Annotated in this window: 53 protein-coding genes (2 of these 53 running past the window's edge); 21 read left to right on the top strand and 32 right to left on the bottom strand. The window is 68.8% G+C overall.

The annotated features are described in order from the left end of the window. The 9 genes from U5798_RS16605 to U5798_RS16645 all read right to left on the bottom strand — a co-directional run. Positions 1-1,330 carry the 5' portion of a sigma-54 dependent transcriptional regulator gene (locus tag U5798_RS16605; protein WP_322082724.1) on the bottom strand. It extends 26 nt beyond the left edge of the window, so the window shows 1,330 of its 1,356 coding nt (coding positions 1-1,330); its start codon is at positions 1,328-1,330; its stop codon lies beyond the left edge, outside the window. Between the two features lie 94 nt (positions 1,331-1,424). Next, positions 1,425-3,434, bottom strand: coding sequence for a sensor histidine kinase (locus tag U5798_RS16610; RefSeq protein ID WP_124452183.1), 2,010 nt, complete (start codon positions 3,432-3,434; stop codon positions 1,425-1,427). A gap of 4 nt (positions 3,435-3,438) precedes the next feature. Next, complete coding sequence (locus U5798_RS16615) at positions 3,439-4,728, bottom strand: dicarboxylate/amino acid:cation symporter (protein ID WP_124452185.1); 1,290 nt, start codon at positions 4,726-4,728, stop codon at positions 3,439-3,441. A gap of 354 nt (positions 4,729-5,082) precedes the next feature. Beyond that, positions 5,083-6,768, bottom strand: a complete 1,686-nt coding sequence (actP, locus tag U5798_RS16620) for a cation/acetate symporter ActP (RefSeq protein WP_322082673.1) — start codon at positions 6,766-6,768, stop codon at positions 5,083-5,085. Between the two features lie 11 nt (positions 6,769-6,779). Further along, positions 6,780-7,085 (bottom strand): DUF485 domain-containing protein, encoded by a 306-nt coding sequence (locus U5798_RS16625; RefSeq protein WP_069620222.1) that lies wholly within the window; start codon positions 7,083-7,085, stop codon positions 6,780-6,782. A 96-nt stretch (positions 7,086-7,181) separates the two neighbouring features. After that, positions 7,182-8,387, bottom strand: a complete 1,206-nt coding sequence (locus tag U5798_RS16630) for a CaiB/BaiF CoA-transferase family protein (protein WP_322082674.1) — start codon at positions 8,385-8,387, stop codon at positions 7,182-7,184. Positions 8,388-8,417: 30 nt separating this feature from the next. Then, on the bottom strand, positions 8,418-9,563 hold the full coding sequence (locus tag U5798_RS16635) for an acyl-CoA dehydrogenase (RefSeq protein ID WP_322082675.1): 1,146 nt from the start codon (positions 9,561-9,563) through the stop codon (positions 8,418-8,420). A 14-nt stretch (positions 9,564-9,577) separates the two neighbouring features. Beyond that, positions 9,578-10,774, bottom strand: a complete 1,197-nt coding sequence (locus U5798_RS16640) for an acyl-CoA dehydrogenase family protein (RefSeq protein ID WP_322082676.1) — start codon at positions 10,772-10,774, stop codon at positions 9,578-9,580. A gap of 29 nt (positions 10,775-10,803) precedes the next feature. After that, positions 10,804-12,939 carry a 3-hydroxyacyl-CoA dehydrogenase NAD-binding domain-containing protein gene (locus U5798_RS16645; RefSeq protein WP_322082677.1) on the bottom strand — a complete coding sequence of 712 codons (2,136 nt, stop codon included), beginning with the start codon at positions 12,937-12,939 and terminating at the stop codon, positions 10,804-10,806. A gap of 240 nt (positions 12,940-13,179) precedes the next feature. Here U5798_RS16645 and U5798_RS16650 point away from each other — a divergent pair, with 240 nt between their 5' ends. The 3 genes from U5798_RS16650 (at position 13,180) to U5798_RS16660 (ending at position 16,690) form a co-directional block, all read left to right on the top strand. Beyond that, positions 13,180-14,142 (top strand): LysR family transcriptional regulator, encoded by a 963-nt coding sequence (locus U5798_RS16650; protein WP_124452197.1) that lies wholly within the window; start codon positions 13,180-13,182, stop codon positions 14,140-14,142. A gap of 71 nt (positions 14,143-14,213) precedes the next feature. Beyond that, the gene (gene ggt / locus U5798_RS16655; protein ID WP_322082678.1) at positions 14,214-16,088 is read left to right on the top strand and encodes a gamma-glutamyltransferase; all 1,875 of its coding nucleotides are present in this window, start codon (positions 14,214-14,216) and stop codon (positions 16,086-16,088) included. Between the two features lie 5 nt (positions 16,089-16,093). Beyond that, on the top strand, positions 16,094-16,690 hold the full coding sequence (locus U5798_RS16660) for a hypothetical protein (RefSeq protein ID WP_322082679.1): 597 nt from the start codon (positions 16,094-16,096) through the stop codon (positions 16,688-16,690). A 17-nt stretch (positions 16,691-16,707) separates the two neighbouring features. Here U5798_RS16660 and U5798_RS16665 read toward each other — a convergent pair whose 3' ends face one another. From U5798_RS16665 to U5798_RS16690, 6 genes are all read right to left on the bottom strand, one after another. Then, complete coding sequence (locus U5798_RS16665; RefSeq protein ID WP_322082725.1) at positions 16,708-17,670, bottom strand: ABC transporter permease subunit; 963 nt, start codon at positions 17,668-17,670, stop codon at positions 16,708-16,710. Further along, the gene (locus tag U5798_RS16670) at positions 17,670-18,467 is read right to left on the bottom strand and encodes an ABC transporter ATP-binding protein (protein ID WP_322082680.1); all 798 of its coding nucleotides are present in this window, start codon (positions 18,465-18,467) and stop codon (positions 17,670-17,672) included. The genes U5798_RS16665 and U5798_RS16670 overlap by 1 nt, the downstream gene beginning before the upstream one ends. Before the next feature lie 42 nt (positions 18,468-18,509). Beyond that, positions 18,510-19,526 (bottom strand): taurine ABC transporter substrate-binding protein, encoded by a 1,017-nt coding sequence (tauA, locus tag U5798_RS16675; protein ID WP_322082681.1) that lies wholly within the window; start codon positions 19,524-19,526, stop codon positions 18,510-18,512. A gap of 251 nt (positions 19,527-19,777) precedes the next feature. Then, the gene (lipA, locus tag U5798_RS16680) at positions 19,778-20,770 is read right to left on the bottom strand and encodes a lipoyl synthase (RefSeq protein ID WP_124452210.1); all 993 of its coding nucleotides are present in this window, start codon (positions 20,768-20,770) and stop codon (positions 19,778-19,780) included. Beyond that, the gene (gene lipB / locus U5798_RS16685; RefSeq protein WP_322082682.1) at positions 20,763-21,518 is read right to left on the bottom strand and encodes a lipoyl(octanoyl) transferase LipB; all 756 of its coding nucleotides are present in this window, start codon (positions 21,516-21,518) and stop codon (positions 20,763-20,765) included. The genes lipA and lipB overlap by 8 nt, the downstream gene beginning before the upstream one ends. 83 nt (positions 21,519-21,601) lie before the next feature. Then, the gene (locus U5798_RS16690; protein WP_124452213.1) at positions 21,602-21,928 is read right to left on the bottom strand and encodes a DUF2917 domain-containing protein; all 327 of its coding nucleotides are present in this window, start codon (positions 21,926-21,928) and stop codon (positions 21,602-21,604) included. Positions 21,929-22,030: 102 nt separating this feature from the next. Between U5798_RS16690 and U5798_RS16695 the strand changes: the two genes are divergently transcribed. Continuing rightward, positions 22,031-23,020, top strand: coding sequence for a transcriptional regulator GcvA (locus U5798_RS16695; RefSeq protein ID WP_124452215.1), 990 nt, complete (start codon positions 22,031-22,033; stop codon positions 23,018-23,020). A gap of 25 nt (positions 23,021-23,045) precedes the next feature. Here U5798_RS16695 and U5798_RS16700 read toward each other — a convergent pair whose 3' ends face one another. From U5798_RS16700 to U5798_RS16745, 10 genes are all read right to left on the bottom strand, one after another. Beyond that, entirely contained in the window at positions 23,046-23,354 is a 309-nt protein-coding gene (locus U5798_RS16700) for a YbeD family protein (protein ID WP_011353335.1), read from the bottom strand. Further along, a complete protein-coding gene (locus U5798_RS16705; RefSeq protein ID WP_124452216.1) occupies positions 23,354-24,280 on the bottom strand; it encodes a D-amino acid aminotransferase in 927 nt (308 codons plus the stop codon). Before U5798_RS16705 ends, U5798_RS16700 begins: the two co-directional genes overlap by 1 nt. Before the next feature lie 48 nt (positions 24,281-24,328). After that, positions 24,329-25,642 carry a D-alanyl-D-alanine carboxypeptidase family protein gene (locus tag U5798_RS16710; RefSeq protein ID WP_124452218.1) on the bottom strand — a complete coding sequence of 438 codons (1,314 nt, stop codon included), beginning with the start codon at positions 25,640-25,642 and terminating at the stop codon, positions 24,329-24,331. A 497-nt stretch (positions 25,643-26,139) separates the two neighbouring features. Further along, positions 26,140-26,784, bottom strand: a complete 645-nt coding sequence (locus U5798_RS16715; protein ID WP_124452220.1) for an alpha/beta hydrolase — start codon at positions 26,782-26,784, stop codon at positions 26,140-26,142. A 13-nt stretch (positions 26,785-26,797) separates the two neighbouring features. Continuing rightward, a complete protein-coding gene (locus U5798_RS16720; protein WP_045567109.1) occupies positions 26,798-27,115 on the bottom strand; it encodes a (2Fe-2S) ferredoxin domain-containing protein in 318 nt (105 codons plus the stop codon). A 147-nt stretch (positions 27,116-27,262) separates the two neighbouring features. Then, positions 27,263-28,414: a VanZ family protein gene (locus tag U5798_RS16725; RefSeq protein ID WP_322082683.1), complete on the bottom strand. Its 1,152-nt coding sequence runs from the start codon at positions 28,412-28,414 to the stop codon at positions 27,263-27,265. A gap of 19 nt (positions 28,415-28,433) precedes the next feature. Beyond that, a complete protein-coding gene (locus U5798_RS16730) occupies positions 28,434-29,057 on the bottom strand; it encodes an ABC-type transport auxiliary lipoprotein family protein (protein WP_124452224.1) in 624 nt (207 codons plus the stop codon). 85 nt (positions 29,058-29,142) lie between these two features. Continuing rightward, positions 29,143-30,072, bottom strand: a complete 930-nt coding sequence (locus U5798_RS16735; protein ID WP_124452226.1) for an MlaD family protein — start codon at positions 30,070-30,072, stop codon at positions 29,143-29,145. Positions 30,073-30,089: 17 nt separating this feature from the next. Then, positions 30,090-31,004: an ABC transporter ATP-binding protein gene (locus U5798_RS16740; protein WP_124452228.1), complete on the bottom strand. Its 915-nt coding sequence runs from the start codon at positions 31,002-31,004 to the stop codon at positions 30,090-30,092. Continuing rightward, positions 31,001-32,125 carry an MlaE family ABC transporter permease gene (locus tag U5798_RS16745; protein WP_124452230.1) on the bottom strand — a complete coding sequence of 375 codons (1,125 nt, stop codon included), beginning with the start codon at positions 32,123-32,125 and terminating at the stop codon, positions 31,001-31,003. Before U5798_RS16745 ends, U5798_RS16740 begins: the two co-directional genes overlap by 4 nt. Before the next feature lie 316 nt (positions 32,126-32,441). Here U5798_RS16745 and U5798_RS16750 point away from each other — a divergent pair, with 316 nt between their 5' ends. From U5798_RS16750 to U5798_RS16780, 7 genes are all read left to right on the top strand, one after another. Further along, positions 32,442-34,511, top strand: coding sequence for a bifunctional 2',3'-cyclic-nucleotide 2'-phosphodiesterase/3'-nucleotidase (locus U5798_RS16750; RefSeq protein WP_322082684.1), 2,070 nt, complete (start codon positions 32,442-32,444; stop codon positions 34,509-34,511). Positions 34,512-34,519: 8 nt separating this feature from the next. Next, entirely contained in the window at positions 34,520-35,365 is an 846-nt protein-coding gene (locus U5798_RS16755) for a tetratricopeptide repeat protein (protein ID WP_124452234.1), read from the top strand. 202 nt (positions 35,366-35,567) lie between these two features. Further along, positions 35,568-36,110 (top strand): hypothetical protein, encoded by a 543-nt coding sequence (locus tag U5798_RS16760; RefSeq protein ID WP_322082685.1) that lies wholly within the window; start codon positions 35,568-35,570, stop codon positions 36,108-36,110. An 84-nt stretch (positions 36,111-36,194) separates the two neighbouring features. After that, positions 36,195-37,115 (top strand): biotin--[acetyl-CoA-carboxylase] ligase, encoded by a 921-nt coding sequence (locus tag U5798_RS16765; RefSeq protein ID WP_322082686.1) that lies wholly within the window; start codon positions 36,195-36,197, stop codon positions 37,113-37,115. After that, a complete protein-coding gene (locus U5798_RS16770; RefSeq protein WP_124452240.1) occupies positions 37,112-37,897 on the top strand; it encodes a type III pantothenate kinase in 786 nt (261 codons plus the stop codon). Before U5798_RS16765 ends, U5798_RS16770 begins: the two co-directional genes overlap by 4 nt. 60 nt (positions 37,898-37,957) lie before the next feature. Next, positions 37,958-38,110, top strand: coding sequence for a hypothetical protein (locus U5798_RS16775; RefSeq protein ID WP_185658174.1), 153 nt, complete (start codon positions 37,958-37,960; stop codon positions 38,108-38,110). Beyond that, a complete protein-coding gene (locus U5798_RS16780) occupies positions 38,095-38,337 on the top strand; it encodes a hypothetical protein (protein ID WP_322082687.1) in 243 nt (80 codons plus the stop codon). The genes U5798_RS16775 and U5798_RS16780 overlap by 16 nt, the downstream gene beginning before the upstream one ends. 16 nt (positions 38,338-38,353) lie before the next feature. Here U5798_RS16780 and rfaE2 read toward each other — a convergent pair whose 3' ends face one another. The 6 genes from rfaE2 to U5798_RS16810 form a co-directional block, all read right to left on the bottom strand. Continuing rightward, positions 38,354-38,839, bottom strand: a complete 486-nt coding sequence (rfaE2, locus tag U5798_RS16785) for a D-glycero-beta-D-manno-heptose 1-phosphate adenylyltransferase (RefSeq protein ID WP_012329309.1) — start codon at positions 38,837-38,839, stop codon at positions 38,354-38,356. 150 nt (positions 38,840-38,989) lie between these two features. After that, positions 38,990-39,868, bottom strand: coding sequence for a diiron oxygenase (locus U5798_RS16790; RefSeq protein WP_011353352.1), 879 nt, complete (start codon positions 39,866-39,868; stop codon positions 38,990-38,992). 466 nt (positions 39,869-40,334) lie between these two features. Next, positions 40,335-41,561: a patatin-like phospholipase family protein gene (locus U5798_RS16795; protein ID WP_124452244.1), complete on the bottom strand. Its 1,227-nt coding sequence runs from the start codon at positions 41,559-41,561 to the stop codon at positions 40,335-40,337. A 24-nt stretch (positions 41,562-41,585) separates the two neighbouring features. Beyond that, complete coding sequence (locus U5798_RS16800) at positions 41,586-42,326, bottom strand: PhaM family polyhydroxyalkanoate granule multifunctional regulatory protein (RefSeq protein WP_124452247.1); 741 nt, start codon at positions 42,324-42,326, stop codon at positions 41,586-41,588. A gap of 79 nt (positions 42,327-42,405) precedes the next feature. Next, positions 42,406-43,233 carry an enoyl-CoA hydratase/isomerase family protein gene (locus U5798_RS16805; protein ID WP_124452249.1) on the bottom strand — a complete coding sequence of 276 codons (828 nt, stop codon included), beginning with the start codon at positions 43,231-43,233 and terminating at the stop codon, positions 42,406-42,408. A gap of 122 nt (positions 43,234-43,355) precedes the next feature. Next, complete coding sequence (locus tag U5798_RS16810) at positions 43,356-44,348, bottom strand: fumarylacetoacetate hydrolase family protein (protein ID WP_124452251.1); 993 nt, start codon at positions 44,346-44,348, stop codon at positions 43,356-43,358. Positions 44,349-44,490: 142 nt separating this feature from the next. Between U5798_RS16810 and U5798_RS16815 the strand changes: the two genes are divergently transcribed. The 5 genes from U5798_RS16815 to metH all read left to right on the top strand — a co-directional run bounded on the left by U5798_RS16815 (position 44,491) and on the right by metH (position 51,343). Further along, entirely contained in the window at positions 44,491-45,357 is an 867-nt protein-coding gene (locus tag U5798_RS16815) for an IclR family transcriptional regulator (protein WP_322082688.1), read from the top strand. Positions 45,358-45,469: 112 nt separating this feature from the next. Next, entirely contained in the window at positions 45,470-46,801 is a 1,332-nt protein-coding gene (locus U5798_RS16820) for a DUF3108 domain-containing protein (RefSeq protein WP_322082689.1), read from the top strand. Positions 46,802-47,055: 254 nt separating this feature from the next. Beyond that, positions 47,056-47,313 (top strand): DUF3567 domain-containing protein, encoded by a 258-nt coding sequence (locus U5798_RS16825; protein ID WP_006477667.1) that lies wholly within the window; start codon positions 47,056-47,058, stop codon positions 47,311-47,313. Positions 47,314-47,516: 203 nt separating this feature from the next. Then, a complete protein-coding gene (locus U5798_RS16830; protein WP_124452257.1) occupies positions 47,517-48,584 on the top strand; it encodes a homocysteine S-methyltransferase family protein in 1,068 nt (355 codons plus the stop codon). A gap of 41 nt (positions 48,585-48,625) precedes the next feature. Beyond that, entirely contained in the window at positions 48,626-51,343 is a 2,718-nt protein-coding gene (metH, locus tag U5798_RS16835; protein ID WP_322082690.1) for a methionine synthase, read from the top strand. Positions 51,344-51,454: 111 nt separating this feature from the next. On the opposite strand, the gene U5798_RS16840 is transcribed toward metH, so the two are convergent. Continuing rightward, positions 51,455-51,778, bottom strand: a complete 324-nt coding sequence (locus U5798_RS16840; RefSeq protein ID WP_006489103.1) for a DUF1840 domain-containing protein — start codon at positions 51,776-51,778, stop codon at positions 51,455-51,457. Between the two features lie 200 nt (positions 51,779-51,978). On the opposite strand from U5798_RS16840, the gene argS reads away from it, so the two are divergent. The 5 genes from argS to U5798_RS16865 form a co-directional block, all read left to right on the top strand. Then, positions 51,979-53,760 (top strand): arginine--tRNA ligase, encoded by a 1,782-nt coding sequence (argS, locus tag U5798_RS16845; RefSeq protein ID WP_226158909.1) that lies wholly within the window; start codon positions 51,979-51,981, stop codon positions 53,758-53,760. Between the two features lie 87 nt (positions 53,761-53,847). Beyond that, positions 53,848-54,750, top strand: a complete 903-nt coding sequence (locus tag U5798_RS16850) for an SPOR domain-containing protein (RefSeq protein ID WP_124452261.1) — start codon at positions 53,848-53,850, stop codon at positions 54,748-54,750. A gap of 70 nt (positions 54,751-54,820) precedes the next feature. Then, positions 54,821-55,459 carry a thiol:disulfide interchange protein DsbA/DsbL gene (locus U5798_RS16855; protein WP_322082691.1) on the top strand — a complete coding sequence of 213 codons (639 nt, stop codon included), beginning with the start codon at positions 54,821-54,823 and terminating at the stop codon, positions 55,457-55,459. A 19-nt stretch (positions 55,460-55,478) separates the two neighbouring features. Continuing rightward, on the top strand, positions 55,479-56,252 hold the full coding sequence (locus U5798_RS16860) for an SDR family oxidoreductase (RefSeq protein ID WP_322082692.1): 774 nt from the start codon (positions 55,479-55,481) through the stop codon (positions 56,250-56,252). Positions 56,253-56,576: 324 nt separating this feature from the next. Beyond that, positions 56,577-56,744, top strand: partial view of an ABC transporter substrate-binding protein gene (locus U5798_RS16865; RefSeq protein WP_322082693.1) — the 5' end (the start) only. It continues 1,428 nt past the right edge of the window; only the first 168 of its 1,596 coding nucleotides appear in the window; its start codon is at positions 56,577-56,579; the stop codon falls past the right edge of the window.

Consider the following 56,744-nt stretch of genomic DNA (forward strand, 5'->3'; position numbering starts at 1 on the left):
ACAGCCCGTAGCGCTTCATCTTCTCGTACAGCGTGGCCTTGCCGACATGCAGCCGGTCGGCCGTCGCGGCAACCGCTCCGCCCGTCTGGTTCAGCGCCTCGGCGATCACCGCGCGCTCGAACTGCTCGATGCGCTCCTTCAGCGTCTGGTCGTTGTCGGCATCGCCGCCGGCCGCGCCCGTTTCCTGCGGCATGTCGGCCACGCCGAGCACGAAGCGGTCGGCCGCATTGTGCAGCTCGCGCACGTTGCCGGGCCAGTCGCGCTGCATCAGGCTCGCGCGCTGCCGGTCGGTCAGCACCGGCGCGGGCCGCCCGTAGCGCACGGCCGCATCGAGCATGAAGTGCTCGAACAGCGGCACGATGTCCTCGCGGCGCTCGGCGAGCGGCGGCAGCGCGATCGTCACGACGTTGAGCCGGTACAGCAGGTCGCGCCGGAACGTGCCGGCCGCGACGAGCTCGCTCATGTCGCCCTTCGCGGCCGCGACGACGCGGCAGTTCACGCGGATCGGCTGGTTCGAGCCGAGCCGCTCCAGCACGCCGTCCTGCAGCACGCGCAGCAGCTTCACCTGCAGCGCGAGCGGCATGCTTTCGATTTCGTCGAGGAACAGCGTGCCGCCGGACGCGTATTCGAGCTTGCCGACGCGGCGCTTCGCGGCGCCCGTGAACGCACCGGGCTCGTAGCCGAACATCTCCGACTCGAACATCGGCTCGGGCAGCGCGCCGCAATTCACCGCGATGAACGGCTTGTCGCGGCGCGGCGACAGCTCGTGCAGGCTGCGCGCGATCAATTCCTTGCCGGCACCCGTGTCGCCGTTGATCAGCACCGACGCGTCGGTCGGCGCGACGTTCGCGAGCAGCTTGCGCACCTGCTCGATCGCGGGGCTGCGGCCGATGATGCGCGGCGCGACGACGTTCTGCCCGGCCAGCTCGCGCCGCAGCGCGTGGTTCTCGAGCACGAGCTCGCGGCGCTCCAGCGCGCGGCGCACCGTCTCGATCAGGCGCTCGGCCGCGAACGGCTTTTCGATGAAGTCGTACGCGCCGTCGCGCATCGCCTGCACGGCCATCGAGATGTCGCCGTGACCGGTCACGAGGATCACCGGCACGTCGGGCACGCGTTCGCGGCACTGCGCAAGCACGTCGAGCCCGCTTGCGCCGGGCAGCCGGATGTCGCTGACGATCGCGCCGGCGGTATCCGCGACGATCGCCTTCTCGGCCGCTTCGGCCGACTCGAAGCCGGCGACGTCGAAGCCTGCCAGCTGGAGGCTCTGCACGCTCGCCCGGCGAACGAGCGCATCGTCTTCGATATAGATCACTTGCAGCCGGTTGGCCATCGTACTCACTTGCTCCTGACAGGCCGCGCGACGGTCTCGCGCGCGGCGCTCGTTGATGCCGGTCGTGCGCCGACCGGGCCCGGGCCCGATCACGCTAATGCGAGCCTGCCGGCTCGGACACGGAGTCCGGATGATGCGTGCGTGCGCGCCGCAGCGTCAAGACGAACAGCGCGCCGCCCGACGGCGCATTGCGCGCGGTCAGCGCGCCGCCCGCGTCGCTCGCGATCGACGACGAGATCGCGAGGCCGAGCCCGAGCCCGCGCCCCATTTCCTTCGTCGTGAAGAACGGCTCGAACAGCCGCGGCAGCAAATCGGGCGCGATGCCGGAGCCGTTGTCGCGCACTTCGACCGCGAGCGTCGCGGCCGACACCGCGATCGTCACCTCGATCGCCGGCGCCGCGACGCCGGCCACCGCGTCCAGCGCGTTGCCGAGCAGGTTGATCAGCACCTGTTCGAGGCGCAGATCCTCGCAGCGCGCCACGAGCGCCGGATAGTCGCGCGCGAGGTCGAGCGGCTCGTCGTGCGCGGGCGACGCGGTCGCGTCCTGCAGCGTCAGCGTGAGCGCGACGCCGCCCAGCCGCTCGCCCAGCAGCGACAGCACGCTGCGCAGCGCGCGCACGACGAGCGCCCGCTCGTTGCGCGGCTTCGCGCGGCCGACGAACAGCTTCAGCTGGTTCGTGATCTTGCCCATCCGCTCGGTGAGCGCCGCGATCGCCTCGAGGTTCTCGCGCGCGGCCGCCTGCTCGCCGCGGTCGAGCAGCACGCGCGTGTTGTCCGAGAAGCTGCGCAGCGCCGCGAGCGGCTGGTTCAGTTCATGCGTGATGCCGGCCGCCATCTGGCCGAGCGCGGCGAGCTTGCTCGCCTGGATCAGTTCGTCGTGCGCGGCGCGCAGTTCCTGCTCCGCGCGGATCCGGTCGCCGACTTCCTTCTGCAACTGCTCGTTCGCTTCCGACAAGTCGGCCGTGCGCTCCTCGACGCGCCGGTTCAGCTCCGCGTACGCCTGCTGCAACAGCGCGCGGCCGCGGATCATTTCGCGCACGCGCGCCCGGCGCATCCGCCAGTAGAACGCGAGCAGCGCGACCGACACGAAGCCGAAACCCGTGACGATCGTCGCGTTGCGCGCATCGGTGTCGATCGGCGCGATCGGCGCGAGCGTGACGAGCAGCCAGTCGGGCTCGCCGATCCGGCGCTTGCTGACGAGAAAACGCGGCGCGCGCCGGCCGGGGCCGAGCCGCACGATCTCCGCGTCGGCGCCGAGCGTCTGCTCGATGCGCAGCGGCAGCGGCGTGACCGGTTGCTGCGCGTACTGGCGCGTCTCGTAGATCGATGCGGCGACGGGGCCCGTGAGCGGGCGCAGCGTGTGGTACTTCCACGCGGGCACCGACGACAGGAACACGACGCCGTGATCGTCCGCGACGACGAGCGGCTCGGACGCATCGGCACCCTGGAACCACTCGAGGTTGAGCTTCACGACGACGACGCCCGCGATCCGGCCGTCGCGCCATACGGGCTGCGAGATGTAGTAGCCGGGGTCGCGCGAGATCGTGCCGATGCCGAAGAAGCGGCCGACCTGGCCGTTCATCGCATCGACGAAATACGGCCGGAAGCGGTATTCGGTCCCGACGAAGCTGTCGGGCGCGCGCCAGTTGCTGGCGGCGACGCACAGGCCGTCCGCACCGATCACGTAGGTGACGGTCGCGTGCGCGTGTTCGTTGAGATCTTCGAGATAGCGGTTGACGCGCGCGGTGTAGTCGCCGCGCTTCGGCTCGGCGAGCAGGTCCTGCACGTACGGATGGCTGCCGAGCAGGTAAGGGAGCGACTCGTAGCGGTCGAGCGTGCTCTTGAGCGCGTTGGTCGTGCGGTCGACGCGCACCGCGGCATTGCGCTGCAGCTCGGCGACGCCGCGCTGCCAGGTGATCGTCCACGTCAGCGCGCACGCCGCGACGAGCGCGGCGGCAAGCACGACGAGGATGAGCAGGCGGCGCGTCACGGTCGAGGCTTCCTGGCGATGCGGATCGCCTATTGTGTCATAGGCCTCCGCATCCACGCGCCGATCGCCGCGTGCCGCGCCGCCGGCGGACGGTGCGGCCGCCTGCTCCTTCATGACGTCAGACGCCGGCCGTCTCGGTCGGTGCGACTGCGCCCCCGCCCTTCAGCGCCTGGCTCAGCTTGTTGCGGTCGAGTTCCTTCTCCCACGCGGACACGACGACCGTCGCGACGCCGTTGCCGACGATGTTGGTCAGCGCGCGGCATTCGCTCATGAAGCGGTCGATGCCGAGGATCAGCACCATGCCCGACAGCGGGATCGTCGGCACGACGGCCAGCGTCGCGGCGAGCGTGATGAAGCCCGCGCCCGTCACGCCGCTCGCGCCCTTCGACGTCAGCATCGCGACGGCCAGCAGCGTGAGCTGCTGCATCCACGTCAGCTCGATGTTGGTCGCCTGCGCGATGAACAGCACGGCCATCGTCATGTAGATGTTGGTGCCGTCGAGGTTGAACGAATAGCCGGTCGGCACGACGAGGCCGACGACCGAACGCGAGCAGCCTGCCTTCTCGAGCTTTTCCATCAGCTGCGGCAGCGCGGCTTCCGACGAGCTCGTGCCGAGCACGATCAGCAGCTCTTCCTTGATGTAGGACACGAAGCGGATGATCGAGAAGCCCGTGAAGCGCGCGATCGCGCCGAGCACGACGAGCACGAACACGACCGACGTCAGGTAGAACGTGCCGATCAGCTTGAGCAGCGGCACCAGCGAGCCGACGCCGTACTTGCCGATCGTGAACGCCATCGCGCCGAACGCGCCGATCGGGGCCAGCTTCGTGACGATGTGCACGATGCCGAACAGCACGCGCGTCAGCCCGTCGATGAAGTCGGTCACGACCTTGCCGCGCTCGCCGAGGTGCGCGAGCACGCTGCCGAACAGCAGCGCGATCAGCAGGATCTGCAGGATTTCACCCTGCGCGAACGCATCGACCATCGTGTTCGGGATGATGTGCATCAGGAAGTCGACCGTCGACTGCCCGTGTGCCTTCGCCGCGTACGACGCGACGGCCTTGCCGTCGAGCGTCGCCGGATCGATGTTGAAGCCGACGCCCGGACGCAGGATGTGCGTGGCCGCGAGGCCCAGCAGCAGCGCGAAGGTCGACACGATCTCGAAGTACAGCAGCGCCTTGCCGCCGACGCGGCCGACCTTCTTCATGTCCTCCATGCCGGCGATGCCGGTGACGACCGTACAGAAGATGATCGGACCGATCACCATCTTGATCAGCTTGATGAAGCCGTCGCCGAGCGGCTTCATGTCGGTGGCGATCGAAGGGTAGAAGTGGCCGAGGATCACGCCGACGATGATGGCGAAAATCACCTGCACATAGAGCACTTTGTAGAAGGGTTTCTTCTTCACGATGGTTCCTGCTGAAGTAGATGAGCCGGTGGAAACGGCGTCACGCGCGCAGGCGAATGTCTCAGGGGAAAAGTCACCCGCCCGCGCGGCTGCCGTGCCGCAACAAGCGATGCCTCAGGACATCCGGAGGGGGAGGAAGGCATTGGTCATCGGTTGTCTCCTTGGTTTAATAGTCAGGCCGGAGGCCGGCCATGCGCTTTATATTGCAAGGTCGATGCCAGGTTTCCGGAACCCCTCAAGCCGTTGTTTTCATTGTATTTCCCATAATGCGGCAGGCAAGGAAATCCGGGATTCCGGATTTCCGGAAAACATCCGTCCGGCGATCCGGACGGATGCATTGTTTCATCAGACGAATCAGTGCTGAACGGCCCGGCTCGCGAGCACGCCCGTCTGCGCGTAGAACTCCTGCTGCTCGAACGCGGCGCGCTCGCGCCGCGCGCGCTCGCCGCGATCCGCGAGCGAGCCGACGACGATCCCGATGAACGCGAGCGGCACCGACACGAGCGCCGGGTTGTCGAGGAACACCGGTGCGTGCGCGTGGTGCAGCACGTCGACCCATACCGACTTCGACAGCACCGTGAGCGCGACCGCCGACACGAGGCCGAGGCCGCCGCCGAGCACCGCGCCGCGGGTCGTCATCCCGCGCCAGAAGATCGACATCGCGAGCACCGGGAAATTGGCGCTCGCGGCCACCGCCGCGACGAGCCCGACCATGAACGCGACGTTCACGTGCTCGAACAGGATCGACAGCGCGATCGCGACGGCCGACAGCACGATCGTCGCCGTGCGCGAGATGCGCATCTCCAGCCGTTCGTCGGGCTTGCCGCGCGCCCACATCTGCGCATACAGGTCGTGCGAGATCGTCGTCGCGCCGGCCAGCGTCAGGCCCGCGACCACCGCGAGGATCGTCGCGAACGTGACGGCCGCGATGAACCCGTAGAACCAGTTCCCGCCGACCGCCTGCGCGAGCTTCACCGCCACCATGTTCGAGCCGCCGAGCAGGTCGTGCGTCAGGTTGAACGTGCCGTTCGCGCCGAGCCGGAAGAACTCCGGATGCTGCGCGAGCAGCACGATCGCCGAGAAGCCGATCACGAAGGTCAGCAGGTAGAAGTAGCCGATGAAGCCGGTCGCGTAGAGCACCGACTTGCGCGCCTCCTTCGCGTTCGGCACCGTGAAGAAGCGCATCAGGATGTGCGGGAAGCCGGCCGTGCCGAACATCAGCGCGATGCCGAGCGACAGCGCGTTGGCCGGATCGCGGATCAGCTTGCCGGGCCCCATGATCGACAGCGCGCCCGGATGCACGGCCACCGCGCGGCGGAACATCTCGTCGACGCTGAAGCCGAATTCGCCGAGCGCGAGCAACGCGAGCAGCGTCGCGCCGCACAGCAGCAGCACGGCCTTGATCACCTGCACCCAGGTGGTCGCGGTCATCCCGCCGAAGAACACGTAGACGACCATCAGCACGCCGACGATCAGCTCGGCCGTGCCGTACGACAGCCCGAACAGCAGCTGGATCAGCTTGCCCGCGCCGACCATCTGCACGACGAGGTACAGCACGACGATCGTCAGCGCGTTGGCGGACGTCAGCAGCCGGATCGGCCGCTGCGCGAAGCGGTACGCGACGACGTCGACGAACGTGAACTTGCCGAGGTTGCGCAACGGTTCGGCGATCAGGAACATCACGAACGGCCAGCCGACCAGGAAGCCGATCGAGTAGATCAGCCCGTCGAAGCCGAACATGAACACCATGCCGGACAGCCCGAGGAACGACGCGGCCGACATGTAGTCGCCCGCGATCGCGAGCCCGTTCTGCAGCCCGGTGATGCCGCCGCCGGCCGTGTAGAAGTCGCGCGTCGAGCGCGTGCGGCGCGCGGCCCAGCGCGTGAGCGCGAGCGTCGCGAACACGAACGCGAAGAACATCCCGATCGCGACCGGGTTCAGCTCGACCTTGTCGGGCATCGGGCCGGCGACGCCGGTCGCATGGGCGGCGGAGGAAACGAGAACGGCCAGCGCGACGAACGCGCTCGAAAGGAATCGCATGTCGGGCTCCGTCACGGACGTTGCAGGATCGCGTCGACGCGGCGGTCGAACGCACGGTTCGCCCGCAGCACGTAGCACGCGGTCAGGCCGATCGCGACCAGGATGATCGCGACGCCCGCGGCGATCCCGACCGTCGTCGTCGCGCCGCGATACAGCGGCGCCGCGAGCACGTGCGGCGCGAGCGCGACGAGCAGGATGAAGCCGTAGTACGTGGCGATCATCAGCGCCGTGAGCGTGAAGCTGAAGCGGCGCCGTGCGCGCACGAGCTGCTGGTAGTCGCGGCGCGCCGTGACCGATTCGATGACGGAAAGCTCCATGTTGTCTCCATGTCCAGCTCGTCATTGCGAGCAGTGCTTTGTGGAATGGTCGGCGCGCCTCCACTGCCCCGCCCGCGCCGCGGCGGAACAAGCGATCTACACGACGCGATCCGCCCGCAGCCGTGCGACTTCGCCGGACGACATCCCGAGCCAGCCGCCGAGCACCGCCTCCGTATCGGCGCCGAGCACCGGCGGCGCACCGCGCACCGGCAGCCGCGCGCCGTCGAAGCGGTACGGCGGAGCAAGCACGTCGACGCCACCCGCGACCGGATGTGGCTGCCGCGTGACGAGCCCGGCGCGCGTTGCACGTTCGGACGTCAGCGCTTCATGCAGCCCGAGCACTTCGCCGCACGGGATGCCCGCATCGGCGAGCGCGGTGAGCAGCGTCGCGCGCGACCGGCGTGCGAGTTCGCGGCGAATCTCGGGCAGCAGGTCCGCACGGTTTTCCGAGCGGCCGAGGTTGGTCTTGTAGCGTTCGTCCGCGGCGAGATCGGGCCGCTCGATCGCATCGCAAAAGCGTGCGAACTGCGTGTTGTTGCCGACCGTGATCACGAGCGGGCCGTCGGCCGCGTCGAACACGCCGTACGGCACGATCGACGGATGCGCATTGCCGTAGCGCGGCGGGTCCTCGCCCATCAGCAGCGCGTCGAGCCCGTAGTACGCGGTGATCATCAGCCCGCAGTCGAATAGCGCCATCTCGATACGGCGCCCGCGCCCGGTGGCGTGGCGTTCGTACAGCGCGGCGAGGATCGCCTGCGCCGAGTACATGCCGGTGAACAGGTCGACTGCCGCGACGCCGAACTTCAGCGGCGGCTGGCCGGCCTCGCCGTTCAGCGCCATCAGCCCGGCCTCGCCCTGTACGACGAGGTCGTAGCCGGGCCGCGCGGCTTCGGCACCCGAACGGTCGTAGCCGGAAATCGCGCAGTGCACGAGGCGCGGATTCAGTTCGGCCAGTGCGTCGTAGCCGAGCCCGAGTTTTTCCGCGCCGCCGAACTTGAAGTTGTGAAGCACCACGTCGGCCTGCGCGGCGAGCTCGCGTGCGATGCGCTGGCCCGCTTCCGTCTGCAGGTCGAGACAGATCGACCGCTTGCTGCGGTTCACGCTGTTGAAATAGGTGGTTTCGGTATCGCCGATCCGCAGCCCCCAGTCGCGCGTATCGTCGCCGCGCGCCGGATGCTCGACCTTGATCACTTCCGCGCCGAAATCGGCGAGCACCATCGCACACCACGGGCCTGCCAGCACGCGCGAGAAATCGAGCACCTTCACGCCGGCCAGCGGCAACGCGCGCGGTTCGTTCGTCATCCTTGTCTCCTCCATTCGCGCTGCGCGCCTTTACTGTTTCGACAGCGCGATGTAGCGCGCGAGATGATGATCCTCATCACCGAGCTGGTGGTCGATCATCACGAGGCGCTTCGCGTAGTGCGACAGCGGCAGCTCCCACGTCATCCCGATCCCGCCGTGCAGCTGGATGCTCTCCTCGGCGACGAGCGTGCCGATCCGGCCGATGCTGTATTTCGCGGCCGCGAGCGCGCGTTCGCGCACCGCGCGCGGCGCGTCGAGCTGCGCGGCCGCGTTGATCACCGCCGAGCGCGCCTGCTCGACTTCGAGCAGCAGGTCGGCCATCCGGTGCTGCAGCGCCTGGAAACTGCCGATCGGCAGCCCGAACTGCTTGCGCGTGCGCAGATACTCGAGCGTGTGCTCCTTCGCGACATCCATCGCGCCGAGCGCTTCCGCCGACAGCGCGAGCAGCCCGTAGCCGAGCACGCGTTCGAGCAGTTCGACGCCCGCTTCGCCGTCGTGTGCATCCGGCGCACCGAGCGCCGCATCGGCCGGCAGCGCGACGCGCTCGAAGCGCACCTCGGCCGCGCGGCCGCCGTCGATCTTCCGGTAGTCGCGCAGCGACACGCCCGGCGCATCGGCCGGCACGACGAACAGGCCGATGCCGGCCGCATCGTCGTCCTGCCCCGACACGCGCGCGCTGACGACGAAGAACGCCGCCTGCGCCGCCTGGTCGACGACGCCCTTCGCGCCCGTCAGCACCCAGCCGTCGCCCGTGCGTTCGGCGCGCGTGCGCACGGTCGTCAGTTCGTAGTGCGAGCCCGGTTCGTCGTGCGCGAACGCGGCGCTCGCGCTGCCGTCGATCAGCGCGGCGAGCCTGTCGCGGTGCGCATCGCCGCCGGCGAGCGCCAGCGCGCGGCCCGCGAGCAGCGCGCCGAGGAACGGCTCGACGACGAGCCCGCGCCCGAGGCATTCGAACACCACGGCGATGTCGAAGCCCGCGCCGCCGAAGCCGCCGTCGGCTTCAGCGAACAGCGCGCCGACCGTGCCGAGTTCGGCAAAGCGCCGCCACATCGCTCGATCGAAGCCTTCGGCCGACTGCGCGATGCGGTCGCGCACCGGGAACGCGTACTGTTCGGCGATGAAGCGGTTCAACGTGTCCGCCAGCATCCGGCGGTCTTCTGTGTGCTGGAAATCCATCGTCGCGTCCCTCGTTACAGCCCGAGCATCATCTTCGCGATGATGTTCTTCTGGATCTCGTTCGAGCCGCCGAAGATCGACAGCTTCCGGTTGTTGAAATACTGCTGCGCGGCGCTCGCGGCGTCGTCCGGGCCGACCGGCTCGCCGTCGTAATCGGCATCGAGTGCTTCCTCGACGAACGGCTGCGCGTACGGCCCCATCGCGCGCCGCATCAGCGCCGTGATCTCCTGGCGGATCTGCGTGCCGCGGATCTTGAGCATCGAGCTTTCCGCGCCCGGTGCGCCGCCGCCCGCCACCGCGGCCAGCACGCGCAGGTTGGTCGTGCGCATGTTCTCGAGTTCGATCTCGACCCGCGCGATGCGCGCCGCGAAGAACGGATCGTCCGCGAGCGGCCTGCCGTTCTTCGTGACTGTCGCCGCGACCGCGCGCAGCCGGTCGAGCGCGGCCGTCGAGAACCCGATCCCCGCGATGTTGGTGCGCTCGTACGTGAGCAGGTACTTCGCGTAGGTCCAGCCGCGGTTCTCCTCGCCGACGAGGTTCTCCACCGGCACCCGCACGTCGGTGAAGAACACCTCGTTCACCTCGTGCTCGCCGTCGAGCGTGATGATCGGGCGGACCTCGACACCGGGCGTATTCATGTCGATCAGCAGGAAGCTGATGCCTTCCTGCTTGCGCACGTCGGTCGCGGTGCGCACGAGGCAGAAGATCATGTTCGCGTAGTGGCCGAGCGTGGTCCACGTCTTCTGGCCGTTCACGACGTAGTGATCGCCATGGCGTACCGCGCTCGTCTTCACCGCCGCGAGATCCGAGCCGGCGCCCGGCTCCGAATAGCCCTGGCACCACCAGTCGGTGCCGTCGAGGATGCGCGGCAGCCAGTGACGCTTCTGCGCTTCGTTGCCGTACTTGATCAGCACAGGGCCGAGCATGTTCACGCCGAACGGCACGATGCGCGGCGCACCCGCGAGCGCGCATTCGTTGTCGAACAGGAACTTCTGCGCGACGCTCCAGCCGGGGCCGCCGTATTCGGCCGGCCAGTGGCTGGCGAGCCAGCCGCGCGCGTTGAGGATCGCGTGCCATTCGCGCATGTCGTCGCGCGTGATATGCAGGCCGCCCTTCACCTTGCGCGCGATGCGCGCGGGCAGTTCGGCTTGCAGGAAGCGCTGCACTTCCGTGCGGAAGGCTTCCTCTTCGGGAGTGAAATTGAGGTCCATCTTCGTTCCGTTGCGAATGCGGTTGGCGTTCAGTCGACGCGGTTCAGGCTCGCGAAATCCGCGCCGCGCGCGACGAGATCGACGAGCAGCGGCGACGGCTTCCAGAACAGCGGGTCTTCCTTCGCGAACGCGCGGATGTCGGCGAGCACGCTCGCGAGGCCGACCGTGTCCGCGTAGTGCATCGGGCCGCCGCGATAGCGCGGGAAGCCGTAGCCGTACAGGAACACCGCATCGACATCGAGCGGACGCAGCGCGATCTTCTCGTGCACGACGTTCGCGCCTTCGTTGATCATCGCGGCGAGGTAGCGGCGCAGGATCTCGTCGTCGGTGAACGTACGCGGCGTGACGCCCTTCTTCGCGCGTTCCTCCGCGACGATTGCTTCGACTTCCGGGTCCGGCGTGCCGACGCGCGCGCCGTCCGGGTACAGGTAGTAGCCGCGCGACGTCTTCTGCCCGAACCAGCCGCGCTCGCACAGCCGGTCGGAAATCTCGACGTAGCGTGCGCGCGGGTCGCGCGTCGCCGCGCGGCGCTTGCGGGTCGCCCAGCCGATGTCGCCGCCCGCGAGGTCGACGACCTGGAACGGGCCCATCGGGAAGCCGAATTCGCGCACCGCGCGATCGATCTGGTACGGCGACGCGCCGTCTTCCATCAGGTAGTCGGCCGCCGTCCGATAGACGGCGAGGATCCGGTTGCCGATGAAGCCGTCGCATACGCCCGCGCGCACCGGCGTCTTCTTAAGCTGCTTCGCCAGCGCGAACGCGGTCGCGACGACGTCCGCGCTCACCCGCTTCGGCACCACGATCTCGAGCAGCTTCATCACGTTGGCCGGCGAGAAGAAATGCAGGCCGATCACGTCGGCCGGCCGGTCGATGCTCGCGGCAAGCGCGTCGATGTCGAGATACGACGTGTTGGTCGCGAGCACCGCGCCCGGCTTGCACACGCGTGCGAGCTCGGCGAACACGGCCTGCTTCACGGCCATGTCCTCGAACACGGCCTCGATCACCACGTCGGCCTGCGCGAGCGCGTCGTACGACGTGCTGCCCTTGAAGCGCGCGAGCCGCGCCGCATGCGCGGCCGGCGTCATCCGCCCTTTCGCGACGAGGCCGTCGTACACCTTCTCGACGTGCGCACGGCCGCGCGCGAGCGACGCCTCGTCGCGCTCGATCATCGTCACCGGCAGCCCGGCGTCGAGCGCCGCGACCGCGATGCCCGCGCCCATCGTGCCGCCGCCGACCACGCCGATCCGCTCGACCGGCCGCGCGCTCGCGCGCCGCGCCTCGGGCGCCTTCGCCGCTTCGCGCTCCGCGAAGAACGCATGCACGAGGCCCGCGCGCTGCGGGCTGTCGATGCATTGCAGGAACAGGCTGCGCTCGAACTTCATCCCCGCGTCGAACGACTGCGTGAGCGCGGCCTCGACCGCGTCGACGATCTTCGCCGGCGAGAAGAGGCCACGCGACTTCTTCGGCAGCTCCGCGCGCGCCGCGTCGATCGCAGCCTGAGCGGCCGCACGATCGACGAGGCCCTGCGCGTCGCGCGTGCGGCGCACCGGTGCGCCGAGCGACACGAGTTCCTGCGCGTAGGCGAGCCCTTCGGCGAGCGTGTCGTCGCTGTGCGCGACGCGGTCGACCAGGCCGAGCGCGAGCGCCTCCTCGGCGCTCGCATGGCGGCCCGTCAGCATCAGGTCGAGCGCGGCCTTCGCGCCGATCAGGCGCGGCGCGCGCTGCGTGCCGCCCGCACCGGGCAGCAGGCCGAGCGTGACTTCGGGCAGCCCGAGCTTGGCGCCGGGCACCGCGAGCCGGTAATGCGCGGCCAGCGCGACTTCGAGGCCGCCGCCGAGCGTCGCGCCGTGCAGCGCGACCACGACCGGCTTCGTGCCCGATTCGATCCGCTCGCACACGTCGGGCAGCGACGGCGGCACCGGCGGCTTGCCGAATTCGCGAATGTCGGCGCCCGCGATGAAGTTGCGGCCGGCACCGACGATCAGCACCGCGCGGATCGCGTCGTCGGCCTGCGCGGCGTCGAGCGCGTCGGCCAGGCCGCGCCGCACGTCGGCGGACAGCGCATTGACGGGCGGATGGTCGATCGTGACGACGAGCACCTTGTCGCGGCGCTCGCGCGCGACGGTGCCGGCCGTCGGGCTGGCGGGGGAAGCAGTGGAATTCATCGTGTCTCCAATAGTGCGGTGCGCCGGGCGGCGGGAACCGGTCGGGGCCGGCCAGCAGCGCCGGTGCGCGAGCCGGTTCGGGCGGCGCGGGAAACGGTCCGGCATGGTTGCCAAGCATGACTCGATTCTCGATTGATCGAGATTCATTGACAATTCCCTCTCGCTTTTACAAGCTGTCAAGTCTGACTTGACACTGAATGCTTTCCGACCGTTAAACGGGACGGATCAGGAGACACCGGCATGGACCTGAACGCGCTGACGCTGCTCGTCGAGATCCTCGACGCCGGCAATCTCAGCAAGGCCGCGCAGCGGCTCAAGATGAGCCGCGCGAACGTCAGCTACCGGCTGAACCAGCTCGAGCGCTCGATCGGCCAGCAGCTCGTGCGGCGCACGACGCGGCGCATCGAGCCGACCGAGATCGGGCTGAAGCTGTACGAGCACGGCCGGCGCATCCGCAACGAGCTGCTGGCCGCGCAGGAATCGGTGACGACGCTCGGCCAGGACCTGCAGGGCCGCGTGCGGCTGTCGGTGCCGAGCGGCTACGGGCAGATGGTGATGTCGGAATGGCTGCTGGCGTTCAAGCGGCTGCACCCGGGCATCGTGCTCGACGTCGTGTTCGAGAATCGCGTGGAAGACCTGATGCGCGACGAAGTCGACATCGCGATCCGCGTGATGTCCGAGCCGCCGCAGAACCTCGTCGCGCGCGACATGGGCGCGGTGCGCTACGTCGCGTGCGCGTCGCCCGCGTTCGCCGCCGCGCACGGGATGCCGTCGAGCCTCGGTGCGCTGGCCGCCGCGCCGGTCGTCACCGCGACGGTGATGGGCCGGCAGTTGCGGATCGCCGCGTATCTCGGCGACGAGCGCCACGAGGTGCTGCTCGAACCCACGTTGATTTCGGAGAACTTCCTGTTCCTGCGCCAGGCGATCCTCGCGGGGATCGGCGTCGGCATCGTGCCCGACTACGTGATGCAGGACGACATGCGGCGCGGTACCGTCGTCACGTCGCTCGACGCGTACCGGCTCAGCATCTTCGGCACGCACATGTACATGCTCTACATGCCGAACCGGCATCACACGCGCGCGACGTCGACGTTCATAGAGTTCATCCTCGAACAAGCCGGAAAGACCGGCCGGGGCGGGCCCGGCGGGATTCGTCAGGGTTTTCTGTCGGATGACAAGCCGCCGGCCACGCGGCGACAATAGCGCGCCGGGGCCGGCAGCCGCGTGGCGCCGGCGCCATCGCCTCCTTTGAATTCACTGCTGCCGAGGGTTCAATGTTCGACCGGATTCGCCCGCCTTCGCGTCCCTGGACGCTGCTTGCCGCCGTCGCGCTCGTCGCGTTCAACGCCGGCTGCACGTCCCCGTCCACGCCGTCGGGCGCCGTCGTCCCGGTCGCCGCCGCATCGGGCGCGGCCGTCCCGCTGCCGGGCGTGCACGCGCCGGAACTGTCGTCTGGCTGGACCGACAAGGCGGGCTGGACCTCGCAGCACTTCATGATCGCGGCCGCGAACCCGCTCGCGACGCAGGCCGGCTACGACATGCTGAAGGCCGGCGGCACCGCGATCGACGCGGCCATCGCGACGCAGATGGTGCTCGCGCTCGTCGAGCCGCAGTCGTCGGGGATCGGCGGCGGCGCGTTCATGCTGTACTTCGACGGCAAGGCGACGCAGGCATACGACGGCCGCGAGACCGCACCGGCCGCCGCGACCGACCGGCTGTTCTACGGGCCGACCGGCCAGCCGATGGGCTTTTACGAAGGTGTCGTCGGCGGGCGCTCGGTCGGCACGCCGGGCGTGCTGCGCATGCTCGACGCCGCGCATCGCGCGCACGGCAAGCTGCCGTGGCGCCGGCTGTTCCAGCCGGCCATCCGGCTTGCCGAGCGCGGCTTCACGATCAGCCCGCGGCTCGCGATGCTGATCGCGAACGACAAGTACCTGAGCAACGACCCGGCCGCCCGCGCGTACTTCTACAACACGGACGGCACGCCGAAGGCCGCCGGCACCGTGCTGAAGAACCCCGCGCTCGCAACCGTGCTGCGCCAGGTCGCCGACCGCGGCGCGAATGCGTTCTACAGCGGCGCAATCGCGCGCGACATCGTCACGAAGGTGCGCAAGCACCCGACCAATCCGGGCCTGCTGTCGCTGCAGGATCTCGCGCGCTACAAGGCGAAGGTGCGCACGCCGCTGTGCGCCGACTACCGGCGCTCGGTCGTGTGCGGGATGCCGCCGCCGTCGTCGGGCGGCCTCGCGATCGCGCAGATGCTCGGCATCCTCGAGGCGATGCCCGACTGGCAGCAGATCGGCGCGCAGAAGCCGGTGCGCAACGATGTCGGCTACGAGCCGACGCCGTTCGCCGCGCACCTGTTCAGCGAAGCCGGGCGCCTCGCGTATGCGGACCGCGCGCGTTATGTCGCCGATCCCGATTTCGTGCCGCTGCCGGGCGGCAGCTGGGCGAGTCTCACCGACAGGACCTATCTCGCGCAGCGCGCGCGGTTGATCGGCGACAGCAGCATGGGCGTCGCGCAGGCCGGCGCACCGCAGGGCGCGACGCTCGCGATGGCCGACGACCACAGCCCCGAACTGCCGTCGACATCCGACATCGCGATCGTCGACCGTTACGGCCAGGCGCTGTCGATGACGACGAGCGTCGAGGATGCGTTCGGCTCGCGGCTGATGGTGCGCGGCTTCATGCTGAACAACCAGCTCACCGACTTCTCGTTCGTGTCGAACGACAATGGCCGGCCGGTCGCGAACCGCGTGCAGCCGGGCAAGCGGCCGCGCTCGGCGATGTCGCCGGAGCTCGTGTTCGACAAGAAGACGAAACAGGTGACGATGATCGTCGGCTCGGCCGGCGGCCCCGCGATCATCAATCACGTCGCGAAGACGCTGGTCGGGGTGCTCGACTGGGGCATGACGATGCAGCAGGCGATCGCGCTGCCGAATTTCGGGTCGATGAACGGGCCGACCCAGCTGGAACGCGGCCGCGTGTCGGAGGCGCTCGCCGACGGGCTCAAGGGCCGCGGGCACGACGTGCGGGTCGTCGAGATGAACTCGGGGCTGCAGGGAATCCAGCGGCTGAACGTGCAGGGGCAGACGGTATGGTTCGGCGGCGCGGATCCGCGGCGGGAAGGCGTGGCGATGGGGGATTGAGGGCGGTGAGCGACAACTTCACCTATCTGGTCGATCCGGTGGTTTCGCTCGCTGAAGCGCCCGCCGGGGCGCAGCGCATGATCGCGTGGCTGCAGGCACGCGGGATCGTCGGCGCGGCGACGCGAGTCGGCGACCTGTATCGCGACGACTTCCGAACCTACGGAATGGAAGCCGGCGAACTGGCGGAAATCGACGACGTCGGTTATCCGCTCGGCCCGCATTATGCGAGCGCATGCGATGCCAACGCGCATTTGCCGCCATCGATTCCTAACTGGCTGGAGATCGTCGTGGAGCGACGTGTCTTCGACGCTGGCGGCGGCGGCCTAGAGGTCTTCTGCCCGGCCTGCGATGCCGAACAGACATCGCTTGGCAACGCATGGGGCATCGCGATTTCGAACTGGTTCGACGGCGACGACGACGCCCCGCTGACCTGCGGCGTATGCGGACACCGACAACCGATGACCCGATGGCGCTATGAGCCGCGATGGGCATTCGGCAATCTTGGCTTCTGCTTCCAGAACTGGCTGCTGAGCGATGCGTTCATCGCCGAATTCACCGCCGAGTACGGCCAGCCGCTGGCGGTGGTGCACCAGCACATCTGAACGCCCCGGGCGCTGCGTCACCCCCGCCCCTTCCACGGCACCACCCGCCGCTCGACCCACCGCATCGCCAGATCGAACAGCCACGCGATCGCGCCGATGATCAGGATGCCCATCACGACGATATCGGTGCGCAGGAAGCTCGATGCGTTGAGCACCATCTGCCCGAGCCCGGCCGTCGCGGCGACCATCTCGGCCGCGACGAGCGTCGTCCAGCCGAACCCGATCGCGATCCGCAGCCCCGTGAGGATCTCCGGCAGCGCGGCCGGCAGCACCACGTGACGCACGATCTGCGCGAAACTGCCGCCGAGCGAATACGCGGCGTTGATCTGCTCGACCGTCGCCGCGCGCACGCCGGCGCGCGCGGCCATCGCGATCGGCGCGAAGCACGCGAGGAAGATCACGACGAGCTTCGCCGTTTCGTCGATGCCGAACCAGATCACGACGAGCGGCAGGTAAGCGAGCGGCGGCAGCGGCCGGTAGAACTCCAGCAGCGGATCGAGCACGCCGCGCGCGATGCGGCTCACACCCATCAGGATGCCGACCGGCACGCCGATCGCGGTCGCGAGCGCGAACGCGCCGAACACGCGCGCGGCGCTCCACAACAGATGTTCGGACAGCGGCAGGCCGCCCTGGATACGGCCGTGCCACGCGTCGACGAAGGCCGCCCACACCGCTTCCGGCGCGGGCAGGAACAGCGGCGGCAGCCACTGGAAATGCGTCGCGACCCACCACAGCACGGCCAGCACCGCGACCGTCGCCGCGCTCAGCCCTGCGGTCTTCCCTTGTCCCGGCAGCCGGTAACGGCGCGACGACGGCGTGCGACCCAACGCCGCCTGAGGCTGCGTGCGATCGCCCGGTTCGACACCTGCGTCCGTGCGATCGGCCGTCCACGAATCCTGCGTGCTCATGCTGTCCTGCCTGTGCAAAGTACTGTTCCGGCCGCGCCCGACGGACGCACCGTGCCGCGCGAGTTCGCCCATCACGCAGGCTCCGCGACCGCCTCGTCGCGATGCAGATACGCGATCAGCCGCTCGCGCCACGCGATGAAATCCGGCGACGACTTCACCGCGCGCGCATCGCGCGATTCGACATAGCGCCGCGCGAACGGCAGCTCGAAGGTTTCCGCGATGCGTCCGGGGCCCGGCGTCATCACGACGAGACGCGTCGCAAGGAACAGCGCCTCCTCGACATCGTGCGTGATGAAGAACACCGTCTTGCCGGTACGCGCCCACACGTCGAGCACGAGCGCTTGCATCGTGCCGCGCGTCATCGCGTCGAGTGCGCCCATCGGCTCGTCCATCAGCAGCACGCGCGGATCGCTCGCAAGTGCACGCGCGATGCCGACGCGCTGCTGCATCCCGCCCGACAGCTCGTACACGCGCGCCTGCGCGTGGCGCTCCAGACCGACGAGTGCGAGCATCTCTCTCGCGCGCGCTTCACGCTCGGCCTTCGACACGCGCGCGAAACGCAGCCCGAGCGCGACGTTGTCGAGCACGTCGAGCCACGGCAGCAGCGCGTATTTCTGGAACACGACACCGCGATCGGCGCCGGGGCCCGTGACCGGCACGCCGTCGACGCGCACGTCGCCGGTCGTCGGCGCGACGAAGCCGGCCATGCAGTTCAGCAGCGTGGTCTTGCCGCACCCGGATGCGCCGAGCGCGACGACGAACTCGCCGGCATCGATGCGCAGGTCGACGCGCGCGAGCGCCTGCGTCGTCGGCCTGCCGCGCTCGCCCGGATAGGCGACCGACACCTGACGGACTTCCAGTGTGCTCATGATCGGGGCTCCGCGATGAGTGAGTGGGCTGAATCGCCGCGCTCAGCGCGCGGCCTTCTGCACGAACTGCGGATCGACGCCGGCCGAATAGTCGGCGAGCACCGTCTGGATCGTGCCTTGCGATTTGAGGAACGTGGCCGTGGCCGCGAGCGACTTCGCGGCGCCCGATTGCGCGCCGCCGCCGAGCCACGTCGGCGATGCCTGTTCGGCCGCCGTCGGGAATGCGTAGAGCGCGAGGCTGGCCGGCACGTCCTGCGCGTTCGCGCCGGACACCTTCGCGACCGCCGCGACCTGCGGCGAACCGACCTTCCACGCCGCCGCATGCGCGCGGTAGTCGGCGTCTGCTGCCGCGAGCACCTTCACGAAACGCGTGACGAACTCGGGGTTCTCGCGCGCGAACTTGCGGCTCACGACGAAGCCGTCGAAAGTCGCCTTGCCACTTTCTTTCGCAACCTGGCCCGACGTCGTCAGCACGGTGCCCGATTGCTTGACCTTCGCGAGCACGGGATCCCAGATATAGGTCGCGTCGATGTCGCCGCGCGTCCATGCGGCCGCGACTTCGGGCGGACGCAGGTTGACGATCTTCACGTCGTTCGGATTGACGCCTGCGGCCTGCAGCGCGACGAGCGTGTGAAAGTGCGACGTCGACACGAACGGCACGCCGATCTTCTTGCCCTTCAGCGCCGCGATGCTGGTCACGCCCGAACCGTTGCGCGCGACGAGCGCCTCGGCGTCGTTGATGTTGTCGAGCACCCAGAACAGCGAGATGTCGAGCCCCTGCGACAGGCCGGCCGCGATCGGGCTCGACCCGGCTTCGCCGAGCTGCACGGAGCCCGACGCGAGCGCGCGGATCACGTCGGCGCCGCTGTCGAGCTTGCGGAACGTGACCTTGTAGCCGGTCGCCTTTTCGACTTCACCGCTCGCCTGCGCGTAGCGCCACGGCACGACCATGTCCTGGTACGCGATCACGACTTCGCGCGATTCGGCGTGCACCGCGCCGAGCGCGGCAAAGGCGGTCAGCGCGACGACGGCGCGGCGGATGAAGCTGAAACGGGACATGCGGCTCTCCTTCGGAATGCGGGCATTGCTGCGGGAGAGCCGACTTTACGAGCTTTGCGCGCGGCGGGAGCGAACTTATCCTGCGAAGCTATCGATGCCGTTTCAGCTTTGCTTTTCATGCTCGACTGGATTGCGCGTCCGGTCGGCTGGCGATTGCCGTGCGGCGGCGCGGATGGCCGCCGCACCAACGAAAAAGCCCGCATCGCTGCGGGCTTTTCCAGGTTCGTCCGAAGACGACGAAGCGAGGACGCTCAGACCACCCCGGCCCCATGCGCCTGCAGATCGGCGTGATAGCTCGACCGCACCATCGCGCCGACGGCCGCGTGCGTGAAGCCCATCTTGTACGCCTCTTCCTCGTACATCTTGAACGTATCCGGATGCACGTAAGCACGCACCGGCAGGTGGTGTTCGGACGGCTGCAGGTACTGGCCGATCGTCAGCATGTCGACGTCGTGCGCGCGCAGGTCGCGCATCACCTGCAGGATTTCCTCTTCGGTCTCGCCGAGGCCGACCATCAGGCCCGACTTCGTCGCGACGTCCGGATGCTGCGCCTTGAAGTCCTTCAAGAGCTTCAGCGAATGCGCGTAGTCCGAACCCGGACGCGCTTCCTTGTACAGGCGCGGCACCGTTTCGAGGTTGTGGTTCATCACGTCGGGCGGCGCGGCGTTCAGGATCGAGATCGCGCGGTCGAGACGGCCGCGGAAGTCCGGCGTGAGAATCTCGATGCGCGTTTCCGGCGACTGCTCGCGCACTTCGCGGATGCACTCGACGAAGTGAGCGGCGCCACCGTCGCGCAGGTCGTCGCGGTCGACGCTCGTGATCACCACGTACTTGAGCTTGAGCGCGGCGATCGTGCGTGCGAGGTTTTTCGGTTCGTCCGCGTCGAGCGGATCGGGACGGCCGTGGCCGACGTCGCAGAACGGGCAGCGGCGCGTGCACTTGTCGCCCATGATCATGAACGTCGCGGTGCCCTTGCCGAAGCATTCGCCGATGTTCGGGCAGCTCGCTTCCTCGCACACCGTATGCAGGTTGTGCTCGCGCAGGATCGTCTTGATCTCGTTGAAGCGCGAGCTGCCGGTGGCCGCCTTCACGCGGATCCACTCGGGCTTCTTCAGCTTCTCGATCGGAATGACCTTGATCGGGATGCGCGCCGTCTTCGCCTGCGCCTTCTGCTTGGCGGTCGGATCGTACGCAGCGGGGGCGGCCGAATCGGCCGGTGCGGGAGAAGCGGTAACGTCAGTCATTCGATTGTTCCAGTGCCTGCGGCTTGTCGGCGGCCGCGGATGCGCCGTCGAGGTTGGCGATCAGACGGCGCACCAGCGTGTGGGCGACGTCGTTCCAGTCGGCGGCAACCTCGAGGCTCGCCATGTCGACAGTTTCCAGTCCGGCATAGCCGCACGGGTTGATCGCAAGAAACGGGCGCAGATCCATCTTCACGTTCAGGCTCAGCCCGTGATAGCTGCAGCCGTTGCGGATCTTCAGGCCGAGGGCCGCGATTTTCGCGCCCTCGTGCACGCCGGACGCCACGTAGATCCCGGGCGCGCCCGCCTTGCGGACCGAAGCGAGATTATACGCCGCGAGGGTTTCGATCACGGCCTCCTCGATCTTCGTCACGAGCGTGCGCACCATCAGCTTGCGCCGGCGCAGGTCCAGCAGCAGGTAGACGACGATCTGGCCGGGGCCGTGGTAGGTGATTTGTCCGCCGCGGTCGACCTTCACGAGCGGCACGCCGCTGTCGGCCACCAGCAGGTGGGCCGGGTCGCCGGCCTGGCCGAGCGTGTAGACGGGCGGATGTTCGACCACCCAGATCTCGTCGCCGGTGTCGGCCGTGCGCGTGTCGGTGAACGCGCGCATCGCGTCGAAGCTCGTCTCGTAGGCCTCGAGGCCCCGCCAGCGCACGGTGACCGGCTGGGCCGGCTGATCCGGGGCTCCGGCGGGTGATGCGGAAACGGCGACAGGCGTGGACACGATGGAAACCGGCGAAACGGACATGGGCGGTAGTTTACCGAAAACCCATGGGTCTCGCCGGGCCAGGAAAGGGACGGATTGTCAGTATCCGTCGGACGAAACGAAGGTCAGACCGTGCGCCAGCCGTCGTGCAGAAGTGCGCTCACGCGTTCGCGCAGCCGTGCCAGCCCGCCGAGCGCGACTTCCTTGGGCGGCCGCGACACCGAGAACGCGACGCGCGCGCCCTCGCGCCCTTCCGCGCTGAGCCACAGCCGCTCGCCACGGCGCAGCTTCAGCGTCTCGCCATCGACCAGGAAGTAGTCGTCGACGTCGTCGCTGCGCGTGGCCCACACCGGCCCGCATTGAACGATCAGCCGCGTGCTGCGTTGCACCTTCATCGGCACGGTTTCGCCCACGGGGATTTCGAACGTGATGCTTGAGGAAATTTCTTGCATGATCGACTCCGCCAAAAAGTGCTTCGATGGCTACAATCGTAGTCACTCCAAGGCGTCTGACAAAACGACCAATTTTCACGTCGATGTGAGGAAAATTAGCAAATGGACCTCCGACAGCTACCCGCGCTGAACGCCGTTCGTGCGTTCGAAGCCGCTGCCCGTCACGAGAATTTCTCGCGCGCCGCCGACGAGCTGTTCGTCACGCACGGCGCGGTCAGCCACCAGGTGCGCGCGCTCGAGGAAGAGCTGGGCGTGCAGTTGTTCACGCGCAACGGCAAGCGGCTGTGCCTGACCGATGCCGGCATGCGCTACGCGCAGCAGATCCGCACCGCGCTGATGGTGATCGCCGATGCGACGCGCGACGTGCGCGCCAGCGACCGCGACCGGCGGCTCGTGGTGTCGATGCTGTCGTCGTTCGCCGCGCGCTTCATCACGCCGCGCATCGGCACGTTCATCGAGCGGCATCCGGAGATCGACGTCGAGCTGCAGTCGACCAATTCGCTCACCGATTTCGCGCGCGACGACGTCGATCTCGCGATCCGCTTCGGCGGAGGCACCTATCCGGGCCTGCATGTCGAGCCGCTGTTCGAGGAGGTGTTCTTTCCGGCGTGCGCGCCGACGCTGAACGGCGGCAAGCTGCCGCAGACGCCCGCCGATCTCGTGCACTACAACCTGCTGCGCTCGGACGACGAGCTGTGGCGGCCGTGGTTCGACGCGGCCGGGCTCGACACGCTGACCGAACCGAAACGGGGGATCCTGTACCAGGATTCGTCGAACCTGCTGCTGGCCGCGATCGACGGCCAGGGCATCGCGCTGGTGCGCCGCTCGCTCGCGGTGCACGATCTGCTCGACGGGCGCATCGTGCGCCTGTTCGACATCGACGGGCAGAGCCCGTGGCACTACTTTTTCGTGTGTCCGCCGCCGGTTTTGAACACGCCGCGCGTGCAGGCGTTCAGGACCTGGCTGCTCGAGCAGGTCGTGGAATACAAGCGGATGTGCGAAGAACTGGACGCGCGGCGCGCGGCGGGGAAATGCCCCGCCGAGTGTGCGCTGGAAGGAGGATGGAAAGGGATCAGCGGCCGTTCGCGCTGATCCCCGGGGCCGCCGGGGCGGCCGCTCAGAGCACGACCTTGACCATCGGATGGCCGGTCAGTGCGCGGTAGATATTGTCGAGCTGTTCCTGGCTCGTTGCCCGCACGGTGATCGTGAGGCCCGTGTAATTGCCGCCGCTCGATGCACGCTCCTCGATCTTCTCGACATCGATCTCGTTGTCGTGAACGGCCACGACCTTGAAGATCGTGTCCTTGAATTCGGGGTGCGCCTTGCCCATGATCTTGATCGGGAAATCGCACGGAAACTCCAGCAGCGACTCCTTCCGGGTATCGATCGCGCCGGTCACCTCGATGGTTTTGGTCGGTTCGCTCATCATTTTCTCCGGGTTAGGTCAAACTGTTCAAACTCGCGTGCCTTCGCACGCTGGTACGCGTCATACAGCGCCGCGAACACGGGGCCCGGCTTGCCGCCCTGGACGGGCAGGTCGTCGAGCGACGTGACAGGCAGCACTTCCTTCGTGGCCGACGTGATCATGATCTCGTCGGCCGCGCGCAACTCCACTTCGCTGATCTCGCGCGCGACGAACGGGATCTTGCATTCGTCGGCCAGCTGCTCGACCAGCGCGTAGCGGATCCCTTCGAGGATCTTGTTGCTGCGCGGCGGCGCGAACAGCTCGCCGTTCTTCACGATCCATACGTTCGACGACGAGCCTTCGGTCAGGTAGCCGTCGCGCAACTGCAGCGTCTCGAACGCATCGCGTTCGGCCGCATGCTGCGCCATCAGCACGTTGCCGAGCAGCGAGATCGACTTGATGTCGCAATGCAGCCAGCGGCGATCCTCGGCCGTCACGCAGCGCACGCCCTTCGCGCGCTCTTCTGCCGACGGCAGGCGCAGCGGGCTCGTCATCGCGAACACCGTCGGCACCGCGTTCGCGGGGAACGCGTGGCCGCGCTTCGCGACGCCGCGCGTCACCTGCAGGTAGACGAGCGCGTTGCCGTCGCCGAGGCCTTCGGCATTCGCCGCGACCACACGCTCGATCAGCGCGCGCCAGCCGGCCGCGTCGTGCGGATTGTCGATGCCGATCTTCTTCAGGCTGCGCGCGAGCCGCTCCAGGTGCTGCTCGATCCGGAACGGCACGTGCGCGCCGTCATGCGCATAGACGGGGACGACTTCATACACGCCATCGCCGAAGATGAACCCGCGGTCGAGCACCGGCACACGGGCTTCGGACAGCGGCACCAGTTCCTCCTGCGCCGAGACGCTGAGGTAGACGATCGGTTCGAATTCGGCTTGGCTCATGGCAATGACAGATGGGGATGAAGTCGTGAAAACAAAGGCCCGTCGTGCTTACTTCTTCTTGCTGAACATCAGCAGGATCGAGTCCCAGATACGCCCGAAGATACCCGCTTCCGGCACGGCCTGCAGCGCGACGACCGGGAATTCCGACAGCGTCTTGCCGTCGGCGACGATCTTCACGGTGCCGACCTGCTGGCCTTCCGCGAGCGGCGCGATCAGCGGCGCGTTCACAACGACTTCGGTCTTGACCTTGTCGCCGAGGCCGCGCGGCACGGTCGCCCACTGGTCGCCCTTCACGCCGACCTGCACGGTGTTTTCCTTGCCCTTGTAGAGGCGCGGCGTCGAGATCGCCTGGCCGCCCTTGAACAGGCGCACCGAATCGAACGCGCTGTAGCCGTAGTTCAGCATCTTCATGCTGTCCTGCGTGCGCTCGCCTTCCTTCTGCTCGCCCATCATCACCGACACCAGTCGGCGCTGGCCGTCGACACCCGGGATCGCGCGCTTCGCCGATGCGATCAGGCAGTAGCCGGCCGCCTGCGTATGGCCGGTCTTCAGGCCGTCGACCGTCGGGTCGAGCCACAGCAGGCGGTTGCGGTTGCCCTGGCGGATGTTGTTGTACTTGAATTCCTTCTCCGAGAAGATGCTGTAGTACTGCGGAAAATCGCGGATCAGGTGGGCCGACAGCTTCGCGAGGTCGCCGGCCGTCGTGTAGTGGTTCGGGTCGGGCATGCCGTTCACGTCGGCGAAGTGCGTGCCCTTCATGTCGAGGCGCTGCGCCTCGGCGTTCATCAGCGTGACGAACTGCCCTTCGCTGCCGCCGACGAGCTCGGCCAGCGCGATCGCGGCATCGTTGCCCGACTGGATGATCATCCCGTACACGAGGTCGTGCACGGACACCGGCTTGTTCGCCTCGATGAACATGCGCGACTCGTCGCGGCCGACGCGGCGCACCGCTTCGCTCGGCGTGACGATCTGCTCCATGGAGATTTTCTTCTTGTCGAGCGCCTCGAACACGAGGTATGCGGTCATCAGCTTCGTCAGCGACGCAGGCTCGACGCGTTCATCCGCATTGCCCGACGCGAGCACCGTGTTGCTGGTCGCGTCGACGAGCACCCACGAGCGTGCGTTCACGCCCGGCGGCGGCACCGCGCCCGGCATGTAGGTCGCGGGCGCGCCGGTGAACTGCTCGGCGGCGGCCGGCGCCGCATGCGCGGCCTTTGCCTTGGCGGCCGGCTTCGCCTCGGCGACGACGATCGTCGACGCGAGCGCGACAGGCAGCATCACGCCGAGCGCGACGTTGCGCGCGGCGGTGCCGAAGGCGATGGAGGAAGCGAGGGACTTGAGGCCTTGGGAAGACAGACGCATGATCGATTCAGGCTGATGGCAGAAAGTGCGGTGCGAAACGCGCAGGGTTGAACGGCAAGGCGGCGGGCGTTCCGGGCACGCGCCCGACAACGTCGGGCGGCGCGAAACGCGCCGGTTGGACTCGTGCGGAGGCGTTCGGTTCGCGGCCGTCGCGAGCGGGCGGACAGGCGGCGAAACGAGCGCCGCATGGGCCCAGCCGGGCCGCGGGCGACGCGGAATGCGGCCATTATACGTGGCCGCGCAGGGCGTTTTCGCGAACCTGGCGCCGCACGGCCGCGCAGCGGCTTCGGGAGGATAGCGCGAGCAGGTTGCGGGCAAGCGCGCTCGAAGCCGCGCGAAAGGCATGCGCAGGCCGTGTGCAAGTCGGGTTGCGCCGTCGTGCGGCAAGCGACGCGCCGCGCGGTGCGGCGCGATGTCGCGCGAGGTTTCGGGAAGCGGCACGCATCATCCGGCCGGGTGCCGGTGCGTGCGACGGGACGCCGGCGCTTGCCCGCGGGCTAGCGCCACGCGTCGACGATGATGCGCTTCAGCACGTGCAGCTTGCGGTGGAGGAAATGCTCGGCGCCGGGGATCACGACCACCGGCAGTTCCTGCGGCCGCGCCCAGTCGTACACCGACGCGATCGGCACCGTGTCGTCGGTTTCGCCGTGGATCACGAGCGTGTTCTCGGGCACGTCGGCCACCTGCCAGCGGCTCGCGGCCGTACCGACGAACACCATCCGCTCGATCGACTCGCCCGCGTCGCGCAGCCGCTTGGCGACGTGCGACAGCACGAAGGTGCCGAACGAGAAGCCCGCGAGCACGAGCGGCAGGTCCGCGTACGCGGGCTGCGCGCGCATGTGCGCGAGCACCGCCACGAGGTCGTCGGCTTCGCCGGTGCCGTTGTCGTGCACGCCTTCGGTCGCACCGACGCCACGGAAGTTCGACCGGTAGACGACATAGTTCAATTGCACGAGCGTGCGCGCGAGCGTCTGCGCGACCTTGTTGTCCATCGTGCCGCCGAACAGCGGATGCGGATGCGCGACGAGCGCGATGCCGCGCGGCGCGGCGCCATCCTCGCGCACGGCGTCAGGCAGGTCGACCGCGATTTCGATCTGCCCGACCGGGCCCGCGATCAGCGATTTCTGCGTATGTACGTTCATTCGACCGGCCCGCTCAGATCTTCAGGCGGTCGACGACCTTGCCGTCGCGCAGGTGCGATTCGACGATCTCGTCGATGTCGGCCCGGTCGACGTACGTGTACCACGTGCCTTCCGGATACACGACCATCACGGGCCCTTCCTCGCAGCGGTCGAGGCAGCCGGCCTTGTTGATGCGGACCTTGCCGGGCCCCGCGAGGCCGAGTTCCTTCACGCGCTTTTTCGCGTATTCCTGCATGGTCTGCGCGTCGCATTGCGCGCAGCTCGGGCGTTCGGCGCCCGGTTCGCGCTGGTTCAGGCAGAAGAAGACGTGGTGCTGGTAGTAGGAATCCATGATGATGGCGAGCGGCCCGGCGCGAGGCCGTGCGGAAAGAGGAGCGATTGCCGTTGCGCGCGGCAACGGAGGATGCCGAAGATTATAGCGACCGGCGCGCGCGGCTGCCCGCGATACGGCCGCCGCCGCACGGCCCGGACCGCCGCGTCAGCGGCGCAGCGCGGCCGGCAGCCACGCGCGCTCGACGCGCTGGCCGAGCCAGATCAGCGCCGCGTAGGGCCAGATCCACGCGAGCCAGCGCGCGATGCTGTTGAAGTGCACGTAACGCCCCTGCCGCCAGCCCGACAGCGTGAAGTCGAAGAACGGATTGACCGGCAGCAGGTTCACGAGCGCCACGCCGGCCAGCAGCGCGAGTGCCGCGAGCGTTGCACGCCACGTCTCCGGCACGCGCAGCGCGACGAGCGCCGCGGCGAAGCCGAGCTCGATGCCGAGCCGCGCGCCGGGCGTCGCCCATACGACGACGAGGCCGGTGGCCGACTGCATGAACGTCGCGGCCGCCTTCAGCGCGAGCGTCGCCACGACGAGCGCGATCAGCAGCCGGATGCGCGGCGCGCGCGGCCGCATCGCGAGCGACGCGATCGCCAGCGCGGCGAACAGCATCAGCCCGCCGAGCGTCGCCTCCCACGCGGAATCGGACAGCCAGCCGTCGACGCGCTCGGGCCATTCGCTGACCTGCCACGCGGCCGGCAGCCACGCGAGCAGCGCGCCCTGCATCGACGCGTCGGCGCGTTCCCACAGCGCGGCCGGCCAGTCGCCGATGCCGAACAGGAACGGCGACGGAAACAGGATCGCGAACGGCCACAGCGCGGCGAGCAGCAGCGGCGTCGCGCCGTCGGCCTCGAACCACGCGAAGCGCAGCCGGCGCAGCGCGCCGCGGTCGAGCAGCGCACCCGTGGCCGGCGCGACGAGCGCCGCCCCCAGCAGCGCGCCGAGCGCGTTGGCGCCGAGATCGAGATTCGACGCGATACGCGTCGGCAGGTAGGTCTGCAGCGCTTCCATCGAGCCCGACAGCAGCACGCCGAGCCCGCCCGCGATCAGCGTCGCGGTCACGCCGCGCCAGCGCGGGTGCAGCGCGAGCACGCCGAGCGCGCCGAACGGCAGGTAGCCGAGCACGTTCGTGACCACGTCGAACGCGGTCACATAGCGCTGCATCGGCGCGAACAGGTAGTCGAACGGCCCGATGCCGAGCGACACCCAGCCTTCGAACGGATACAGCGACGCGTAGACGACCAGCGCCGCGTAAGCGGCGAAGGCCTGCCGCGCGAGCGGCGATGCGCGATGCGTGCCGGTCGCGCTCATCGCGGCTGCGCGGCGCGCGTCACGGGGTGCCCGCGTACGCCTGCATGCCGGCCCACGCGGCGATCTGCGACACGAGCTCGTCGCTCGCGGCTGCGAGCGCGCGGGCGCCGCCGGCCGCGTCCGGCGTGCTCGACGGCGCGCGCGCGACGAACGTGCGCTGGCCGAGCACCTTGCCGTCGAGCGTCAACGTCGCGCGTGCGGTGACGGCGCCGTGGCTCTGCGACTGCCCGTCGAACACCTGCTCGAATTCGTTCAGGTCGACCTTGAGGGTCGGCGCGCGCACGCCGTCGGACCCTTCGAGCACCGCGCCGCGCGACGACAGCGCGCCGCGCAGCCGCTGCGTGAGCAGTTGCGCGGGCGGCGCGGTCCAGCGGCTGTCGCGATAGACGGCCACGTGCTGCACATCCGCGTACGCGAGGCGGTACGCGAACTTGTCCGAATCGAGCGCATCGGGCGCGGCGACGTCGAGCACCTTCAGCGCGGGGCCGGAACCGGCCGTCACCACCGACGATGCGGGCCCGAGGTCGTAGCGGACATTCGACAGCACCGCGCTGTTGTCGGCGCAGCCGGCCGCCAGCGCGAGCGTCAGCACGGCAAGCGCGGCCGCGGCGGGACGCAGCGCGCGGTCAAGGATTCGTGGCATGGCGTGTTCCTGCATGATGTTTCCGGTTTCGATGGGCGTCATGTCCGGCCTTCCGGCCGGACGATCGATGAACTGCTGCCGCGTCTCACTTGCCGGCCGTCGCACCCGGCCAGACGAAGCCCGCTTCGCCGGGCCCCGGCGCCGCGCCGGGCGAACCGAACAACAGACTGCGCGGATTGCGGCCGAGTTCACCGGCCACGTCCTTCAATTGCCGCGACGCATCGCCGACGCTGCCGGCCAGCGAATTGAAACGCGGCAGCGTGTCGTACTGCACGCGCGCGTTCAGGTCGTTCAGCGCGACGCCGACCTGCTCGGCGGCCGTGCCGGCCTTGTTCAGGTTCGACACGAGCGGCCCGTTCGGCTGCAGCAGCGTGTTCGCCGACGCCATCGCGCGGTTCACCTCGTGCATCGTTTCCGGCAGCGCGGTGACTGCCGGGCCGAGCTGCTTCGTCAGCGTTGCCGCGCCATCGGCCGCGTGCTGCAGGCTTTCGGCCGTCGCACGCAACTGCTCGCGCATCTCGGGCGACATCAGCGCGTTCGCGCTCTTGGCGGCCAGCTCGAGCTGCCGCAGCAGCACGTCGCCGCGCTCCTGGATCTGGTCGAACAGGCTCGGCCGCATCGGGATCTGCGCGATCGCCTTCGGCGACGACGGCAGCGGCGCCAGGTCGCGCCCCGTATCCTCGAGCTGCACGAACGCGATGCCCGTCACGCCCTGGAACCCGAGGCTGCCGTAGGTCGACTGCGTGATCGGCGCATCGTGATCGACGAGGATCCGGATCCGGATCTGGCCCGGATGCGTGCGATCGAAGCCGATCGACTGCACCTTGCCGACGTCGAGGCCGCGAAAGCGCACGGCCGCGTCCGGGAACAGCCCCGTCACGTTGGTGCGCGCGAGCAGGTCGTACGGCACCCGCACGGTGCGGTCGACGTTGAACCAGAACACGGTGCCCGCGATCGCGAGCGTCAGCGCGATCGTGAACAGGCCGGCCCAGAACGCATGTGATTTGTTTTCCATTCGCGGGTTCCTTGCTTCTACAGCTCGACGCTCGACAGCGCCGGTTCGAGGGCCGCCTTCGGCAGCTTCGCGCGCCGCTCGGGCGGCAGCGCCTGCAATGCGCGGCGCCCGCGCAGCCCCAGGAAATATTCGTGGATGAACGGATGGTCGACGTTCGCGGCCTCCTCGACCGGCGCGGCGACCAGCACCTTGCGGTCGGCCAGCACCGCGACGCGCGTCGACAGCGCGACCATCGTGTCGAGGTCGTGCGTCACCATCACGACGGTCAGCCCGAGCGTGCGGTGCAGCGTCGCGATCAGCTCGACGAATTCGTCCGACGCCTGCGGATCGAGGCCGGCCGTCGGCTCGTCGAGGAACAGCAGCTCGGGCTCCAGCGCGATCGCGCGCGCGATGCCGACGCGTTTCACCATCCCGCCCGACAGCGCGGCCGGCATCTTCGACGCGTGCTTGCACGGCAGCCCGACCATCTCGAGCTTCAGCATCACGATGTCGTGCAGCAGGTCCGGCGGCACGCGGCCGAGCTCGCGCAGCGGCTGCGCGACGTTGTCGAACACCGTCATCGACGAGAACAGCGCGCCCTGCTGGAACAGCATCCCCGAACGCGTACGCATCATCCTCGCGCTCGCGTCGTCGATCGTCGCGGTATCTTCGCCGAACACCTTGATCGTGCCCGACGTCGGCCGCTCGAGGCCGAGGATCTGCCGCACGAGCGTCGTCTTGCCGGAGCCCGAGCCGCCGACGATCGACACGATCTCGCCGCGCCGCACGTCGAAGTCGAGCTTCTGGTGAATGATGTTGCGCCCGTAGCGCTTGGTCAGGTTGCGCACCTCGATCACGAGGTCGCCGGCTCCGGCCTCCCCGGCCGGCCGCGTGCCGACCGACCCGGCGCCGACGGCCGCCGCGTGCGCGGTCGTTTCGTTCGATGCGTTCATCCGAGCCCCACGTTCTGGAACAGGATCGCGAACACCGCGTCGGCGAGGATCACGACCGTGATCGACGATACGACCGAGGTGGTCGTGCCTTCACCGAGGCTCTGCGAGTTCGCCTTGATCCGGAAGCCGAAATGGCACGCGACCAGCGCGATCAGCATGCCGAACACGACGCCCTTGCCGACGCCGATGTACAGGTTCGCGATCGGCACGACGCCCGGCAGCGAGCGCACGAAATAGTTGACGTCGATCCCGAGCACGAGCTTCGCGGCGAGCGCGCCGCCCGTCAGCGCGATGATGTTGGTCCACATCACGAGCAGCGGCATGGCGATGCCGAGCGCGAGCACGCGCGGCAGGATCAGCCGCAGCCCGTGCGGGATGCCCATCACGCGCATCGCGTCGAGCTCCTCGGTCACGCGCATCACGCCGATCTGCGCGGTGATCGCCGAGCCCGAGCGGCCCGCGACGAGGATCGCCGACAGCACCGGGCCGAGCTCTCGGATCACCGACAGTCCGAGGATGTTCACGATGTAGCGGTTCGCGCCGAACATCTGCAGCTGCTGCGCGGACAGGTAGCTGAGCACGATGCCGATCAGGAACGCGACGAGCGCGGTGATCGGCAGCGCCTGCGCGCCCGCGCTGTAGATGTTCGCCGAGGTTTCCTTCCACGGCATCGTCTTCGGGCGGCGCAGCACCGACAGCGCATCGAGGATCACGCGGCCGAACATCGCGATGCCGCCCTGAAGATGCTCGCCGAACGCGAAGATCGCCAGGCCGAGCCGCGTGACGGGACCGAAGCGCACGACGCGTTCCGGCGCCTCGCGCTCGCTGTCGAGCCGCTCGATGCGCTCGAAGATCGTGCGCTGCGTGGCGCTCAGCGCGACGCCGGCCGGCAGCTTGCGGCCCCACACGCGCCACAGCGCCTGCCCGCCGACGTGATCGAGCCGCTCGATGCCGGACAGATCCCATTCGCTCACGCGCCCGGTGGCGATGCTCGCGACGCGGCGTGCGACCGCGCCGCGATTGCGCGCGAGCGCGAGCGCGGTCCACTGGCCGTAGAGGCGCACCGTCTGGCCCTGGCCGCCGGCGTCGACCGACAGGCCGGGAGGAGTCTCGAAGTCCAAGGGCAGGTTGTTTGCAAAAGGATGACAGCGGCCATTGTAGCGAACCGCCCGGCGCCGCGACGTGAGGATTTCGGTGCGGGCGCGGGGCTCGGGGCTCGGGGCGCGCAGCCGCGGGCGCCGGGCCGGGGAGGCTGGGCTGGGCCGGGCCTGCCCGCTGCCGCCCGCGTCGGCCCGCCGCCGACATCGCGACCTTTCATTCTTCCGTCACGTTTCCTTTCGATACTCTCACGCGCCGCACCTCAGGCCGTCGGCGCCCCGCGCCGCCATTCGTGCGTACCTCGCGTTTCATAAAACAGAACACCGAACAGGACAACCGATGCGTTTCCCCCCGCTTTCCCGCCGGCACGTACCGGCCGCCGCCGCGCTCGCCAGCCTCGCCTTCGCCCTCGCCGGCTGCGGCGGCGACGACGTCACCGCCACGCAGCCGTCGCAGCCGCAGGCCCAGGCGCCCGTCGGCACGACGGCCACGCTCGCGCTGCTGGAGACGACCGACCTGCACACCAACGTGCTGTCGTATGACTATTTCAAGCTCGCCGCCGACAATTCGCTCGGCTTCGAGCGCGTGTCGACGCTGATCGCGCAGGCGCGCAAGCAGTATCCGAACACGCTGCTGCTCGACAACGGCGACACGATCCAGGGCACCGCACTGTCGGACTACCAGGCGCTCGTGAAGCCGGTCGGCTGCGACCAGACGCTCGCGATCTACAAGGTGATGAACGCCGCGAAGTTCGACGGCGGCGGGATCGGCAACCACGAATTCAACTACGGGCTGCCGTACCTGTCGCAGGTGACCGGCAACACGTTCGAGATCGACGGCCTGCCGGCGCCGGCCCAGCAGAAGAAGTGCGCGGGCCCGAACTTCCCGCAAGTGCTCGCGAACGTGATCAGCGCGAAGACCAACGCGCCGCTGTTCACGCCGTACACGATCCTGACCCGCACGGTGACGGCGACGACGCCGGACGGCAAGACCGTCAGCGCGCCCTTGAAGATCGGCATCATCGGCTTCACGCCGCCCGCGATCATGAACTGGGACAAGCGCTGGCTCGACGGCAAGGTCTACACGACGGGCCTGAAGGAAGCGGCCGAGAAGTACATTCCGGAAATGCGCGCGAAGGGCGCCGATCTCGTCGTCGCGATCTCGCACGGCGGCCTCGACAATTCCGCGTACTCGCCGACGATGGAAAACGGCAGCTGGTGGCTGTCGAAGGTGAGCGGCATCGACGCGATGCTGATCGGCCACTCGCACCAGGTGTTCCCGGACGCGAACAGCACCGTGTCGCAGTTCAACCTGCCGGGCGTCGACAAGGTCAAGGGCACCGTCAACGGCGTGCCGACCGTGATGGCCAACTACTGGGGCAAGCACCTCGGCGTGATCAAGCTCGGCCTGAAGTTCGACGGCAAGACGTGGAGCGTCGACAAGTCGCAGACGACCGTCGAGGCGCGGCCGATCCAGAACGCCGACAAGAGCTATGTGGCGGTCGATCCGTCGGTGTCCGCCGCGATCGCGGCCGAACACCAGGCGACGATCGACTACGTGAAGACGCCGATCGGCTCGACCGACTACCGGATGAACTCGTACTTCGCGGATGTCGGCGATCCGGGCGCGATCCAGATCGTCAACGAGGCGCAGGCCGACTACGTGAAGACCTACGTGCAGGCGAACCTGCCGCAGTACGCGTCGCTGCCGGTGCTGTCGGTCAGCGCGCCGTTCAAGAGCGGCTTCGGCGGCGGCACCGACTACACGGACGTCGCGCCGGGCGCGCTCGCGATCAACAACGCGGCCGACCTGTACCTGTACCCGAACACCGTGTACGCGGTGAAGGTGAGCGGCGCCGACGTGAAGAACTGGCTCGAGACGGCCGCCAAGCGCTTCAACCGGATCGACCCGACCAAGGCGACCGTGCAGCCGCTCGTCAGCACGTTCCCCGGCTACAACTTCGACATGTTCACGTCGGCCGATCTCGCGTATGAAATCGACGTCACGCAGCCGCTCGGCAGCCGCATCAGGAACCTGACGTACAAGGGCGCGCCGATCGACCCGAACGCGCAGTTCATCGTCGCGACCAACAACTACCGCGCGAGCGGCGGCGGCAACTTCCCCGGCCTCGACGGCAGCAAGACGATCTTCGCGTCGCCCGACGCGAACCGCGACGTGCTGATCGCATTCATCAAGAAACGCGGCGCGATCACGCGCACGGCGGACGGCGCGCAGCGCAGCTGGCGCTTCACGAAGCTCGCGAGCTCGGTCGCGCACGTCCAGTTCGCGTCCGCGCCGAACCGTCTCGGCGACGCGGCGGCGGCCGGCCTGGCCGGCATCACGCAGGTCGCGGCCGACGACGGCTCGGGCAAGAACCTCGCCACCTACGAGATCGACCTGACCCAATGAGACACGCGATGCAACCGATCCGGACGATGCGGCCGGCCGAAACCGGCCTCGCCGCTGCCGCGCGGCGCGTGCTGCGCGCGAAACTCCCGCCGGCCGCGCTGCTCGCGGCGGCGGCCGTGACCGTCGCCGCCGTCGTCGCGACGACCGGCCTGCGCGGCGCCGGCCCCGCGCCGAGCGCCGCGCAGCTCGACGAGTGGCAGGCGATGGTCACGCAGGCCACCGAGCCGCACGCGCTGGCGCAGTTGCGCACGCTCGCGCGCCGCGGCTCGGGCGCCGCGCAGGCGGCGCTCGGCATCGCGCTCGTCGATGCGCACGAACCGGGGCTGCGCGACGAAGGGCGCGGCTGGCTGGAAACGGCCGCGACGGCCGACGGCAAGGCCGACGCGCCGGCCGCACGGCGCGCCCAGCTCGCGCTCGGCAAGGCGCTGCTGCTCGGCAGCAACGACATCCCGAAAGACTATGCACGCGCCCGCGCGCTGCTCGGCGCGGCGGCCGGACAGGGCGACCCGGCCGCCGCGTATTACCTCGGGCTGATCTATCGCAGCGGTTACGGCGTCGCCGCCGATCCCGTGCAGGCCGCGCACTGGTTCGAGGTCGCGTCGCAAGCCGACATCCCGGCCGCGGACTTCATGCTCGCGAACGCGTATCGCGACGGCAGCGGCGTGCCGCGCGACGACGCGCGCGCACTGGCGCTGTATCGCCGGGCCGCCGAGCACGAGCTGCCGGAGGCCGTGCAGACGCTCGCGATGGCCTATCGCAACGGCGAGCTCGGGCTCAAGCCCGACGCGGACGCGTTCCACGCGCAGTGGATCGAGACCGCGCACGCGCTGAAGCATCCGGTCGTCGCGCCGTGACGGCCGTTCGGCCGGGACGCGCGCGAGCGTGACCTGGCCGGACAGCCGTGGTTGCGACACGCACCACGCGCGCCTCGACCCCGCGCATCGATCGTCCGGAAACGGCATCGATCGCGGGGTGTCGATTCGAACGCGCCCGCCGATGCGCGCGCGGCAATGCCTTAACATGCAGCCTCACAACAAAACCTGAGAGAACTGCATCATGTCCAATCGCCTGTCGCGGCTTCGCGCCGTCCTCGGCGTGGCCGTCATTTCGGTCACGGCCGCCCCGCTCGCCGCACTCGCCGCACCGCCCGCCCACTACGACATCTTCAACGCCGCACTCTGCAAGCCGCCGTTCACGTCGGACCTGATGGACTCGATCTACAACACCGCGAAGGCGGCCGATCCGAAGCCGGACCAGTCGATGCTGGGCGCCGCGGTCTATCGCCTGCCCGAGCCGATCCGCCGCGACGGCTTCACGACGCAGCACGTGGTGTTCGTCAGTACCGGCATCGGCGTGCTCGTCGACGGCGAAGTCGCCGGCCAGCTCGCCGAGCGCTACCAGCTCACACGCGAGACGGGCCACATGCTGGGCGCGTCGTCCGTCGGCTATTCGCGCCGGCTGACCGTCCGCGGCCCGGGCGGCGCGCTGATCCTCGTATCGGCCCGCCAGGGCCCGGCGCTGAAGGGCAAGACGCTGCTGGCCTGCGAAATGACGTCCGAAGAGGACATCAAGGCGCTGGAGGGGATGGAACAGCATTAAGCCGCGGGGCGGCGGCCCGCCGCCCCGCAGGTTGCGCGCGCCGTCCGGCGCGCGCCAACGCCCCCTGTCGCTACAATAGGCGCCATGAACGCCCCCACCTCCTCCGACACGCCCGAATCCGGCGACGCGCACATCGCGCGCAACCGGCTCGAGGCCCATCTGGACGCCGCGCCGCGCGCGTGGCCGCTCGACATCGTCGCCGCCACCGGCTCGACCAACGCCGACGTCGCGACGCGGCTCAAGGCGCTGCCGCGCAACGCAAAGGCTCTGCCCGCACCGCTCGTGCGCGTCGCATTCGAGCAGACGGCCGGCCGCGGCCGGCAAGGCCGCCCGTGGTTCGCACAGCCCGGCAATGCGCTGCTGTGTTCGGTCGGCTGCATCGTGCCGCGCCCCGTCGACGCGCTCGGCGGCCTCAGCATCGCGATCGGCGTCGCGCTCGCCGAAGGGCTGGCCGCGCTGCCGCTCGACGCCGGCTCGCGCGTCGCGCTCAAATGGCCGAACGACCTGCTGCTGACGACCACCGGCGACGGCGCGCCGCGCATCGTCGGCAAGCTCGCCGGGATCCTGATCGAAACCGTCTGGACCACCGCCGACGCCACCGCCGTCGTGATCGGCTTCGGCATCAACGTGCGCGGCGCGGACGCCGTCGCCGCGCAGGTCGATGCGCTGCGTGCGCGCGAAGCGACGCTCGCGAGCGGGCTGCCGCCGGCCGCGCTGTCGATCGCGTGCGCATCGGCCAACCTCACCGACACGCTCGCCGCATCGCTGAACGCGCTCACGCCCGCACTCGCGCAGTTCGGCACCGACGGCCTCGCGCCGTTCCTGCCGCGCTGGCATGCGCTGCACGCGTACGCGGGCCGCGAAGTCGTGCTGCTCGAACAGGGCGTCGAACGCGCACGCGGCATCGCAACGGGCATCGATGCGACCGGGCAGTTGCTGCTCGACACACCGAGCGGCGTGCAGACGATCGCGGCCGGCGACGTGTCGCTGCGCGAAGCGCAATGAGCGAGCCGCACCTGCTGATCGACGCCGGCAACAGCCGGATCAAGTGGGCGCTCGCCGACGCGCAGCGCACGCTCGTCGAGACGGGCGCGTTCGGCCACACGCGCGACGGCGGCGCCGACCCCGACTGGTCGCACCTGCCGCAGCCGCGCGGCGCCTGGATCTCGAACGTCGCGGGCGCCGACGTGGCCGCACGGCTCGACGCGCTGCTCGACGCGCGCTGGCCGGGCCTGCCGCGCACGACGATCCGCTCGCGGCCCGTGCAATGCGGCGTGACGAACGGCTATACGACGCCGGGACAGCTCGGCAGCGACCGCTGGGCCGGCCTGATCGGCGCACACGCGGCGTTTCCGGGCGAGCATCTGCTGATCGCGACGTTCGGCACCGCGACGACGCTCGAGGCGCTGCGCGCAGACGGCCGCTTCACGGGCGGGCTGATCGCACCGGGCTGGGCGCTGATGATGCGCGCGCTCGGCACGCACACCGCGCAGTTGCCGACGCTGACCACCGACATCGCGAGCGGCCTGCTCGCGGGCGCGCAGGCCGACCCGTTCCAGGTCGACACGCCGCGCTCGCTGTCGGCCGGCTGCCTGTATGCGCAGGCCGGACTGATCGAACGCGCATGGCGCGACCTTGCCGAAGCGTGGCAGGCACCCGTGCGGCTCGTGCTGGCCGGCGGCGCGGCGGACGACGTCGCGCGTGCGCTGACGGTCCCGCATACGCGGCACGATGGGCTGATCCTGTCCGGGCTCGCGCTGATTGCGGCGGAAGCCGCGCAGGATTGACGAAAGAGACGCCGGCATCGCGCCGGTGCACGGCGACGCGGGTCCGGACGGACACGCGGCATGCTGACGAAGCAGTGCGCGCGGGGCGGCGGCAACCGCCCGCGCAATCGATCGGCGGAAGCCATGAAAAAGCCGGCCATGCGGCCGGCTCGACTGAATGACGTGAACGACGTCGATGACGACAAGGAGTTTCGACGATGCTGCGCTGGCTGATCGCTGTTCTCTTTCTCGCCAACATGCTCGCGTTCGTGGTGGCGCGCGGCGTGTTCGGGCCGCTGCCGTCGGCCGGCCCGCGCGAACCCGGCGTGCTGTTGCGGCAGGTACGGCCCGATGCGCTGCACGTGACGCCGCTCGCGCAGGCGACCGACCAGCCCGTCATCGGCGGCCCGATCGCGCCACCGGCCGTCATGACTGCACCGCTCGCGGCGTCCGCGCCCTGACGGCGCCGGTCCGCGCTCAGGACTGCTGCGCGCGCACCTTCTTCAGCAACGCAGTGGTCGAGCGGTCGTGCTCGAACGGAATCGCCAGCGCGCGGCCGCCCCAGCCGCGCACGAGCGCCGATTCCGGCAGCGCATCCATGTCGTAGTCGCCGCCCTTCACGAGGATGTCCGGACGCACGGCCTCGATCAGCGACACCGGCGTCTTTTCCCCGAACGTCACGACCCAGTCGACGCTTTCCAGCGCCGCGAGCAGTGCCGCGCGGTCTTCTTCGCGGTTGATCGGCCGGTCGTCGCCCTTGCCGAGCATGCGCACCGACGCATCGCTGTTCACGCCGACGATCAGGCACGCACCGAGCGCTTTCGCATCGGCGAGATACGTGACGTGGCCGCGGTGCAGGATGTCGAATACGCCGTTGGTGAACACGACGGGCGACGGCAGCGACGCGCGCAGCGCGACGAGGGCATCACGGGTGATCAGCTTGCGTTCGAAGGTAGCGGACATGGTGAAGGTCGGACGGAATGAACGACGGCGCATGCGACGGCGGCGCCAGTTAAAAAGCCCGCCGGGCTGGCCAGGCGGGCTTCATGCAACGGATACGACACGGCGCCACACGGCCGGCGCGATTCACGCCGGCGGCGGCACCTGCCGGCCTCAGGCCGGTTGCGCAGCCGACGACGGGCCGCTTTCGGCCTGCAGGCGGCCGGTGACTTCCTTGCGGTAGCGGTTCAGTTCCTGCGCGGTCGCGAACGTGCGCTCGAACAGGATCGACAGGTTGTGCAGGATGCGCTCGACGACCTTCTTTTCCCACTCGCCGTCGAAACGGATCTGCTCGTCGAGCCAGCGCTCGAGCCACTCCGGATCGGGCAGGCGCGACTGCACGGTGTCGCGCGGGAACAGCGCCTGGTTCACGTGCAGGTTGGTCGGGTGCAGCGGCTTCTCGGTGCGGCGCGCCGACGCCATCAGCACGCCGATCTTCGCGAATGCGGCACGCGCGACGTCGCCGCAGTTGTTCAGCGCCTTCTTCATGTAGCGCAGGTACGCGCCGCCATGACGTGCCTCATCGCGCGAGATCGTTTCGTAGATCTGCTTGATGACGGGCTCGGTGTGCCAGTCGGCCGCGCAGCGATACCAGTGGTTCAGGCGGATCTCGCCGCAGAAGTGCAGCATCAGCGTCTCGAGCGGCGGCGCCGGGTCGAACTGGAAGCGCACCGCGTGCAGTTCCTCTTCGGTCGGCACCATTTCCGGCTTGAAGCGGCGCAGGTATTCCATCAGCACGAGCGAATGCTTCTGCTCTTCGAAGAACCACACGCTCATGAACGCGGAAAAGTCGCTGTCGTGCTGGTTGTCGCGCAGGAACATTTCGGTCGCGGGCAGCGCCGACCATTCGGTGATCGCGTTCATCTTGATCGTCTTCGCCTGCTCGTCGGTGAGCAGCGAAGCGTCGAACTTGTCCCACGGAATGTCCTTCTCCATGTCCCAGCGGACGGCTTCGAGCGACCTGTAAAGTTCCGGATAAAGCATCGTGTTCATGATGGTCCCACCCCTGTTCTGCGCAATGCGACTTCTCTAAACGTGACTGTTGCCGCGCAAGCACGCCCAAGCGCGCTTTTTGCAGCCAAGACTCTAATTTTACGCGGGAAACCGACCGGCCGGACGCTGATTCCTCGTCCGGCGGCCGGGCGGCCGCGTGCCGCCGTTGGGCATGCCGCAGCCCCGCCCCGTTCGGACGGAGCCGGCCGCGCTTGCCTGAGTTGGGGGCCGGCGCTGGCCGGCTCGTTGGCGCGCCCGTCCCCTGCCCCAGGCGGGTTCCCCGGAGGGCCCCGTGCGGATGCCGGATCGGCGGGCTGCTCGATATGGTGTATACGGCGGCGGCCATGATAGCACGCGTGCATGACGGTTCCGAGACGCCCGCCCGGTCGCACGCCGCCAATCGCGGTGCGGCGATCGGTCGCGGGCGACCGTCGCGAAAACGCAACCTTACATTAGCTTGCACGTGTCAGACCCGTATTTCGCCGGCGGCGAGACCGTCTTCCGGCGGCGTGCCGGCCGCCGGCGCACTGCCGCCGGCCGCCTGCGCGATCCATCCGGCCAGCGTGTCACGCTGCGCGCGCCCGTCGACGTAGCCGAGCTCGATCAGTTCACGTGTGAACGCCTCCTCGAACAGCAGATAGCTCGCGAACGACGCGCCGGCCGGCTGGCTGCCGCCGATCGCGCCGAGCAGCCCGCGCATCGTGGCCGGCATCTGCTTCAGGTGTTTCGCGGCGATCAGCTCGATGCGCTCGGACGGCGCGATCGCGAGCACATCGACGTGCCGCCAGCCGCTGTCGAGCTCGACCTGGTGCGGCAGGTGCTCGATCATCCGGTTGATGTGCTCGATGCGTTCGATGTCCGAGCCGATCGAGTCGAGGAACACGCTCGCGAGCACCTGCTGGCCGATCTGCGCGAGCGTCGGGTAGCCGCGCACCAGCCCGGCGCCGTTCGCGGCGGGGATCTCGGGCCGCGGGTCGGCCGCGCCGACGACGACGATCCGGTCCGCACCGAAGTGGATGGCCGGCGACAGCGGCGCGATCTGCCGGATCGAACCGTCGCCGAAGTATTCGATCTGCCCGTCGAGCACGAGCGGCACGGCCGGGAACACGAACGGAATGGCCGACGACGCGAGCAGGTGCGACGCCGACAGGTCGACGAGCCGCGCGGTGCGCTGCGCGCGTCGCCATGCCTGGATCGGCTGCGCCGCCTGGTAGAACGTCAGGTGCCGGCCGCTCGAATAGCTGAGCGCGGTGATCGACAGCGCATGCAGCAGGCGCGCCTCGAGCATCTGCTCGATCCGGTGGAAGCTCAGCTCGCGCTGCAGCAGGTGCGCGAGCGGCGCGTTGTCGAGCAGCCCGCGCGGCGAGCGGCGGGCGGCCCAGCCGAACGTCATGGTCGCGAGCCAGCGCGCGCCGGCGCCCGCGATGCCGAGCCAGTCGGTGCGATACACGTAATCGGCACGCAATGGCTCCCAGAATTCGAGCAGGCGCCGCACGCCGTGGGAAAAGTCGTCCGCGTGGCTCGCGATCGACGTCGCGTTGATCGCACCTGCCGACGAGCCGCACACGACCGCGAACGGCAGCGTGTGCCGCTGCGGATCGGCTTCGCGCGCGATTTCGGCCAGCGCCTTCAGCACGCCGACCTGATAGGCGGCACGTGCGCCGCCTCCCATCAGAACGAGCGCGAGCCGCATGATCGACCTGCTACCTGCGCCGCGTCACGTCGAGCGCTTCGGCGGACGCGTTTCGGGCGACGAAGCGGCGGCTGCGCGCGCGGCGGCGGAGCCGGACGGCTTCGCGCGCTTCGCTGCCGGCTTGCGCGGCGCGGCGGCGGCCGGTGCCGGCTTCGCGGCCGGCTCCGGTGCGGCAGCCGCGTCCGGCTGCGCGTCGCCGGGCGCGGCGGGCTGCATGCCCGGCTGCGCCATCGCGAGGCTCGCGAGCTGGTTGAACTGCGACTGCAGCAGGTTCCACCAGCCGGACGGATCGAACGCCTGCCCTGCGGCGTCGCCGGCCGGCGCATCGGCGGCATCCGGCGCCGGCGCTGCATCGCCGGACGGCGCCGCCTTCGCCGCCTGCGCGGCTGCCACGGCCGCGTCCTCGGCCGCCGACATCGAGCTTTGCGCGAACGCGCCGAACGCACGCAGCGTCGCGAGCGTCGCGCGCTGCACCTCGAGCGCCTGGATCGCGGACTGCAGCATCCCGAGGTTGAGCTTCAGCCACTGCTCGACCGCGCGCAGATCGGTGATCCGCTTGTCGAGCTCCTCGACGCTCGTGAGCGGCGCCATCATGTCGGACATGCTCGACAGCGACGGCGGCAGCCCTGGCGTGGCGCCCGGAAACGACGCCATCCCGCCGAACGGCGACATCCGCATCATGTCCCACATGCGGTCCATCATGTCGGCGGGCTTGAAGCCGGCAAAGCCGGCGAAAGGGTTGGCGCCGGAGGCATCGGTCGTCATACGGGCATCCTGGTTGACTGGGGGAGCGAGGCGGCCGCCATGCGTCGCGCAGCCGCGCGTGGTTCGATCATAGCGCGCGTCAGAACGGTGCGTCGCCGGGGAACGCGGGCGGGCGCCGCTCGCGCAGCGAACGGATGCCTTCCTGCACGTCGGGCCCCGAGAAGCCCATGAATTCGAGCGCGAGCGACGTATCGAAGGCCGGCCCGGCCGAGCGCAGCCAGTTGTTCAGCGCGTACTTGGTCCAGCGGATCGCCGACTGCGAACCGTGCGCGAGCCGCTCGGCCACTTCGTACGCCTTCGGCAGCAGGTCGGCCGGCTCGACCGCGAGCGAGACCAGCCCGATCCGCTCGGCCTCCTCACCGCTCACGGGCTCGCACAGCAGCAGGTAGTACTTCGCCTTCGCCATCCCGCACAGCAGCGGCCACACGATCGCCGCGTGGTCGCCGGCCGCGACGCCGAGCCGCGTATGGCCGTCGATGATGCGCGCATCCTTCGCGGCGATCGAGATGTCGGCGAGCAGCCCGGCGACGAGCCCCGCACCGACGGCCGGGCCATGCATCGCCGACACGATCGGCTTGCTGCAGTTGATCACGTTGTAGACGAGGTCGCGCGCCTCGCGCCACACGCGGGCGCGCACGTCGAAGTCGTTCGCCATGTCCTCGACGAGCGCGAGATCGCCGCCCGCCGAAAAGCCCTTGCCTTCGCCGCGGATCACCGCGACGCGCGTGTCGGGATCGCGATCGACGTCGCGCCAGATGTCGGCGAGCTCGCGATGCATGCGCGCGTTCGCGGTCGCGAGGCCGCTGCGGTTCGCGCCCTCGCCGCTCATCACGATGTCGAGCACGCCGTGGTCGCGGCGCGTCACCTTCAGTGCTTCGTAACCGCCGTACGCGGCGAGATCGGCCATGTGCCGCTCCTTGTTCGAGGCTCTTGAATCGAGTGTAGCCAAGCCTGCGCGGTCAAACATCGGGCGAAACCCGGCGCGCGGGCCGGAGCCGGGTTTCGCGGTATGTGACGCCCCCGCGCGGCTTACGCCGTGCCGTCGGGCGGGGCGACCGACTGCTCGATCGCGCCGAAGATCGACTTGCCGGCCGCGTCGAACATCTCGATGCGCACGGTGTCGCCGTAGCGCATGAACCCGGTCTGCGGCGCGCCGTGCTCGATCGTCTCGAGGCAGCGCTTCTCGGCGATGCAGCAGTAGCCGCGCTTCGCGTCCTTGTTCGACACGGTGCCGGAACCGACGATCGAGCCGGCACGCAGGTTGCGCGTCTTCGCGGCGTGCGCGACCAGCTGGCCGAAGTGGAACACCATGTCGGTGCCCGCATCGGGCTGGCCGACCTTCTTGCCGTTCCAGTGGACGATCATCGGCCGGTGCACGCGGCCTTCGCGCCATTCGTCGCCGAGCTCGTCGGGCGTCACGGCGACCGGCGCGAACGCGGTGGCCGGCTTGCTCTGGAAGAAGCCGAAACCCTTCGCGAGCTCGGCCGGAATCAGGTTGCGCAGCGACACGTCGTTCACGAGCGTGACGAGGCGCACGGCCTTCAGCGCGGCGTCGGGCGAGGTGCTCATCGGCACGTCGCCGGTGATCACCGCGATTTCCGCCTCGAAATCGATGCCCCATTCCTCCGACGGGCACACGACGTCGTCGCGCGGCCCCAGGAAATCGTCGCTGCCGCCCTGGTACATCAGCGGATCGGTCCAGAACTCGGGCGGCATCTCGGCGCCGCGCGCGCGGCGTACCAGCTCGACGTGGTTCACGTAGGCGGAGCCGTCGGCCCACTGGAACGCGCGCGGCAACGGCGCCATGCAGTTGGCCGGATCGAACGCGAACGTGTTGCGCGCGCGGCCGTGGTTCAGCGCGTCGTACAGGTCGCGCAGCTGCGGTGCGTAGAACGCCCAGTCGTCGAGGACGCGCTGCAGCGTCGGCGCGATCGCGTCGGCGATCGCCGCGGTGTGCAGGTCGCGCGACACGACGATCAGCTGGCCGTCGCGCGTGCCGTCCTTCAGCGAAGCAAGTTTCATAAGGGGGACTCTGCCGTTGTAGTGACGATGGAGGGAATCTATTTTACGATGGTGAATCCATGCGGCGCGCGACGATCGCGCCTGCCGTTTTCACCCCCGTTTGCACCCCGATTCCTGCCGCATTTTCGCGCACCCGCTGCCCATGTCCGCCAACCTGCTTCCCGACGACGATCTCGCCGACTCCGACACCGACGACGCCGCTTCCGGCGAGCACGGCGAGAAGGTCCGTTCCGGCATCCAGTCGATCGAGGTCGGCTTCCGCCTGCTCGACGTGCTGACGAGCGAGCCGCGCGCGATGATGCTGCGCGATCTCGCGCAGCGCGCGGGCATGAGTCCTGCGAAGGCGCACCGCTACCTCGTCAGCTTCTCGCGGCTCGGCGTCGTGTCGCAAGACCCCGTCTCCGGGCGCTACGAACTCGGCGGCTTCGCGTTGCAGATGGGGCTCGCGCGGCTCGCGCGCGTCGACGGCGTGAAGCTCGCGCGGATCGCGCTGACCGAATTCCGCGACCGCCTCGACCAGACGGTCGGCATCGCGGTGTGGGGCAACCAGGGGCCGACGATCGTGCACTGGATGGAATCGAGCCATCCGGCGAAGGCGTCGCTGAAGCTCGGCGACGTGATGCCGCTGCTCGGCTCGGCAACCGGCCTGCTGTTCGCCGCGTACCTGCCGCGCAGCAAGACCGCCGCGATGCTCGAGCGCGAACTCGCCGATACGCGCCGCTCGCCGCACCACGGCGGCCCGCGCACGCTCGACGAAGTCGACGCGGTGCTGGCCGACGTGCGCCGGCACGAGGCCGCGCGCGTCGAAGGGATGCTGCTTCCGACGATCCACGCGTTCTGCATGCCGGTGTTCGACGCGGTCGGCGAACTCGCGCTCGCGATCGTCGCGCTCGGCCAGGAAGGCTCGTTCGACATCGCGTGGGGCGGCGAGATCGACACCGCGCTGCGCGCATGCGCGCAAAAACTGTCTTACGAACTCGGCTATAGTCCCGACGCACGCGACGCCTGACGCACCGGATTCATCCCGCGTCACGCGGCGCGAACGCGCGGCGCATCCGACGGTCCGATTCCTGTGACGCGCCGTGCGCCCGACGTCACGCGACCGCCCCGATCCTGTTCCGATGCCCATGCCGCCTGCCGACATCCGCCCGAGCCATGCCCTGCCCCGCCGCTGGCTGCGCGTGGGCGTCGCGCTCGTCGTCGTGCTGGTGCTGCACGCGCTTGCGGCGTTCTGGCTGATGCGCAACCGCGATGCGTTCACGCCGCCGCCCGCCGAGATCCCCGTGCAGATCGAGCTGCTGAAAGCGGAACCGATCGAGCGCCAGCCCGCGCCGCCGCCCCCCAAGCCGGCCGAGCATCCGGCCGCGCCAGCGCCCGCGGCACCCAAGGCCGCCGCGCCGAAGCCCGCGCCGTCGCCCGAACCGGTCCTCACGTCGACGCAAACTGCCGAGCACGGCGAACCGCCGGCTGCCGTATCCGCCGCGAGCGGCGCATCGGCCGCATCGGGTGCATCGGCCGCATCGGGTGCATCGGCCGCATCGGGTGCATCGGGTGCATCGGGGGCGAACGCCGCATCGGCCGCCGGCGGCGCCGCAACGCCAGGCCCCGCGACGAATGGCGTGAAGTTCGCCGCGCCGCCGTCCGGCGACTTGCAGTACGACACGTTCTACAACGGGATGCAGAACATGATCGGCACGATCCGCTGGCGCACCGACGGGCATACGTACGACCTGTCGGTGTCGATGCCCGTGCCGTTCGTCGGCCCGTTCACCTATCGCAGCGAGGGCCGCATCGACGCATTCGGCGTCGCGCCCGACCGTTATGTCGAGAAGCGCGGCAAGCGGCCGGAAGACATCGCGATCTTCAACCGCGAGATCCGGCAGGTCGTGTTCACGCGCACGCCGAACAACGCGCCGCTGCCCGACGGCGTGCAGGACCGCTTCAGCATGCTGATGCAGCTGTCGGGGCTCGTGCGCGGCAATCCGTCCGCGTACAAGCCGGGCGTCACGCAGCAGTTCTTCGTGATCGACAACAACAGCGGCGAGAACTGGCCGATCGCCGTGATCGGCGACGAGCAGGTGCAGACGCAGGCCGGCATCGTCGACGCGCGGCACTTCATGCGCCTGCCGCGCCGCGACGGCGACACGCGCCGCATCGACATGTGGCTCGCGCCGTCGCTCGGCTGGCTGCCCGCGCGGCTGATGCAGACCGAGCCGAACGGCGCGCAGATCGAGCTGGTGTGGCATGGCCGCCTCTCGGCACCGAACGTGCCGGCCGACGCCGCGCCTGCAGGCGGCGCAACGAACGCGCCTGCGGGCACACCGGCGCCCGATGCGCCGGCCGCACCGGCCGCGGAACCGGCACAACCCGCGCCGCCGGCCGCCGTGCAACCTTCCGCACAACCGCCCGCGCAACCGGCTGCACCGCCGGCATCTTCGACTGTCACACAGTGAACTCGCGCGTGAACGCGCACGATTCGGCAATTTCGACCGATTACAGATTTCCGTGAAATGGCCGATGACACTCTTTAACAACTATTTCCGTCCACCGGCAGACAATGGGAAACGTTTCATAGACATCGGCTTCTAACCGATACACCCCACGCGAACGGGAACGGGGTGTGCAGCGCAAGCCCCTTGAAACCGGCAAGGCTTGCCCCACCTAGGGGACAACAAGGCCAGATGCCACTGCGAAGAGGAGTGCCGCCATGCAAATGATCTACAACAGCCCCAACTACTGCGTCGTCGAATTTGCGCCGCAGGCCGGCCATCACCTGATGAATGCCGGCGGATACGAAATCGTCGACAAGAATGCGCAGCGCGAAATCTTCATCGATGGCGAACTTGCCGAGCGATTCCGCGCACACGTGAAGCAGCTGATCGAGGATGAACCGTCGCTCGACGAAGTCGACGAATTCCTCGGACAATTCGACAGCCTGATGATGATGCCCGTCGTGCTGCACTGACGACTCGCGGCCCGGCGCGTCATGCGGCCGGGCCATTCGCCGCGCATCGATGCGGCGCCGCGTGCACTCCGATCCTGCCCCCGTCCGGCTCGCCGGCGGGGGCTTTCCTTTGGCGGGCCGTCCGGCCCGCGCGGCGAGGGCCGACGACCGCTTGACGCACCGGCTACAATGACGGTTTTCCCGTCTTCGCCGATCTTCCGCCCATGTCTGCGACTCCTCTCGCCGCTTCCGCCCCGCTCGACGCGCGCTACACGCGCGGCGCCGCCCTGCCCGCGCTGCTGAAATCGCGCATCCTGATCCTCGACGGTGCGATGGGCACGATGATCCAGCGCTACAAGCTCGACGAAGCCGCGTATCGCGGCGAGCGCTTCAAGGATTTCCCGCGCGACATCAAGGGCAACAACGAGCTGCTGTCGCTCACGCAGCCGCAGATCATCCGCGAGATCCACGACCAGTACTTCGCGGCCGGCGCCGACATCGTCGAGACCAACACGTTCGGCGCGACGACCGTCGCGCAGGCCGACTACGGGATGGAAGATCTCGTCGTCGAGATGAACGTCGAATCGGCGAAGCTCGCCCGCGAATCGGCCGCGAAATACGCGACGCCGGACAAGCCGCGCTTCGTCGCGGGCGCGATCGGGCCGACGCCGAAGACGGCCAGCATCTCGCCGGACGTCAACGATCCGGGCGCGCGCAACGTCACGTTCGACGAACTGCGCACGTCGTACTACCAGCAGGCGAAGGCGCTGCTCGACGGCGGCGTCGACCTGTTCCTCGTCGAGACGATCTTCGACACGCTGAACGCGAAGGCCGCGCTGTTCGCGCTCGACGAGCTGTTCGAGGACACCGGCGAGCGCCTGCCGATCATGATCTCGGGCACCGTCACCGATGCGTCGGGCCGGATCCTGTCGGGCCAGACGGTCGAGGCGTTCTGGAATTCGCTGCGTCACGCGAAGCCGCTCACGTTCGGCCTGAACTGCGCGCTCGGCGCGGCGCTGATGCGCCCGTACATCGCCGAGCTCGCGAAGCTGTGCGACACCTACGTGTCGTGCTACCCGAACGCGGGCCTGCCGAACCCGATGAGCGACACGGGCTTCGACGAAACGCCGGACGTCACGTCGGGCCTGCTGAAGGAATTCGCGCAGGCCGGGCTCGTGAACCTCGCGGGCGGCTGCTGCGGCACGACGCCCGAACACATCGCCGAAATCGCGAAGGCGCTCGCCGACGTGAAGCCGCGCCGCTGGCCGAACCAGTACAGCGACAACGTCTGACCCGACCGCCCCACGTCCTTCATCAAAAAATTCGCACCGCCATGACCGATCACATGATGCGCCTTGCCGGCCTCGAGCCGTTCAACGTCACGCCCGGAACGCTCTTCATCAACGTCGGCGAACGCACCAACGTCACCGGCTCGAAGGCGTTCGCACGGATGATCCTCAACGGCCAGTTCGACGAGGCGCTCGCTGTCGCGCGCCAGCAGGTCGAGAACGGCGCGCAGGTGATCGACATCAACATGGACGAGGCGATGCTCGATTCGAAGGCGGCGATGGTGCGCTTCCTGAACCTGATCGCATCGGAGCCGGACATCGCGCGCGTGCCGATCATGATCGACTCGTCGAAGTGGGACGTGATCGAAGCCGGCCTCAAGTGCGTGCAGGGCAAGGCGATCGTGAACTCGATCTCGCTGAAGGAAGGCGAAGACGCGTTCCGCCACCACGCGAACCTGATCCGCCGCTACGGCGCGGCCGCCGTCGTGATGGCGTTCGACGAAACGGGCCAGGCCGATACCTATGAGCGCAAGACCGAGATCTGCAAGCGCTCGTACGATTTCCTCGTGAACGAAGTCGGCTTCCCGCCGGAAGACATCATCTTCGACCCGAACATCTTCGCGGTCGCGACGGGTATCGAGGAGCACAACAACTACGCGGTCGACTTCATCGAGGCGACCCGCTGGATCAAGCAGAACCTGCCGCACGCGAAGGTGAGCGGCGGCGTGTCGAACGTGTCGTTCTCGTTCCGCGGCAACGACCCGGTGCGCGAGGCGATCCACACCGTGTTCCTGTACCACGCGATCCAGGCCGGGATGGACATGGGCATCGTGAACGCGGGCCAGCTCGGCGTGTACGCCGATCTCGACCCCGAGCTGCGCGAGCGCGTCGAGGACGTGATCCTGAACCGCCGCGACGATTCCACCGATCGCCTGCTGGAGATCGCCGACAAGTTCAAGGCGGGCGGCGCGAAGAAGGAAGAGAACCTCGAGTGGCGCAACCAGCCGGTCGAGAAGCGGCTCTCGCACGCGCTGGTGCACGGCATCACGACCTTCATCGTCGAGGACACTGAAGAAGTGCGCGCGAAGATCGCCGCGGCCGGCGGCCGTCCGATCAACGTGATCGAAGGCCCGCTGATGGACGGGATGAACATCGTCGGCGACCTGTTCGGCCAGGGCAAGATGTTCCTGCCGCAGGTCGTGAAGTCGGCGCGCGTGATGAAGCAGGCCGTCGCGCACCTGATCCCGTTCATCGAGGAAGAAAAGCGCCTGCTCGCGGAAGCGGGCGGCGACGTGCGCGCGAAGGGCAAGATCGTCATCGCGACCGTGAAGGGCGACGTGCACGACATCGGCAAGAACATCGTGTCGGTCGTGCTCCAGTGCAACAACTTCGAAGTGGTCAACATGGGCGTGATGGTGCCGTGCAACGAGATCCTCGCGAAGGCGAAGGTCGAGGGCGCGGACATCATCGGGCTGTCGGGCCTCATCACGCCGAGCCTCGAGGAAATGGCGTACGTCGCATCCGAAATGCAGCGCGACGACTACTTCCGCGTGAAGAAGATCCCGCTGCTGATCGGCGGCGCGACGACGTCGCGCGTGCACACGGCCGTGAAGATCGCGCCGCACTACGAAGGCCCGGTCGTCTACGTGCCCGATGCGTCGCGCTCGGTGTCGGTCGCGTCGAACCTGCTGTCCGACGAAGGCGCGGCGAAGTATCTCGACGAGCTGAAGTCCGACTACGAACGCATCCGCGACCAGCACGCGAACCGCAAGGCGCAGCCGATGGTCACGCTCGCCGAGGCGCGCGCGAACAAGACGAAGGTCGACTGGGCCGGCTATACGCCGGTGAAGCCGAAGTTCATCGGCCGCCGCGTGTTCAAGAACTACGACCTGGGCGAGCTCGCGAACTACATCGACTGGGGCCCGTTCTTCCAGACCTGGGACCTCGCGGGCCCGTACCCGGCGATCCTGAACGACGAGATCGTCGGCGAATCGGCGCGGCGCGTGTTCTCGGATGCCAAGTCGATGCTCGCGCGCCTGATCCAGGGCCGCTGGCTGACCGCGAGCGGCGTGATCTCGCTGCTGCCGGCGAACACCGTCAACGACGACGACATCGAGATCTACAGCGACGAGTCGCGCTCGGAAGTGCTGCTCACGTGGCGCAACCTGCGCCAGCAAAGCGTGCGCCCGGTGGTCGACGGCGTGATGCGGCCGAACCGCTCGCTCGCCGACTTCATCGCGCCGAAGGAATCGGGCGTCGCCGACTACATCGGGATGTTCGCGGTGACGGCCGGCCTCGGTGTCGACGTGAAGGAAAAGCAGTTCGAAGCCGACCACGACGACTACAGCGCGATCATGCTGAAGGCGCTCGCCGACCGTTTCGCGGAAGCGTTCGCCGAAGCGATGCACGCACGCGTGCGCCGCGAGCTGTGGGGCTACGCGAGCGGCGAGACGCTCGACAACGACGCGTTGATCGCCGAGAAGTACGCGGGCATCCGCCCGGCACCCGGCTACCCGGCCTGCCCCGATCACCTCGTGAAGCGCGACATGTTCGACGTGCTGCATGCGGACGAGATCGGCATGAGCGTGACCGACTCGCTGGCGATGCTGCCGGCCGCGAGCGTGTCGGGCTTCTACCTCGCGCATCCGGACAGCCGCTACTTCTCGGTCGGCAAAATCGGGCAGGATCAACTCGAGGACTACGCGCGGCGCATGGCGCTGTCGCTCGACGACGCGCGCCGCGCGCTCGCACCGCAGCTCTGATCGATGCGGACGGGCGGCCGGCCGCCCGTTTGATCAGACAAAAGAAAAAGCCCGCTCGAAAGCGGGCTTTTTCCTGTCTTACTTACCTTTCGTCCAGCCAGGCAAGGAAGCTCAGAAGCCCCAGTGGACGTCGGCCTGGCCGGCCTTCGCTTCGCGCAGCATCGTGAGGAACGGCGCAACACGCTGGGCCAGGCTCGGCGGCACTTCGTGGTGCGCGTGGTCGGCTTCGTCCTCGTGGAAATGGCCGGCGTGCTCGGCGCGTTCCTGCTTCGCCTGCGCCACGGCGCCTTCCAGCTTGGCGATCGCGTGGTCCAGCTCGTCGTGCGTAATCACACCGCGCTCGCCCAGCTGCTTGCCGACGAGACCCAGCACATACACGGCGAAATCCTTCAGCACGTCGAGATCCTGTGCCGCCTTGCTCTTGAACGTAATCATGACAATTCCCTTTTCATCTTGTTGTGCCTGCGCGGCGCGGTTGGGGAACGCCGGCAGACCGGCGTCCGGCCTCGCGGACGCGGGCCGCCTGAGCGGCATATTAGCACCTGTTAAAATTCTGCGATCCCTGAAACGCGCGCTTAAAAAGCGCGCCGGCGGGCCGGCGTTTCCGGCCGCCACCAACGAAGCCTTCTACCAGCATGCTGCCAGCACACAAACAGACCCTCGAAGCCCTGCTCGCGGATAGCGTCAAGCAGGTCGCACACGCGCTGAAAGGCGCCGACGCAGCGTCCGTCGCCCCGACCATCACGCTTGAGCGCCCGAAGGTCGCCGCGCACGGCGACGTCGCGTGCAACGTCGCGATGCAGCTCGCCAAGCCGCTCGGCACGAACCCGCGCCAGCTCGCCGAGCAGATCGTCGCCGCGCTCACCGCGCAGCCGGCCGCGCAAGGCCTCGTCGAGGCCGCCGAGATCGCCGGCCCCGGCTTCATCAACCTGCGCCTGTCGGCCGCCGCGAAGCAGGCGGTGATCGCCGCCGTGTTCGACCAGGGCCGCGCATTCGGCACGTCGGATCGCGAGAAAGGCAAACAAGTGTTGCTCGAATTCGTGTCGGCGAACCCGACCGGCCCGCTGCACGTCGGCCACGGCCGCCAGGCCGCGCTCGGCGACGTGCTCGCGAACGTGATCGCGAGCCAGGGCTACGCGGTGCACCGCGAGTTCTACTACAACGACGCAGGCGTGCAGATCGGCAACCTCGCGATCTCGACGCAGGCGCGCGCACGCGGCCTGAAGCCGGGCGACGCAGGCTGGCCGGAAGCCGCGTACAACGGCGAATACATCGCCGACATCGCACGCGACTTCCTGAACGGCGAAACGGTCGCTGCGTCGGACGGCGAGCCGGTCAAGGGCACGGGCGACGTCGAGGATCTCGACGCGATCCGCAAGTTCGCGGTCACCTACCTGCGCCGCGAACAGGACATGGACCTGCAGGCGTTCGGCGTGAAGTTCGACCAGTACTACCTCGAATCGTCGCTGTACAGCGAAGGCCGCGTCGAGAAGACGGTCGACGCGCTGGTCAAGGCCGGCATGACCTACGAGCAGGACGGCGCGCTGTGGCTGCGCACGACCGACGAAGGCGACGACAAGGATCGCGTGATGCGCAAGTCGGACGGCACGTACACGTACTTCGTGCCGGACGTCGCGTACCACGTGACGAAGTGGGAGCGCGGCTTCACGAAGGTGATCAACATCCAGGGCTCGGACCACCACGGCACGATCGCGCGCGTGCGCGCCGGCCTGCAGGGGCTGCACATCGGGATTCCGAAGGGCTATCCCGACTACGTGCTGCACAAGATGGTCACCGTGATGCGCGACGGCCAGGAAGTGAAGATCTCGAAGCGCGCGGGCAGCTACGTGACGGTGCGCGACCTGATCGAATGGTCGGGCGGCGCGGCGGCGGGCCAGGAAGCGGCGCCCGACCTGATCGACGAGGCGACCATCACGCGCGGCCGCGACGCGGTGCGTTTCTTCCTGATCTCGCGCAAGGCCGATACCGAGTTCGTGTTCGACATCGACCTCGCGCTGAAACAGAACGACGAAAACCCGGTCTATTACGTCCAGTACGCGCATGCGCGGATCTGCTCGGTGCTCAACGAACTGAAGTCGCGCTACAACGTCGACGTCGCGCAGTTGCCGGGCGCCGACCTGTCGCAGCTGACGAGCGCGCAGGCGGCGTCGCTGATGCAGAAGCTGGCCGAGTACCCGGACATGCTCACGCACGCGGCGAACGAACTGGCGCCGCACGCGGTCGCGTTCTACCTGCGCGATCTCGCTGGCGAATTCCACTCGTTCTACAATGCGGAGCGCGTGCTGGTCGACGACGAAGCGCCGCGCAATGCGCGCGCCGCGCTCCTCGCCGCGACCCGGCAGGTGCTCGAGAACGGTCTGGCGGTGCTCGGCGTGTCCGCGCCCGCCAAGATGTAAGGATGCAAGCAGCCCGATCCGGGCTGTGAACGGCCGCGGCAGCGCCCGCCGCGGCTCTCACGATTCTTTTTGCAGGTGACTCAAGCAATGGCACAACCACGCCGAACTTCGAAGCAATCGAAACAAGCCGGAGGGACATTTCTTGGAATCGTGCTGGGCCTGATCGTCGGCCTCGCGATCGCAGTGGTGGTGGCGCTCTACATCACGCGTTCGCCGTCGCCGTTCGTGTCGAAGGTCGCACCGCCGCCGGCCGACAACGGCGCGAGCCAGCCTCAGCAGTTCGACCCGAACCGTGCGCTGCAGGGCAAGACGCCCGGCCAGCCGGTGCCGCAGGCCGCGCAGTCGGCGCCGCCGAACACCGCGCCCGGCCAGGCTGCGAACCAGACCCAGGGCGGCCTGCTGCCCGAGCCGCAGATCGTCGAAGTGCCGCCGTCGGCCAACGGATCGAGCGGCTCGAACAACACGGGCAGCTCGAGCAACACGACCGCGTCGAACAATACGTCGTCGGGCAACGGCGTCGCCGTCGCGCCGAAGCCGGCCGACACCACGCCGCCGCCGAAGAAGACGCAACAAGCGCAGCAACAGCAGCAAGGCGGCGAGGACGATCTCGCACGGTTCGCCGCGCAGAAGCAGGCGCAGCAGGCCGCCGCGCAAAAGCAGCAGCAACAGCAGCTGGCCGCGAACACGCCGAAGCCGACGTCGTCCGCCACGGCCGCAGCAGCGGCGAAGCCGCCGACCGCGAACGACGCGAACACCGGCTACTTCCTGCAAGTCGGCGCGTACAAGACCGAAGGCGACGCCGAGCAGCAGCGCGCACGCCTCGGCTTCCAGGGCTTCGAGTCGAAGGTGTCGAAGCGCGATGTCAGCGGCGTGACCTATTTCCGCGTGCGCGTCGGCCCGTTCTCGAAATTCGAGGATATGAACTCGGCCCGTCAACGCTTGTCCGATGCAGGTGTCGACACGGCGGTGATCCGCTTCACGAAGCAGTAAGCCAACCGGCCGAGCCCACGCAGAACCCGTTACGTTCCGTAACCCGAGCAACTGATTCGACGTTCACAACATGAAAAAACTGCTTAGCACGCTCCTTCTGTCCCTGGGCCTGGCTGCCGGCCTCGCCCAGGCTTCGCCCGCCGCGCCGGTCGCCGGCAAGGACTTCGAGGTGATGAAGTCGCCGCAGCCGGCATCCGCTCCGGCCGGCAAGGTCGAGGTGATCGAGTTCTTCTGGTACGGCTGCCCGCACTGCTACGAATTCGAGCCGACGATCGAGGCCTGGGTGAAGAAGCAGGGCAACAACATCGAGTTCAAGCGCGTGCCGGTTGCATTCCGTGACGATTTCGTCCCGCATTCGAAGCTGTTCTACGCGGTGTCCGCGCTCGGCATCTCCGAGAAGGTCACGCCGGCGATCTTCAACGCGATCCACAAGCAGAAGAACTACCTGCTGACGCCGCAGGCGCAGGCCGACTTCCTGACCACGCAGGGCGTCGACAAGAAGCAGTTCATGGACGCGTACAACTCGTTCAGCGTGCAGGGCGAGGTGAACCAGTCGGCCAAGCTGCTGAAGGACTACGCGATCGACGGCGTGCCGACGGTCGTCGTGCAGGGCAAGTACAAGACGGGCCCCGCCTACACGAACAGCATCCCGGGCACGGCCCAGGTGCTCGACTTCCTCGTGAAGCAGGTTCAGGACAAGAAGCTCTGATCGCCGCACGCGCACCGGCATGACTACTCCGCTGAAGGTCTTCATCACCGGTGCGTCGAGCGGCCTCGGCCTCGCGATGGCCGAGGAATACGCCCGCCAGGGCGCCACGCTCGCCCTCGTCGCGCGACGCACCGATGCACTCGATGCGTTCGCGCGGCACTTCCCCAAGCTGTCCATTTCCGTCTATTCCGCCGACGTGCGCGATGCCGATGCGCTGGCCACCGCCGCCGCGTCGTTCATCGCCGCGCACGGCTGCCCCGACGTCGTGATCGCGAACGCGGGCATCAGCCAGGGCGCCGTCACGGGCCAGGGCGATCTCGCGGCGTTCCGCGACGTGATGGACATCAACTATTACGGGATGGTCGCGACGTTCGAGCCGTTCGTCGGCCCGATGACGGCCGCGCGCCACGGCACGCTGGTCGGCGTCGCGAGCGTCGCCGGCGTGCGCGGGCTGCCGGGCTCCGGCGCGTACAGCGCGTCGAAATCGGCCGCGATCAAGTACCTGGAAGCGCTGCGCGTCGAGCTGCGCCCGGCCGGCGTCGGCGTCGTGACGATCGCGCCCGGCTACATCCGCACGCCGATGACCGCGCACAACCCGTACCGGATGCCGTTCCTGATGGACGCCGACCGCTTCGCCGCACGCGCGGCGCGCGCAATCGCCCGGCAGCACGCGTTCCGCGTGATTCCGTGGCAGATGGGCGTCGTCGCGAAGGTGCTGCACGTGCTGCCGCGCTGGCTGTACGACCGCCTGTTCGAAAAGGCGCCGCGCAAGCCGAAGGCCGGCACGCACTGACGCGTCCGCCAAGGCGGCCCGCGCGACCTGCGCCGGGCCGCATCGCCGCCGCCAACGCGCCGGTTCCGCGTCCCCTTCCGCAGGGTATTCGCAGCCCCCGTCCCCCTCTCCGCCCGCCGGTTCGCCCGCACCTCCCGCCGCATCAACACCCGTTCCGTCGCGAACGCAGCCGTTTTTCGGTCAATTCGCTGCGTTCCGTCGCCTTTTATCACGCGTCGCGCACTTTGACGGTATGCTATCCGCCAGCCGCGCCGGCCGGTCCTCGACCGCGCCGCGCCCGCATTCCGACATCCAGCAAAAATCACAAGCCACGTGGGAGAACCTATGCACGTCAAGCTGTTCGCGGCGGCCGCCGTTGCCGCCGCCCTCGCCGCCCCCGGCCTCGCCGCCGCCAAGCCGCTCACCGTCTGCACGGAATCGAGCCCGGACGGCTTCGACGTCGTGCAGTACAACTCGCTCGTCACGACCAACGCGTCGGCCGACGTGATCTTC

The sequence above is a fragment of the Burkholderia sp. BCC1972 genome, assembly GCF_905339605.1.
Taxonomy (GTDB): domain Bacteria; phylum Pseudomonadota; class Gammaproteobacteria; order Burkholderiales; family Burkholderiaceae; genus Burkholderia.

Bases quoted from the DNA above. Each gene is read 5' to 3' on its own strand.
- U5798_RS16610 (WP_124452183.1), bottom strand. From the start codon at position 3,434: ATGAAGGAGCAGGCGGCCGCACCGTCCGCCGGCGGCGCGGCACGCGGC.
- actP (WP_322082673.1), bottom strand. From the start codon at position 6,768: ATGCGATTCCTTTCGAGCGCGTTCGTCGCGCTGGCCGTTCTCGTTTCC.
- U5798_RS16625 (WP_069620222.1), bottom strand. From the start codon at position 7,085: ATGGAGCTTTCCGTCATCGAATCGGTCACGGCGCGCCGCGACTACCAG.
- U5798_RS16630 (WP_322082674.1), bottom strand. From the start codon at position 8,387: ATGACGAACGAACCGCGCGCGTTGCCGCTGGCCGGCGTGAAGGTGCTC.
- U5798_RS16635 (WP_322082675.1), bottom strand. From the start codon at position 9,563: ATGGATTTCCAGCACACAGAAGACCGCCGGATGCTGGCGGACACGTTG.
- U5798_RS16640 (WP_322082676.1), bottom strand. From the start codon at position 10,774: ATGGACCTCAATTTCACTCCCGAAGAGGAAGCCTTCCGCACGGAAGTG.
- U5798_RS16645 (WP_322082677.1), bottom strand. From the start codon at position 12,939: ATGAATTCCACTGCTTCCCCCGCCAGCCCGACGGCCGGCACCGTCGCG.
- U5798_RS16650 (WP_124452197.1), top strand. From the start codon at position 13,180: ATGGACCTGAACGCGCTGACGCTGCTCGTCGAGATCCTCGACGCCGGC.
- ggt (WP_322082678.1), top strand. From the start codon at position 14,214: ATGTTCGACCGGATTCGCCCGCCTTCGCGTCCCTGGACGCTGCTTGCC.
- U5798_RS16665 (WP_322082725.1), bottom strand. From the start codon at position 17,670: ATGGGCGAACTCGCGCGGCACGGTGCGTCCGTCGGGCGCGGCCGGAAC.
- U5798_RS16670 (WP_322082680.1), bottom strand. From the start codon at position 18,467: ATGAGCACACTGGAAGTCCGTCAGGTGTCGGTCGCCTATCCGGGCGAG.
- tauA (WP_322082681.1), bottom strand. From the start codon at position 19,526: ATGTCCCGTTTCAGCTTCATCCGCCGCGCCGTCGTCGCGCTGACCGCC.
- lipA (WP_124452210.1), bottom strand. From the start codon at position 20,770: ATGACTGACGTTACCGCTTCTCCCGCACCGGCCGATTCGGCCGCCCCC.
- lipB (WP_322082682.1), bottom strand. From the start codon at position 21,518: ATGTCCGTTTCGCCGGTTTCCATCGTGTCCACGCCTGTCGCCGTTTCC.
- U5798_RS16690 (WP_124452213.1), bottom strand. From the start codon at position 21,928: ATGCAAGAAATTTCCTCAAGCATCACGTTCGAAATCCCCGTGGGCGAA.
- U5798_RS16695 (WP_124452215.1), top strand. From the start codon at position 22,031: ATGGACCTCCGACAGCTACCCGCGCTGAACGCCGTTCGTGCGTTCGAA.
- U5798_RS16700 (WP_011353335.1), bottom strand. From the start codon at position 23,354: ATGAGCGAACCGACCAAAACCATCGAGGTGACCGGCGCGATCGATACC.
- U5798_RS16705 (WP_124452216.1), bottom strand. From the start codon at position 24,280: ATGAGCCAAGCCGAATTCGAACCGATCGTCTACCTCAGCGTCTCGGCG.
- U5798_RS16710 (WP_124452218.1), bottom strand. From the start codon at position 25,642: ATGCGTCTGTCTTCCCAAGGCCTCAAGTCCCTCGCTTCCTCCATCGCC.
- U5798_RS16715 (WP_124452220.1), bottom strand. From the start codon at position 26,784: ATGAACGTACATACGCAGAAATCGCTGATCGCGGGCCCGGTCGGGCAG.
- U5798_RS16720 (WP_045567109.1), bottom strand. From the start codon at position 27,115: ATGGATTCCTACTACCAGCACCACGTCTTCTTCTGCCTGAACCAGCGC.
- U5798_RS16725 (WP_322082683.1), bottom strand. From the start codon at position 28,414: ATGAGCGCGACCGGCACGCATCGCGCATCGCCGCTCGCGCGGCAGGCC.
- U5798_RS16730 (WP_124452224.1), bottom strand. From the start codon at position 29,057: ATGCCACGAATCCTTGACCGCGCGCTGCGTCCCGCCGCGGCCGCGCTT.
- U5798_RS16735 (WP_124452226.1), bottom strand. From the start codon at position 30,072: ATGGAAAACAAATCACATGCGTTCTGGGCCGGCCTGTTCACGATCGCG.
- U5798_RS16740 (WP_124452228.1), bottom strand. From the start codon at position 31,004: ATGAACGCATCGAACGAAACGACCGCGCACGCGGCGGCCGTCGGCGCC.
- U5798_RS16750 (WP_322082684.1), top strand. From the start codon at position 32,442: ATGCGTTTCCCCCCGCTTTCCCGCCGGCACGTACCGGCCGCCGCCGCG.
- U5798_RS16755 (WP_124452234.1), top strand. From the start codon at position 34,520: ATGCAACCGATCCGGACGATGCGGCCGGCCGAAACCGGCCTCGCCGCT.
- U5798_RS16760 (WP_322082685.1), top strand. From the start codon at position 35,568: ATGTCCAATCGCCTGTCGCGGCTTCGCGCCGTCCTCGGCGTGGCCGTC.
- U5798_RS16765 (WP_322082686.1), top strand. From the start codon at position 36,195: ATGAACGCCCCCACCTCCTCCGACACGCCCGAATCCGGCGACGCGCAC.
- U5798_RS16770 (WP_124452240.1), top strand. From the start codon at position 37,112: ATGAGCGAGCCGCACCTGCTGATCGACGCCGGCAACAGCCGGATCAAG.
- U5798_RS16775 (WP_185658174.1), top strand. From the start codon at position 37,958: ATGCTGACGAAGCAGTGCGCGCGGGGCGGCGGCAACCGCCCGCGCAAT.
- U5798_RS16780 (WP_322082687.1), top strand. From the start codon at position 38,095: ATGCTGCGCTGGCTGATCGCTGTTCTCTTTCTCGCCAACATGCTCGCG.
- rfaE2 (WP_012329309.1), bottom strand. From the start codon at position 38,839: ATGTCCGCTACCTTCGAACGCAAGCTGATCACCCGTGATGCCCTCGTC.
- U5798_RS16790 (WP_011353352.1), bottom strand. From the start codon at position 39,868: ATGAACACGATGCTTTATCCGGAACTTTACAGGTCGCTCGAAGCCGTC.
- U5798_RS16795 (WP_124452244.1), bottom strand. From the start codon at position 41,561: ATGCGGCTCGCGCTCGTTCTGATGGGAGGCGGCGCACGTGCCGCCTAT.
- U5798_RS16800 (WP_124452247.1), bottom strand. From the start codon at position 42,326: ATGACGACCGATGCCTCCGGCGCCAACCCTTTCGCCGGCTTTGCCGGC.
- U5798_RS16805 (WP_124452249.1), bottom strand. From the start codon at position 43,233: ATGGCCGATCTCGCCGCGTACGGCGGTTACGAAGCACTGAAGGTGACG.
- U5798_RS16810 (WP_124452251.1), bottom strand. From the start codon at position 44,348: ATGAAACTTGCTTCGCTGAAGGACGGCACGCGCGACGGCCAGCTGATC.
- U5798_RS16815 (WP_322082688.1), top strand. From the start codon at position 44,491: ATGTCCGCCAACCTGCTTCCCGACGACGATCTCGCCGACTCCGACACC.
- U5798_RS16820 (WP_322082689.1), top strand. From the start codon at position 45,470: ATGCCCATGCCGCCTGCCGACATCCGCCCGAGCCATGCCCTGCCCCGC.
- U5798_RS16825 (WP_006477667.1), top strand. From the start codon at position 47,056: ATGCAAATGATCTACAACAGCCCCAACTACTGCGTCGTCGAATTTGCG.
- U5798_RS16830 (WP_124452257.1), top strand. From the start codon at position 47,517: ATGTCTGCGACTCCTCTCGCCGCTTCCGCCCCGCTCGACGCGCGCTAC.
- metH (WP_322082690.1), top strand. From the start codon at position 48,626: ATGACCGATCACATGATGCGCCTTGCCGGCCTCGAGCCGTTCAACGTC.
- U5798_RS16840 (WP_006489103.1), bottom strand. From the start codon at position 51,778: ATGATTACGTTCAAGAGCAAGGCGGCACAGGATCTCGACGTGCTGAAG.
- argS (WP_226158909.1), top strand. From the start codon at position 51,979: ATGCTGCCAGCACACAAACAGACCCTCGAAGCCCTGCTCGCGGATAGC.
- U5798_RS16850 (WP_124452261.1), top strand. From the start codon at position 53,848: ATGGCACAACCACGCCGAACTTCGAAGCAATCGAAACAAGCCGGAGGG.
- U5798_RS16855 (WP_322082691.1), top strand. From the start codon at position 54,821: ATGAAAAAACTGCTTAGCACGCTCCTTCTGTCCCTGGGCCTGGCTGCC.
- U5798_RS16860 (WP_322082692.1), top strand. From the start codon at position 55,479: ATGACTACTCCGCTGAAGGTCTTCATCACCGGTGCGTCGAGCGGCCTC.